We start from the raw sequence: 57,671 nt of genomic DNA, 5'->3' as shown, positions 1-57,671 counted from the left end.
TTGATGAAATCGGCGAGCTTCACCCGATTCAGATGAATAAAATGCTGAAGGTGCTTGAAGACCGAAAAGTATTTTTAGACAGTGCGTATTACAGTGAAGAAAATACGCAAATACCGAATCACATTCATGATATTTTTCAAAATGGGCTTCCGGCGGATTTCCGTTTGATCGGAGCGACAACGAGAATGCCGACTGAAATTCCGCCGGCCATCCGTTCGCGCTGTCTTGAAGTATTTTTCCGCGAGCTGGAAAAGGATGAACTTAAAATCGTTGCGAAGAAAGCAGCCGACAAAATTCAGAAAGAGATTTCTGACGAAGCTCTCAGCGTGCTGACCGCATATACGAGAAACGGACGTGAAGCCGTCAATATGATCCAGATCGCCGCCGGCATGGCGGTGACTGAGGACAGAAAAGAAATCACGACAGAAGATATAGAATGGGTTGTTCATTCCAGTCAGCTCACACCTAAAAATGAGCAGAAAATCGCCGATGAACCGCAAGTCGGCATCGTGAACGGACTTGCCGTCTACGGGCCGAACAGCGGCGCGTTGCTGGAAATCGAAGTGAATGTCACACCTGCGCAGGACAAAGGAAGCCTGAATATCACGGGAATTGCAGAGGAAGAAAGCATCGGCAGCCAATCGAAGTCGATCCGCCGCAAAAGCATGGCGAAGGGATCTGTGGAAAATGTTCTGACGGTTCTCCGCACAATGGGCATCAAACCTTCAGACTATGACATTCACGTCAATTTTCCGGGCGGAGGCCCGATTGACGGACCTTCAGCAGGTATCGCGATGGCCGCGGGGATTTTTTCCGCGATTCACCGCATCCCGATCGACCATACGGTGGCGATGACGGGAGAAATCAGCCTGACGGGGCTTGTCAAACCGATCGGCGGCGTCATTCCGAAAATTAAAGCCGCAAAACAGGCCGGAGCAAAAACGGTCATTATCCCATATGAAAATCAGCAGTCCATTCTGAAACGAATAGACGGAATCACCATTAAAGCGGTAAAAACGTTCCAGGAAGTGCTTGACGTCATATTGGTTGACCCTCCTTCAGAACAAAAACCGTTTGATATCCAAATGAATAAAGAATCTGTATAAACCCCATTTTTATAATGGGGTTTTTTTTATGGAGGACATCTTTTCCTTTTTCAGAACAGAAAGAAAGGGTATACTACGAAGAGACTGTTTTATATACAGGGCAGGCGGATAAGCCGATTAAAGCCCGATCCCGGAATTGTACAACGATGAAAAAGTTGTATTATAATGGTTCATACTAAAGTCACGGAGGTGTCAGTCACATGGCAGAAGATACAAAACGCAGCATCCCGCTCCTCCCTTTAAGAGGCTTATTGGTATACCCGACAATGGTTTTACATTTAGATGTAGGCCGTGACAAGTCGGTTCAGGCTCTTGAACAGGCAATGATGCATGATCATATGATTTTTTTAGCCACTCAGCAGGATATTTCGATAGACGAACCGGGTGAAGAGGATATTTTCGCCGTCGGCACTTATACAAAAATTAAACAGATGCTGAAGCTGCCCAACGGTACGATCAGAGTGCTTGTAGAAGGCATTCAGCGGGCGCAGATCCTTGAATACACCGAACTCGAAGATTATACTTCGGTCGATATACAGCTGATGCATGAGGATGATTCAAAAGACGTGGAAGACGAAGCGCTTATGCGGACGCTGCTGGACCATTTTGACCAGTACATAAAAATTTCTAAAAAAATCTCCGCAGAAACGTATGCGGCTGTGACTGATATTGAAGAGCCCGGCAGAATGGCGGATATCGTCGCTTCTCATCTCCCGCTGAAATTAAAGGACAAGCAGGACATTTTAGAAACGGCGGATATTAAAGAACGTCTGAATAAGGTCATTCGTTCCATTCATAATGAAAAAGAAGTGCTGGAGATTGAGAAAAAAATCGGTCAGCGCGTCAAACGTTCGATGGAACGCACTCAAAAGGAATACTATTTGCGCGAACAGATGAAAGCCATTCAGAAGGAGCTTGGCGACAAAGAAGGAAAAACCGGCGAAGTTCAGTCGCTCACGGAAAAGATAGAAGAAGCAGGCATGCCTGAGCGTGTCAAAGAAACGGCGCTTAAGGAATTAAGCCGTTACGAAAAAGTGCCGTCAAGCTCAGCGGAAAGCTCTGTTATCCGCAACTATATCGACTGGCTCATCGCCCTTCCGTGGTCGGATGAAACAGAAGATAAACTTGATATTAAAAAAGCCGGGGAAATCTTAGATAAAGAGCATCACGGCTTAGAGAAAGTGAAAGAGCGGATTTTGGAGTATTTGGCCGTGAAACAGCTGACGAAAACGCTGAAAGGGCCGATTCTTTGTCTCGCCGGACCTCCGGGAGTCGGTAAAACATCTCTTGCAAAATCAATCAGTACGAGCATGGGACGCCGTTTTGTGAGAATTTCACTGGGCGGAGTGCGCGATGAGTCTGAAATCCGCGGGCACCGGCGCACATACGTCGGGGCGATGCCGGGCCGGATTATCCAGGGAATGAAAAAAGCCGGCAAACAAAATCCGGTCTTTCTCCTCGACGAGATCGACAAAATGTCGTCTGATTTCAGAGGCGATCCGTCTTCGGCGATGCTTGAGGTGCTGGATCCGGAACAAAACAGCACATTCAGCGACCACTATATTGAAGAGACGTTCGATTTATCGAAAGTGCTGTTTATCGCGACTGCGAATAACCTTGCTTCCATCCCGGGCCCTCTCAGAGACAGAATGGAGATTATCAGCCTGTCAGGCTACACTGAAAACGAAAAGCTGGAGATCGTGAAAGACCACCTGCTTCCGAAACAAATCAAAGAGCACGGCCTCACAAAGAGCAACCTGCAGATTCGGGATCAGGCGATTACGGACATCATCCGCTACTATACGAGGGAAGCCGGCGTGAGAACGCTTGAACGCCAGATTGCCGCCATTTGCCGAAAGGCTGCAAAGGCCATTGTGTCTGAGGAGAGAAAACGCATTACCGTTACAGAGAAAAATCTGGCCGACTATCTCGGAAAACGGATATTCAGATACGGACAGGCGGAAACCGAAGATCAAATCGGGGTTGTCACGGGGCTTGCGTATACGACGGTCGGCGGAGATACGCTGTCAATCGAAGTGTCATTGTCACCGGGAAAAGGAAAGCTGGTTCTGACAGGGAAGCTTGGAGATGTCATGCGGGAATCAGCGCAGGCCGCTTTCAGTTATGTCCGCTCGAAAGCGGAACAGTTCGGAATCGATCCGAAATTCCATGAGAAGTATGACATTCATATCCATGTCCCTGAAGGAGCGGTGCCGAAAGACGGCCCTTCTGCCGGAATTACGATGGCCACGGCGCTCGTTTCAGCATTAACGGACCGTGCGGTAAAACGCGAAGTCGGTATGACGGGAGAAATCACGCTGCGGGGCCGCGTGCTTCCGATCGGCGGACTGAAAGAAAAGGCGCTCGGCGCGCACAGAGCGGGCCTGACCACTATTATTGCGCCTAAAGATAACGAAAAGATATAGAGGATATTCCAGAAAGCGTCAGAGAAGGACTGAAGTTTATATTCGTGTCTCACCTGGATGACGTTTTGGAACATGCCTTAGTAGGAGAGAAGAAATGAAAGTCACAAAGTCAGAAATCGTGATCAGCGCGGTCAAACCCGAACAGTACCCTGATGGGGGGCTTCCGGAAATCGCGCTGGCGGGCAGATCAAATGTAGGAAAGTCATCTTTTATCAATTCATTAATCAATCGGAAAAACTTGGCCAGAACGTCATCAAAACCGGGGAAAACACAGACTTTAAACTTTTACATCATCAATGATGAATTGCATTTTGTCGACGTTCCCGGGTACGGATTTGCGAAAGTTTCCAAAAGCGAGCGGGAAGCATGGGGGAGAATGATTGAAACCTATATGACGACCCGCGAAGAGCTGAAAGCCTGCGTGCAGATTGTCGACCTCAGGCACGCGCCGTCTGCTGAAGACGTGAACATGTATGAATTCCTGAAGTATTACGGCATTCCCGTCATCGTTATCGCGACAAAAGCGGATAAGATTCCAAAAGGAAAATGGGACAAGCACTTAAAGGTTGTCAAACAGACGCTTGATATGGATCCTGAAGATGAGCTGATTTTATTTTCCTCTGAAACGAAAAAGGCAAAGATGAAGCATGGGGAGCCATTAAAAAATGATCAGCCGGTAATGAAAAACCCAAAACGCGGTGCGTTTTGGGTTTTATCGTATAGTTTTGTTCCGCTTGATAAACAATAATAAAAGGCTGATTCCGATGAAAACATACGGCCAGTATGTTTTGAAGTGTTCCGTCGGAATATGGACGGACTCCAGCCACGCCGTAATTTGTTTAAAGAAGTATAAAAAGAGGGAAAAACCAATCATGGCAGCCGCTTCGTATACATATTCTTTTCTGGCTGCCGCAAATAAGGAGAATCCGAAGACGAAGAGAATCATTTCAAAATCTCCCGGCCACCATGAGAGCTCAGGTTTGGCGAAAAAAGTGTAAACCTATGCCGAAAAGAAGCATGCCGATCAGGACGTGAGGCCCGGCCGCTTCCCTTTTGCCCTGATACAAGAGCACGGCCCCCAAGAGCATAAGGAGCACCGGCCATTCCCCCTGATTCGCAAACAGGTGAACCTGTCCGCTCTGAAGCCATGCGAATAATGAAGCGGCAAGCAGAAGTCCCGGTAATAAAATTGATGTTTTTTTCATCCTGTCACCTACCCGCAGTAAAGGATTTTTAGTATGATGATTACAGTGGAAACGAGCTTTTTATACTATAGCATAACATTTTTGAAATCTGTTCACATTTTCCCGAAGAAACTATGTTATAATTATTATAAATAATAAATTCTATGTTAGAATGATTATAAATAAATTGCGATGTACGGGGGTGCATGAAAGCGATGCATATTCTTGTTGTGGGAGTAGATTATAAATCCGCCCCTATTGAAATACGCGAAAAAATAAGTTTTCAGCCGGATGAGCTTGCAGAAGCGATGCTCCGTTTAAAAGAAGAAAAAAGCGTTCTTGAAAACATTATCGTGTCAACCTGCAACCGCACCGAAATATATGCGGTGGTCGACCAGCTTCATACCGGCCGTTATTATATAAAGACATTTTTATCCGAATGGTTCTCGCTGCCGAAAGAAGAGCTGTCTCCGTTTCTGAAATTTTATGAGAGCGACGCGGCGATCGAGCATTTATTCCGTGTGGCGTGCGGTTTGGATTCCATGGTCATCGGAGAGACGCAAATACTCGGCCAGGTCCGCTCGAGCTTTAAAACGGCGCAGGCAGAAAAGACGATCGGCACCATTTTCAATGAGCTGTTTAAACAGGCGGTGACCGTCGGCAAACGCACGCATGCCGAAACCGATATCGGCGCCAATGCCGTTTCCGTCAGTTACGCCGCCGTTGAACTCGCGAAAAAAATCTTCGGCTCATTGTCAAATAAGCACATTTTGATTCTCGGTGCGGGAAAAATGGGCGAGCTCGCCGCAGAAAACCTGCACGGTCAGGGTATCGGCAAAGTAACGGTCATCAACAGAACGTTTTTGAAGGCAAAAGCGCTTGCTGACCGTTTCTCCGGAGAAGCGCGCAGCTTAAACCAGCTTGAACATGCACTTGCTGAAGCTGATATTTTAATCAGTTCGACAGGCGCAAGTGATTTCGTCGTGTCTAAAGAAATGATGGAGAGAGCGGGCAGACAGCGGAAAGGCCGTCCGTTATTTATGGTGGATATCGCTGTGCCGAGAGACCTCGATCCGGCGCTTAACGATCTTGAAGGTGTTTTTCTGTACGATATTGATGACCTTGAAGGAATCGTTGAAGCCAACTTACAAGAACGCCGCGAAACCGCTGAAAAAGTCGAGCTGTTTATTGAAGCGGCAATTGTTGAGTTTAAGCAGTGGCTTAATACGCTGGGCGTCGTGCCGGTCATTTCGGCGCTGCGTGAAAAGGCGCTGTCCATCCAGTCCGATACGATGCAGAGCATTGAGCGCAAGCTGCCTCATCTGACGGTAAGAGAGAAAAAACTTCTCAGCAAACATACGAAAAGCATCATTAACCAAATGCTGCGCGACCCGATTCTGAAAGCGAAAGAGCTTGCGGTTGAAGCGGATTCAGATGAAAAGCTGAAGCTGTTTATGCAGATTTTCGATATTGAGGAAGAGGCCGGCCGCCAGCTGGACAAAAGCCTGGATAACCGCCAGACGGTTCATTCGTTTCAAAAGGCAGAAGCAAAAACGGGCTTACGTCCGCTTGTAAGTGAGTGAGGGCTGTATGATTGATACAGCAATGGCAAGACTTAATGAAGCGACAATTGTTATTTATGCAGTAAGCGTCCTTTTTACTTTATAGATTTTCTTCAACACAACCGGAAGGCTGGAAAAATAGCCTTCTGGTTGCTTTCTATTGTCTGGACTCTGCAAACCGTCTATCTTTCTTATTTCATGTGGCAGACAGGCAGATTTCCGGTCTTGAATATTACAGAGGCCCTTTACTTTTATGCGTGGGTGCTTGTCACGCTTTCACTTGTGGTCACGCAGATTCTTCGGGTTGATTTTATCGTGTTTTTCACGAATGTCATCGGTTTCTCGATGATTGCGATTCATACGTTTTCACCGACGGATCAGCATTCGGCCGCCTTTTCCGGCCAGCTGGTCTCAGAGCTTTTGGTCATTCATATTACAATGGCGATTCTGTCTTACGGCGCTTTTTCCCTTTCTTTTGTCTTTTCGCTTCTTTATCAGTTTCAATATTCTTTATTAAAGAAGAAAAAATGGGGAAAATGGCTGTTGAGAATTGAAGATTTGTCAAAACTTGATTATATGGCTTACGTTTTAAATGTCATCGGGGTTCCGATGCTGCTGTTGAGCCTGATATTAGGCGTGATCTGGGCGTATGTGTCGCTGGAAACGCTGTACTGGTTTGATTCAAAAGTGCTCGGCTCGTTTATTGTGCTGCTTTTATACAGCTACTATTTATATATCAGAATGATTAAGGAACTGCAGGGAAAAGTGGCGGCGTTATGGAATTCAGCATGTTTTCTCGTGCTGATGATTAATTACTTCCTGCTCGGAAGCCTGTCACAATTCCATTGGTTCAGTTAACGCACGCGCCCAAACAGATTCGGGAGGAAAGAAAATGAGAACGATTAAGGTAGGTTCCAGACGGAGCAAACTGGCTATGACCCAGACAAAATGGGTGATTAACAAACTGAAGGAATTGAATCCTTCCTATGACTTTGAAATCCGGGAGATTGTCACAAAAGGCGACCGCATCCTCGATGTTACACTGTCAAAAGTGGGCGGCAAAGGTTTGTTTGTCAAAGAGATTGAACAGGCGCTGCTGCATCAGGAGATTGATATGGCGGTTCACAGCATGAAAGACATGCCCGCCGTTTTGCCTGAGGGTCTTGTCATAGGCTGCATACCGAAACGTGAGGATCCGCGTGATGCGCTCATTTCAAAAGGGCATCAAAAGCTGGACGGCATAAAAGAAGGGGGCATCATCGGCACCAGCAGTTTAAGAAGAAGCGCCCAGATTCTTGCTGAACGCCCTGACCTTACAATTAAGTGGATCAGAGGCAATATCGATACGAGACTTCAAAAGCTTGAAACGGAAGATTACGATGCTATTATTTTAGCGGCTGCGGGGCTTTCGAGAATGGGCTGGAAAGATGATGTCGTATCTGAATTCCTCGAACCGGACCGCTGTCTGCCTGCGGTCGGCCAAGGCGCTCTTGCTATTGAATGCAGAGAGTCGGATGAAGAGCTTTTGAAGCTGTTTGCGCAATTTACCGATGAGTATACGCAGCGCACGGTGGCAGCCGAACGGGCTTTCTTACACGCGATGGAAGGCGGCTGCCAAGTGCCGATAGCCGGGTATGCGTCCGTCAATGACCGGGATGAGGTTGAATTGGTCGGTCTTGTCGCGTCTCCGGACGGAAAGACGATTTATAAAGAAACAGCGGCGGGACATGATCCGGAAGAAATCGGGAAACGCTGTGCGGCGATGATGTCTGAAAAAGGAGCCAAAGCACTAATCGACAGCGTGAAACAGGAGCTCGATCAGGATGGCAAATGACCTTCCTTTACAAGGAAAGACCGTGCTCGTCACCCGGAACAAAAGACAGGCAGCACCGTTCCGACAAAAAGTGGAGGCGCTCGGCGGAACGGCTGTTTCCGCCTCTCTGATCGCTTTTCAGGAAGCGCTCCCGGATGAATGTGCGGACAGTCTGCGGGAAGACCTTTCTGAACCGGGCTGGCTTGTGTTTACAAGCGTAAACGGTGTCCGGTTCTTTTTTTCCTACCTTGATCAGCACGGCCTTGCGCTTTCGGGACGGAAAAAAATCGCAGCCGTCGGTGAAAAGACAGCGCGCGCCCTGAAAGAGCGGGGAGCCCGGACGGATGCGATGCCTGACGAGTATGTGGCGGAATGTCTGGCTGATACTTTAAAACGGCACGCATCAGCTGCCGAACCCATTTCAGTGATAAAGGGCAATTTATCACGCGATGTCATAAAAGCGGAGCTTGAGCCGCTTGGCTATCAAATAAGGGAATGGGTGTTATACAATACCATTCAGGATGAAAAAGGCATGGACGAGCTGAGATGGGCTGCATCCCGCTCTCATTTTGATTTTATTACGTTTACCAGCTCATCGGCGGTGCATACGTTTATGCACGCGGTCGGTGACGGAGAAAAAGCGTGGGAAAACAGCGGTGCGAGCTATATCAGCATCGGCCCTTTGACAGAGAAAGCGCTCTTGGAATACGGGATCTCATCCCATGTGCCTGACACCTATACGATTGAAGGCATGCTGGACGTCATGTGCAGCATGTCGGGAAAGGATAGATAATGATGAATCAAACATTTAACAGACACCGCCGTTTGCGCGCGAACGCTGCGATGAGAGATTTAGTAAAAGAAACACGTCTTCACCCTACAGATTTTATTTACCCGTTATTTGTCGTTGAAGGGCTCGAAGGAAAAAAAGAAGTTCCTTCCATGCCGGGGGTTTATCATGTATCACTCGATTTGTTAAAGGATGAAATGGATGAGCTGATATCGCTCGGCATTAAGTCGGTCATCGTTTTCGGCGTGCCGGAAGAAAAAGACGCCTGCGGAACCCAGGCTTTTCACGATCACGGCATTGTGCAGAAAGGGATTGCTGAAATTAAAAAGCATTATCCTGAAATGATCGTCATCGCTGATACATGTCTCTGTGAATACACGGATCACGGCCATTGCGGCGTCGTGAAAGACGGAGTAATCCTGAATGACGAGTCGCTTGAACTGCTGGCGCAGACAGCCGTCAGCCAGGCTAAAGCCGGCGCTGACATCATCGCTCCTTCAAATATGATGGACGGTTTTGTCACAGTGATCAGGGAAGCGCTCGACAAAGAAGGATTCACGAATGTTCCGATCATGTCTTATGCCGTGAAATATTCAAGTGAATTTTACGGTCCGTTCCGCGACGCGGCTGACAGCACGCCGCAGTTCGGTGACCGAAAAACATATCAGATGGATCCGGCCAACCGCCTGGAAGCGCTACGTGAGGCTGAATCAGACGCGGCAGAAGGCGCTGACTTTTTAATCGTCAAACCGTCTATGTCATACTTAGATATTATGCGTGATGTGAAAAACCGCCATCACCTGCCGCTGGTCGCATATAATGTGAGCGGGGAGTATTCCATGGTGAAAGCGGCAGCCCAAAACGGCTGGATTAAAGAAAAAGAAATGGTGCTGGAAATTTTAACGGGCATGAAACGTGCAGGAGCCGATCTGATTATGACGTATCATGCAAAAGACGCAGCAAAATGGCTTGCTGAGTAACGATTTCATTTGACGGGAGCTGAGGCAGATGAGAAGCTATGAAAAATCAAAAGCCGCTTTTAAAGAAGCGCAGAAACTGATGCCGGGCGGAGTGAACAGCCCGGTGCGCGCGTTTAAATCAGTTGATATGGACCCGATCTTTATGCAGCGCGGAAAAGGATCGAAAATTTTTGATATTGACGGCAATGAATATATCGACTACGTCCTGAGCTGGGGGCCGCTCATTTTGGGCCACACGAACGACCGGGTCGTTGAAAGTCTGAAAAAAGTAGCCGAGAACGGGACAAGTTTCGGGGCATCCACTGAAGTGGAAAACGAACTGGCCAAATTGGTCATTGACCGTGTGCCGTCTGTTGAAATCGTGCGGATGGTCAGCTCCGGCACAGAGGCGACAATGAGCGCCCTGCGTCTGGCAAGAGGATATACCGGCCGCAACAAAATTTTGAAATTTGAAGGCTGTTACCACGGCCATGGTGATTCGCTGCTGATCAAAGCGGGATCCGGAGTGGCGACACTCGGCCTGCCGGACAGCCCGGGCGTGCCGGAAGGAATAGCAATGAATACGATTACTGTTCCATACAACGACTTGGAAAGCGTTGCACTCGCATTCCGGGAGTACGGAGAAGATATTGCCGGGGTCATTGTTGAACCGGTAGCAGGCAATATGGGCGTTGTTCCGCCGCAGGAAGGCTTTTTACAAGGACTTCGCGACATTACGGAACAGTATGGCGCGCTGCTCATTTTTGATGAGGTCATGACCGGTTTTCGCGTGGATTATAACTGTGCGCAAGGGTATTTCGGCGTGACGCCTGACTTAACGTGTCTCGGCAAAGTCATCGGCGGAGGTCTTCCTGTCGGTGCGTATGGCGGCAAAGCTGACATTATGGAACGAATCGCGCCGAGCGGTCCGATCTACCAGGCGGGAACATTGTCGGGAAATCCGCTTGCCATGACAGCGGGACTTGAGACGTTACAGCAGCTCACACCTGAATCTTACCAAGAATTTGTGAAAAAAGGCGATATGCTTGAAGAAGGCATTTCAAAAGCAGCTGCAGCACATGGCATTCCGCACACGTTTAACCGGGCGGGGTCAATGATCGGCTTCTTTTTCACCAATGAGCCTGTCATTAACTATGAAGCAGCCAAATCTTCTGATTTAAAGCTGTTCGCCAAGTATTATAAAGGGATGGCCGACGCAGGCGTATTTCTGCCGCCGTCTCAATTTGAAGGATTGTTTCTCTCCACTGCGCATACAATGGAGGATATTGAAAATACCATTCAAGCCGCTGAGAAAGTGTTCCAGGCGATCAGCCGCTGATACCGAAAAGCCGATGCAAGCAAGACTTGTATCGGCTTTTTTCAATGCCTCCATTATCATATTTTCCCGGATTGCGGCATACACCTTTAGTGACATCTAATTGTATGGATTAGATGAAAGGAGGATATGAACTTGCCGCATAATCACCGATTGCAATTTTCTGTTGAAGAATCAATCTGTTTCCAAAAAGGACAGGAAGTTTCTGAATTACTTTCGATTTCATTAGACCCTGACATCAGGGTGCAGGAAGTAAATGATTATGTCTCAATTAAAGGGTCATTAGAACTTACTGGCGAGTACAACATAGATCACAGCAGTCATTTTGAAGAGCTTAATAGTGAGCTGAGGCATGTAGAGGAAGTGAGGGCGAGGGAGGATGGCACGGCCGAGCTCATTCATTGTTTCCCGGTGGACATCACGATTCCGAAAAATAAAGTGAGCCACCTCAATGATGTTTTCGTATTTATTGATGCCTTTGATTATCAGCTGACGGATTCAAGGATCTTAACCATTCAAGCTGATTTGGCAATTGAAGGGCTGCTTGAGGAATCCGAGCCAAAAGAGCCGGAGATCCCTTTGTACGTGGCGCCTGAATTTGCCAGAGAAGAAATGATCAATCTTGCCGGACATCATTCTGAGGACGAAAATGAACCAGAATTAATGATACGCCATGAGCCTGAAATACCTTTGACTGTATCAGAAGAAGCAGCACAAGAAACAGAGAAAAACGAGGAAGAAATCCCGCCTTCACTCAGGCAGGAAGAAGAAGAGCAGGAAGCAGCTCCGATTCTGAGGGAGCAGGAAGAAGAGCAGGAAGCAGCTCCGATTCTGAGGGAGCAGGAAGAAGAGCAGGAAGCAGCCCCGATTCTGAGGGAGCGGAAGAAGAAGCAGGAAGCAGCCCCGATTCTGAGGGAGCAGGAAGAAGAGCAGGAAGCAGCCCCGATTCTGAGGGAGCAAGAAGAGGTGCCGAAACCTGTTTCCTTTACTGAGCCTCCTCCTCCCGTTTCCTTCCAGCACGAAGAAGAGCCGGAAGAAGCTGAGGAGCCTGCAATCATGTCAGCTGTGAGGAATGAACCCGTATTTGAGGATGATTCAGCAGAAGCGCAGGAAGAGCCAAAAGATGATATCGAACCGGTTTTCCCTGCTTTCACTTTGACTCCGCATGCAGAAAAACCAAAAATTGCGGAACAGCCCTTCCTTCAAAAAGAAGAGCAGCCAGAGGCCGAGCCGCTTCTCCGCCAGAGCGATCATAAGGCGGCAGAAGACGAAGGTGAGCCTGCGGTTTTTCAAGAAGAGCAGGCGCCCGTTTATCGTGAGTTCGTTCCGGAACGGCAGGAAGAGGAGTTTTACAGCGCTCCTAAGCTGCTTGAAGAAGAGGCTCATGATGAAGAAGGGTTTGAAATTGAGGTAAGGAAGATGGCGCCGCCGGAGGAGGAAACCGGGAAGCCTCTCGATTTGTCTTTTCAGTTTTCCAAACTGCCGCCTGAGGAGCCGGCGCAAGCTGAACAGCCTGAGCCGCTTAAGCCTGAAAGAAAGAATGAAGAAGCGGCACCGGGAACCGAGCAGAAGGAAAATGACAACTCTCATTACTTGACAAAATTATTTACAAGGGAAGAAGAAAAGTTTTCAAGAATGAAAATTTGTATCGTGCAGCAGCAAGATACAATCGACCGGGTGTGTGAACGATATGACATTACATCCCAGCAGCTCATCCGAACGAATGCTTTATCGTTTGATGACGAGCTTGAGGAAGGTCAGCTTCTGTATATACCTGAATATAATAACAGCCATGTGTAAGCACAAAGAGGCCGTAAAAATGTGGTGAATGGAATGGAAGCAGTCCAATCAGTGCTTCAGGAATACGGGCTGACGGCTGAGTACATTGAGCCTGTCAGCCCGCATGTTTGGAAGGTCTACTCAAACTACGGCATTTTTGCTTTGAAACAGCTCAAGCCGGCCCGCAGCAGTGAATTTACGGATCTTATGATTGAGATTGAGGAGAAAGGCTACCGATCATTTGTGCCGATCTGCCGCACTTATGCCGGCGATTTTTTTGCGGGAAGACAGACGGAGAATTCTTATTATTTAATGCCTTGGCTTCAGTACGATCAGGAAGAAGAACGGGACCAAAAACATGTTTACCTTTTTAAAGAGGTCGCGAAGCTCCATTCTGCGACTGTGCGGGACATCCGAATCCGGACTGAAGATATCAGCGGCTTTTATGAAGCAACGAAAAGAGATTGGGAAAATGATAAACTTGTCTATGAACAATTCGCCGACCGGGCGGAAAAAGAGTGGTACCTTTCACCTTTTGAACTGCAGGCTGTTACGTATCTTACAGAAACGGTATCCGCCGTCAATTTTGCTCTCGAACGTCTGGAAGAATGGTTTGACGCGGCAAAGGATCATGACAAGACGAGAGCGGTGATCAACCACGGCAGTTTATCGAGCCGCCACTTTCTGTATAATGATGCGGGATCGGGCTTTTTCACAAATTTCGAGAAAGCTGCGCTGGGCCCTCCGCAAAATGACCTGCTCGGCTTTTACTCCAGAATGTTCAGAAGCTATCCGAAAGCATGTCCGGAATGCCTGGACTGGTTTTATACGTATCACAAATCATTCCCGCTCCGTGAAGCGGAAATCAGCCTGTTTCTCAGCTATATGGCTTATCCGTCCGCCATGTACAAAGTGCTGAAACGGTATCAGACCGGCCAAAGGGGCTCTGAAAAAGAAGAGTGCACGCAATTATTAAGAGCGTTTTGGCAGATGAAAAATGTTGAACCTTTTCTCATGAAGGTTCATCAGATTGAGCGGGAGAAAAAAATAAAAGCGGAAAACGAGTCCTCTTCATAACGGGACTCGTTTTTTTATATCCAATCCAAATGCAGGGCGCACGCTAAAAACAGCAGGATGGCAAGCAGCAGGACATCAAAAGTCGTCGGAAAGAAAATCGTCCTGATCCCCTGAAAGATCGTAATCGGGATAATGACTTGCACGGATACAAGGCGGACCTGTCTGGCCCACTGGGGGAGCGAATAAGAATTGAATTTTTTTCTCACGGGCAATTCCTCCTCACATTCGCCTTTCTATGTATCGTATGTAAGGGGAAGAGCGGGGTGCATGCCCATTTATGTATGACGGCAGCGGTTTTTGGAAAAGATGATTGACGAATCAAAAACACTTTTACTATAATAAAGAACATAATAAATAAGATCATGAGCTGATATAAATACACCTGCTTTGAACGGGAAGAGTACAAGAAAGACGCATGAAGAGAGAGAAGCTACTGTGCTGAAAGGCTTCTTATGCCGTCTCATTGGAAGGTCGCCCGGGAGCATAATTTCTTGAACATACAGTAGAGAAATTCGGGCCGCACCCGTTATCCGTTTAAGTGCATGAACAAATCTGTTCATGAAAAAAGGTGGTACCGCGAAAGAGCTTTTCGTCCTTTATCAGGATGAAGGCTCTTTTTTAGTTGCTCAGCCATTTCTAAACATGCTGGAGGGTTATCATGGATACAAACGAACAAACAATGCCGACAAAATATGATCCGTCTGCGATTGAAAAAGGCCGCTATGATTTTTGGCTGAAAGGAAAATATTTTGAAGCGGGCGGCGATCAAACGAAACAGCCGTATTCTGTCGTCATTCCGCCGCCGAACGTGACGGGCAGGCTGCACCTCGGACATGCGTGGGATACGACGCTGCAAGATATCGTTACGCGTATGAAACGCATGCAGGGCTATGACGTGCTCTGGCTTCCGGGCATGGACCACGCCGGCATCGCCACTCAGGCAAAAGTCGAAGCGAAACTCCGCGAACAGGGCACAAGCCGTTATGACCTCGGCCGTGAAAAGTTTTTAGAAGAAACGTGGAAGTGGAAAGAAGAGTATGCTGATTTCATCCGCAGCCAATGGGCCAAGATGGGACTCGGACTCGATTATTCACGCGAACGTTTCACTCTTGATGAAGGGCTGAACAAAGCCGTGCGTGAAGTATTCGTCAAGTTGTACGAGAAAGGCTTGATTTACAGAGGCGAATATATCATCAACTGGGACCCTGCCACAAAAACGGCTTTATCCGATATTGAAGTGATTTACAAAGACGTACAGGGCGCGTTTTATCATTTGCGCTACCCGTTAGCAGACGGTTCAGGCTCAATTGAAATCGCGACCACCCGTCCGGAAACGATGCTTGGCGACACGGCTGTCGCAGTTCATCCTGAAGATGAGCGCTACAAGCACTTAATCGGCAAAACGGTGATTCTGCCGATTACAAACCGCGAAATTCCGATCGTCGGCGATGATTATGTTGATATGGAATTCGGATCAGGCGCCGTTAAAATCACGCCTGCCCATGACCCGAATGACTTTGAACTCGGAAACCGCCACAATTTAGAGCGGATTCTCGTCATGAATGAAGACGGAACAATGAATGAAAAAGCGCTGCAATATAACGGCATGGACCGGTTTGAATGCCGCAAAAAACTCGTCAAAGATCTTCAGGAATCCGGCGTTCTCTTTAAAATCGAAGACCATATGCATTCCGTCGGCCACAGTGAGAGAAGCGGCGCTGTTGTTGAGCCGTACCTGTCCACACAATGGTTTGTCAAAATGCAGCCGCTGGCCGATGCTGCGGTTGACCTTCAGGCAAAAGAAGAGAAGGTTCACTTCGTTCCTGACCGGTTCGAGAAAACGTACCTGCACTGGATGGAAAACATCCGTGATTGGTGTATTTCCCGTCAGCTGTGGTGGGGCCACCGCATCCCGGCTTGGTATCATAAAGAAACAAAAGAAGTGTACGTCGGCCTTGAGGCGCCTGAGGACAGCGAAAATTGGGAACAGGATTCAGACGTGCTTGATACATGGTTCAGCTCCGCGCTTTGGCCGTTTTCTACAATGGGCTGGCCTGATGAAACCGCTGAAGACTTTAAGCGGTATTACTCAACCGATGTTCTTGTAACGGGATATGACATCATTTTCTTCTGGGTATCCCGGATGATTTTCCAAGGTCTTGAGTTTACCGGCGAGCGTCCGTTCAAAGACGTGCTGATTCACGGCTTAATCCGTGACGAGCAGGGCAGAAAAATGAGTAAATCCCTTGGGAACGGCGTGGACCCGATGGATGTCATCGACAAGTACGGAGCGGATTCCCTGCGCTATTTCCTGGCAACCGGAAGTTCACCGGGACAGGATCTCCGTTTCAGCTATGAAAAAGTGGAATCCACATGGAATTTCGCAAATAAAATTTGGAACGCCTCCCGTTTTGCATTAATGAACATGGACGGCATGACGTACGACGAGCTTGATCTGTCCGGTGAAAAATCAGTTGCTGATAAGTGGATCCTCACAAGACTGAATGAAACGATAGAAGACGTAACGCAGCTTGCGGATCGTTATGAATTCGGTGAAGTCGGACGCCACCTGTACAACTTTATCTGGGACGATGTGTGCGACTGGTATATCGAAATGGCGAAGCTTCCGCTGTACGGGGAAGATGAAGCGGCGAAGAAAACAACCCGGTCTGTTCTGGCATACGTGCTTGACCAGACGATGCGTCTTCTTCACCCGTTTATGCCATTCTTAACGGAAGAAATCTGGCAGCACCTTCCTCATGAAGGCGAGTCAATCACGATCAGCTCTTGGCCGGTTCCGGTACCGGAACATACGGATAAAGAGGCAGCGGCGGATATGAAACTGCTCGTTGAATTAATCCGTTCTGTCCGCAATATCCGGAGCGAAGTCAACACGCCGATGAGCAAGCAGGTTGAACTTTACATTAAAACATCTACCGAAGACATTGCCGGCCGCCTTGAGAAGAACCGTTCTTACGTTGAACGCTTCACGAATCCGAGCACGCTGAAAATCGGGACGGATATCACTGCGGCAGACAAGGCGATGACAGCGGTCGTCACCGGAGCGGAAGTCATTCTGCCGCTTGAAGGGCTGATTAACATTGATGAGGAGATCGCCCGTCTGCAAAAAGAATTCGACAAGCTGACAAAAGAAGTCGAACGCGTTCAGAAAAAACTCGGCAACGAAGGATTCATTAAAAAAGCTCCTGAGCATGTCATTGAAGAAGAACGCGGAAAAGAGAAAGACTACACGGCAAAACGCGAAGCTGTCCGGCAGCGGATTGCAGAGCTGAAAGGCTGATAAAACAGCGGGGCGGTTTCCTAAGAAACCGCCTTGTCGTATAAAAGAGGGGATTTCATTGTTTAATACGTACAAAGAAGCGATCAGCTGGATTCACGGCAGACTCAAGTTCGGCGTTAAGCCGGGCCTTCTCCGTATGGAAAAGCTGATGGAAAAACTGGAACACCCGGAAAAGAACATTCGCGCCATTCATGTGGCGGGCACAAACGGCAAAGGATCAACCGTCTCTTTTATCCGTTCCGTGCTTCAAGAAGCCGGTTATACGGTCGGCACGTTCACATCGCCTTACATGATTACGTTTAATGAGCGTATCAGCGTCAACGGCACGCCGATTACCGATGAGGAATGGAGAACGCTCGTTAATGACATAAAACCGATAGTCGATGAGCTCGATAAGACTGATGCCGGAACGGTGACAGAATTTGAAATCATTACAGCGTGTGCATTTTTATATTTTGCGAAGCGGGCTGATATCGATTTTGTTATTTTTGAAGCGGGGCTCGGCGGCACATTTGATTCAACCAATATTGTGAAACCGCTCCTGTCGGTCATTACAAGTATCGGACATGACCATATGGCCATTTTAGGCAATACCATCGAGGAGATCGCCGGGCAGAAAGCCGGTATCATTAAAAATTCCATTCCGGTCATTACGGGCGTCAATCAGCCGGAAGCACTCGGCGTTATTGAAGCGGAAGCTGAAAAAAAGCAGGCTCCGTATCAGTCACTTTATAAAACATGCAGACTGTTTAATGAAGCGGCGCTTCCGTCCGGCGAAAGCTTTTCGCTGGAAACAGAAACGAAATGCTATGAAGACATTCAAACGTCGCTGATCGGCATTCACCAAAGGCAGAATGCGGCATTGGCGATATTGGCCGCTGAATGGCTGAATCGCCTGGAAGCCGCAGTCATTTCAGAAGAAGCGATGCGAAACGGCCTGAAAAAAGCTTCCTGGCCGGGCCGGTTTGAACGTCTTCAAAGCCGCCCTTTAGTGTTTGCGGACGGCGCGCATAACGAAGAGGGCGTTGAAACGCTGACAGAAACGATCAGGCAGCGCTTTGCCGATAAAAACGTCCATATCGTATTCAGCGCATTAAAAGACAAACCGTATCAGGAAATGATTAAAAAGCTTGAAACCGAAGCAGATTCCATTCACTTTGTATCATTTGACTTTCCGCGTGCTTCAAGCGCCGAAGCTCTTTACAATGCAAGCAGTCTTGCGTCTAAGAGCTTCGATGAGAACCCGGACAGTGTGAAAGAATGGATAGAACAAAAAGACGGGGCGGATGATGTCATCATCATTACCGGCTCCTTATATTTTATTTCAGAAATGAGAAAGCGGCTTATCTGACAGCCCCTCGGATGCCCGGCAGACCATTTTCCGGTTTTGCCGGGTGTTTTTATGCTGAAAATATATTTTCAGCCATTTCAGTCATGGTGTTTTTCTTTGCTATAATCTGAGCCAGATTGATAGTAAAGGTGTGGTCTGAGTGCTTTTGATTCTGTTTTTTCTCGGCTTGATTTTCGGTTCTTTTTTTTATACAGCAGCGTGCCGTATCCCGCTTCGAATCTCGGTTATTTCGCCGCGTTCAGCCTGCTCGTTCTGCGGCTTGACGCTCTCCTGGGGGGAGCTTGTGCCCGTCGTCTCCTATATTCTGCAAAGAGGCAGATGCAGAAACTGCCGTGCGAAGCTGTCGGTTATGTATCCGGCGGCGGAATGCTGGACGGCGTGTTTATTCACGGCTGCAGGCATTCATTTCGGTTTCTCAAAAGAACTGTTAGTCGCGCTGTTATTTCTGTCTCTGCTCATGATTGTTACTATGACGGATCTGCAATATATGCTGATTCCTGACAAAGTTCTGCTGTTTTTTCTTCCGCTTTTCATCGCCGGCCGTATGTTTTCTCCGCTGGATTCATGGTATGCAGGGTTTGCCGGAGCTGTTTGCGGATTTTTTCTGCTAGTTTTTATCATGTTTGTCAGTAAAGGAGGCATCGGCGCAGGTGATGTGAAACTGTTTGGGGTGATCGGCCTGACGCTCGGCGTGAAGCTCGTGCTCATTGCATTCTTTCTTTCCGTTATGATCGGAGCCGTATACGGTATGTGCGCCGCAGCCCGGGGCAGGCTTGGTAAAAAGCAGCCATTTCCGTTTGCGCCGGCCATCTCAGCCGGGAGCGCTTTGAGTTATTTATACGGAGAAGAGCTGTTTTCGTTTTACATCAAGCTCGCTTCAGGCGGGGCTTGAAAAATTTGGCGAACGTTTTTTGGACAAGACGACAAAAGTCTTGTTCTTTTTTTTCGCCTATGCTAAAGTGTGAACCATGATCAGTTCAAGGTACGGCCAAGACGAATGCAAGGGGGAAGAGACGTTGAAAAAAAGGAAGAGCAAAAAGCACAGCAAAGCTAAAAACAATGCCCTTAAAGTAACCATTAACGGACAAGAAGAAACGATGTATGGACAAGAAGATGTGAATGAAGGCGGGGAGAAGACCGTCACATTTTCCAATTGGGAAGAAACAAAAAAGGCGGAACAGGAGACCGCCGCTTCCCATGAAGATCCGAAAGAAGAAGATTTCAATTGGGATCATGAGAAGAATTCTGAGGTATTTGAAGATGACCCGAAAGTCGTTCCGCCATACCAGAAGAAAAAACAGGCCCTCATTTTCCGAAAAAAAGCAGCCGTCTTCTCCAGTTAAAAAAGCGGTCACGACAATTGCGGTTGCGGCTGTTTTAGGCACCGGGCTCGGCCTTGTCGCCTTAAATATGTCGGGAAGTAAAGAAGCCTCCGCTCCGGCATCAGCTGACAAAGGTTCACAAGGGCAGACGGTGAAAGCGGGTGATGTTTCTAAAGACAAATCTGAAACAGCCGGCACAGGAGATGCGGAATCTTCAGTGGGAAACTATAAAACATATGCGGTGCAGGCCGGAAAATTTTCATCAGAAAAAGGAGCGCAAACGCTTGTTGACCAGCTGACTGAAAAAGGATACTCGGCCGTCTCTCTGGCAAAAGAAGACGGATACACATACGTGATCGCCGGGCTTGCAGCGGAAAAAAGCTTATCACAGCAATTGGGTCAGACACTGATAGACCATGATTTTGAGGCTTGGGGCGGAAAAGAGCTCAGCTTTGCGGTCGATTCAGGGCTGGAAGACTCTTTTAAACAGGCATCTGAGCTCTCCGCCAAAGCGATTACCGGCAAAGATCTTTCAAAAACGGAAGTGGCTGAAGCGGCAAAAGCGGCAGACGGCGCAGACGCCGCTGACAAAAAGCAGAAAGAGGCCGTGCTTCAAGCGCTGAAAGAACTGGAAACGTCGGGGTCAGAATCCGGATGGAAAGCCCAAAAAGAGCTTTTAAGTGTTGTAAAATAGTATCTCATTTCCCGTCATCCGGCGGGATTTTTTATTTTGTCATCAAAAAGTTATTTTTCTGAAATTGTGGTTGCCCGTTTGATTTGGTAGGATAGACAAGTATCTTTTTTTCTTAAGCAAACCCTGAAAGGATGACAACCATGACAAAACGCTTAATACTCGCATCACAATCTCCGCGAAGAAAAGAACTCCTTAATCTTCTTCAGATTCCTTACAGCATTATTGCGAGCCGCACAGAAGAAAAATTAAATCGAAACCTTTCGCCGGAAGAAAACGTCCAATGTTTGGCCGAGCAAAAAGCCGGTGCTGTATTGGCCGAAAATCCCGATGCAGTCGTTATCGGGGCTGACACGATGGTGTGCATAGACGGCGAGTGCCTCGGCAAACCGCGTGACAGGGAAGAAGCGGCACAGATGCTGCGGAGGCTTTCCGGCCGAAGTCATCAAGTCATTACGGCGGTCAGCATTCAGACGCATGACCGGAAAGAAACATTCTGTGACACGACGGAAGTGACGTTTTGGCCGCTCAGTGAAGACGACATACAGCTCTACATTGAAACAAAAGAACCGATGGATAAAGCAGGTGCATACGGCATCCAAGGAAAAGGCGCGCTTTTAGTGAAAAAAATAGACGGTGATTTTTATTCTGTCGTCGGGCTTCCTGTCGCTAAAACAATGAGAGCCTTGAAAGAATTTAATATAAAAGCTTGATGTTCAAACCGGGAAGGGGAACAAGGAGGGGTTGATCATCCGTGATCTGCCGTTAAAATTAAGAGATTTCCCCGAAAAAGAAAACCGAGAGAGCGGCTTCTGCACTTCGGAGCCGAACATCTCTCTAACAATGAATTGCTCGCCATCCTGCTGCGGACGGGAACGAAACATGAGTCCGTCATGAACCTCGCTCACCGGCTGCTGCGGACGTTTGACGGGCTGCGCCTGTTAAAAGGCGCCTCTGCCCAGGAGCTTTCCAGCATTCCGGGAATCGGCACGGTGAAAGCCGTTCAGATTCTTGCCGCAATTGAGCTGGGGAGCCGCATTCATAAGACATCCGCCGGGGAGCATTGCGTCATCCGCTCTCCGGAAGACGGGGCGAAGTATGTGATGGAGGATATGCGCTTTTTATCCCAGGAGCATTTTGTCTGTTTATATTTAAATACCAAAAATCAAGTCATTCATAAACGCACCGTTTTTATCGGAAGTCTGAATTCATCTATTGTCCACCCGCGGGAGGTGTTTAAAGAAGCTTTCAAACGATCCGCCGCGTCCTTCATTTGCGTTCATAATCATCCTTCAGGAGATCCTACACCGAGCAGGGAAGATATAGAGGTAACCAGGCGGCTTTTTGAGTGCGGAAATTTAATCGGCATCGAGCTGCTGGATCATTTGGTCATTGGTGATAAAAAATTTGTGAGTTTAAAGGAAAAAGGATATTTGTAACACTTTTTTTTCGTTGATTTAAGATATAATAGATTTTATGAGTTTTCCCTTTAGGGTATTTTTGCTTTAAGAAAGGAAGATACATACATATGTTCGGAATTGGTACAAGAGACCTTGGTATAGATTTGGGAACCGCGAATACGCTTGTGTTTGTTAAAGGTAAAGGAATCGTAGTGAGAGAGCCGTCTGTCGTTGCTCTGCAAACGGATACGAAGTCAATCGTTGCGGTCGGTAACGATGCGAAAAACATGATCGGAAGAACTCCGGGCAACGTGGTTGCGCTCCGTCCGATGAAAGACGGCGTTATCGCTGACTATGAAACAACTGCGACAATGATGAAATACTACATTAATCAGGCTGTGAAAAATAAAGGATTGTTTGCGAGAAAGCCGTACGTTATGGTGTGTGTGCCGTCAGGTATTACGGCCGTTGAAGAACGGGCGGTCATTGACGCGACAAGACAAGCGGGCGCACGTGACGCTTATCCGATTGAAGAACCGTTTGCGGCCGCAATCGGCGCGAATCTTCCGGTATGGGAGCCGACGGGCAGCATGGTCGTTGATATCGGCGGCGGAACAACTGAAGTGGCGATCATTTCTTTAGGCGGCATTGTCACGTCTCAGTCAATCCGCGTAGCCGGTGACGAAATGGACGACTCAATCATCAGCTATATCAGAAAAACATATAATCTGATGATCGGTGACCGTACGGCGGAAGCCATTAAAATGGAAATCGGTTCAGCAGAAACCGGTGAAGAAAATGCGTCAATGGAAATCCGCGGCCGCGATCTTCTGACAGGTCTGCCGAAAACGATCGAAATCACGGGAACGGAAATTGCAAATGCACTGCGTGATACAGTTCTCTCAATCGTTGATGCGGTGAAGAGCACGCTTGAAAAAACACCGCCTGAGCTGGCCGCTGACATTATGGACAGAGGTATTGTATTAACAGGGGGAGGCGCCCTGCTTCGCAATCTCGACAAAGTCATCAGCGACGAAACGAAAATGCCTGTTCTTATCGCTGAAGATCCGCTGGATTGTGTTGCGATCGGCACTGGAAAAGCACTGGAGCACATCCATCTTTTCAAAGGAAAAACAAGATAATCAGGAGTTAAATAGAAGAGGTGTATCACGATGCCGAACAAACGGTTAATGCTATTACTTCTGTGTATTATCATATTGGTGGCTATGATTGGATTCTCGCTGAAGAACGGCCGTAATACCACCTGGCCTGAAAAGCTGATCGGTGATACGACGGGAGTATTTCAAAACATTTTTCACACGCCTGCCGAATATTTTGCAGGGTTCTTCGGGGACATAAAAGACCTGAAAAACACGTACAAAGAAAACGAACGCTTAAGACAAAAGCTGGACGGACAGACACAATATGAAGCGAAGCTCCAAGAACTCAAAGATGAAAACAAGAAGCTGCGTGATGAACTCGGGCATGTCAAATCAATTTCCGACTATGATCCGATTTTAGCGACCGTTATCGCCAGAAACCCTGATCAATGGTACAAGCAGATCATGATCAATAAGGGAACGAAGCATAAAGTGGCCAAAGACATGGCTGTCACGAACGAAAAGGGTGCGCTGGTCGGGAAGATCAAAAGCAGCGGACTCAACAGTTTCACATCCGCCGTTCAGCTGCTGAGCGATGTTGACCGCAATAACAGAGTGGCCACCAAAATCTCCGGCAAAAAGGGAAGCAAAGGCTACGGTTTAATTGAAGGGTATGATAAAAAGAAACAGACCCTGAAAATGACCATCCTTGAACCGGATGAAAAACGTGAAGTGAAAAAAGGCGACCTCGTGGAGACCTCCGGAACGGGCGGCGTATTTCCTCAAGGGCTGACGGTCGGCGAAGTGACCGATGTAGAATCAGATGCTTACGGCCTGACGAAAATCGCTTATGTGAAACCGGCTGCCGACTTGTACGATCTTGACCATGTCATCGTCGTGAACCGAAGCGTAGCAACAGGGGAGGAAGGATCGTGAAACGTTTCCTTCTCCCTTTGATTATGATTTTGGTCTTTTGTGCGGAAAGCATCTATACCGATCTGGTGCGTTTTCCTTTCGTTTCCGTCGAGCAGCAGGTCGTTCCGCATTTTCTTTTGCTTGCGCTGATTTTTATGTCGGCTTATATCAACCAAAAGCATGCGGTGATCTACGGTTTCATTTTCGGATTTCTTTATGACATCAATTATACGGGTGTTTTAGGCGTTTATATGTTTGGTTTTGCCGGATTATGCTATCTGGCGGCCAAAGCGTTTAAAGTGCTGCAGACAAACGCCCTGATGGTTATTCTGGTCGCGGTGCTGAGCGTATGTGTGCTTGAATTTTACGTCTACGGCATTCAGACGTTAATCCGCAGCGGCACTATGACGTTTAACGATTTTGTCATTCAGCGGTTCTTGCCGACCGCTTTGCTGAATATCGCGGGAGCCGTTATATTAGTCCTGCCCTTTAGGCTGTTTTATATAAGTCTGAAGAAAGAATTAAGAGATGAGTAAAAAGGATTTTATCTTTTTTTGACGAAAAGAGTATGTTGTTGAGGTGAACATTGATGAAGACCAAAAAGCAGCAATATGTAACAATAAAAGGAACAAAAAACGGCTTAACATTGCATCTGGATGATGCGTGTTCTTTTGATGAGCTTCTCGATGGTCTTCAAAACATGCTGTCGATTGAACAATATACTGATGGCAAAGGCCAAAAAATCAGTGTTCATATTAAACTCGGGCATCGGTATCTGTATCAGGAACAGGCAGAGCAGCTGACTGATCTGATCGCGTCAAAGAAAGATTTAGTCGTGCATTCAATTGACAGTGAAGTCATCGCCAAAGAAGAAGCGCAGCGGATGAAAGAGGAGCAGGAAATTGTTTCGGTTTCCAAAATCGTCCGTTCGGGCCAGGTGCTTCACGTGACGGGAGATTTGCTTTTAATCGGAGATGTGAATCCCGGCGGTACGATCAGAGCCGGAGGAAATATATTTGTTCTCGGTTCATTAAAAGGGATTGCCCACGCGGGTTATAACGGAAATAACCGGGCTGTGATCGCCGCATCCGAAATGATGCCGACACAATTGAGGATCAATCACGTGTTAAATCGCTCCCCAGACCACATTCAAAAAGGGAACGACATGGAATGTGCTTATTTAGATACTGACGGAAATATGGTCATTGAACGCCTTCAGCAATTGGCTCATTTAAGACCTGATCTAACAAGGCTTGAGGGAGGAATGTGAAATTGGGTGAGGCTATCGTAATAACTTCGGGAAAAGGCGGAGTAGGTAAAACAACAACATCTGCAAACCTCGGTACCGCCTTAGCCATTTTAGGGAAGCGCGTCTGTTTGGTAGACACAGATATCGGACTGCGCAACCTTGATGTCGTAATGGGTCTTGAAAACAGAATTATTTACGACTTAGTAGATGTAATTGAAGGCAGATGCAAGACGCATCAGGCGCTTGTCAAAGACAAACGTTTTGATGATCTGCTTCATTTAATGCCGGCTGCCCAGACAAGCGACAAGACGGCTGTTGTCCCTGAGCAGATCAAATCGCTTGTGCAGGAGCTTAAGCAGGAATTTGATTATGTCATTATTGATTGTCCGGCCGGAATTGAACAAGGCTATAAAAATGCCGTCTCCGGAGCTGATAAGGCGATTGTTGTGACGACGCCGGAAATATCAGCGGTGCGGGACGCTGACCGCATTATCGGACTTTTGGAGCAGGAAGATATCGAACCGCCGCGCCTTATCGTGAACCGCATCAGAAATCACCTGGTGAAAAACGGTGACACGATGGATGTGGATGAAGTTGTTCATCATCTGTCTATTGATCTCCTCGGAATCGTTGCTGACGATGATGAAGTGATCAGGGCTTCAAATATCGGCGAACCGATTGCCATGAATTCCAAAAACCGCGCCAGCATTGCGTACCGCAATATCGCCCGGCGCATTTTAGGAGAATCCGTTCCTTTGCAGGTGCTTGAAGAGCAGCAAAAAGGGATGATGGCGAAAATCAAGTCATTTTTCGGCGTGCGTTCATAATATATACCAGAATACAAAGATCTGATGAAGCCCAGCTTATCAGGTCTTTTTTGTTTTTAAGAGCGCATATTTGCAATGGACAAGACATAGGATGTACAAACCCAACGATTGCAAAGGATGATGGCGATGAGTCACAGAGCTGATGAAATTAGAAAAAGACTGGCCAAAAGAAGAAAACAGCGGCCGGAATCAAAACGGACTTTCGTTCAAAACGCTCAAACGCAGAATTTTCCCGCGTGGCAGATGGTCAAGGAGCAGGAAAAGCACAAGCTTCTTCCGGACTACGAATATCAAACGGAACACCCGCCCGAATTTAACGGACGGCATCCATTGATCAGCGCTCATTCTATTATTTTAAAATGCCTGCTGGCCGCCTGTCTCGTACTGATCTCCGCTATTGCCTATAAAACTGACAAACAGCCGCTGAGTCAGATCAAACCGGCGATCGCACAAACCTTTCAAAAGAATTTCAGTTTGCTGCCGTAAGCAATTGGTTCGTATCTTCCTTCGGAAACCCGCTCGCTTTTCTTACGCCGGGAACGAAAAGAAGGACGGTCAGGTGGCGGTCAGTCAGGATATGGCCGTTCCTGCCGCGGGGAAAATCCAGCAGGACTTTCAAAATAACGGAGAGGGCGTCGTCGTCGAAACCGCCAGTGAAGCCATTGACAGCGTAAAAGAAGGCTACATTATGGAAGTGAGCAAAGATAAAAAACAGGGCTGACGGTGAAGGTGCAGCACGCCGACAATACAAGCAGCATTTACGGCCGGCTAAAAGATGTTAACGTTTCATTGTACGACTTTGTCGATAAAGGGAAAAAGATCGGTTCGATCAAGCTTAACGATAAAAGTAAAGGCCAGTACTATTTCGCGATCCAGGATGGCGATAAATTCATAGATCCGATCCAGGTGATCACTTTTGATGAATAAATGGCTCATCCTTCTTTTTAAAATTCATGTCCATCCTTTTCTTTGGATTATTATGGGGCTCGGTCTTATGACGGGGCACATCAAAGCGCTGCTGTGTCTTTTGCTGGTCGTATCCGTTCATGAGCTGGGGCATGCTGCTCTGGCTGTGTTTTTTTCGTGGCGCATTAAACGCATCTTTCTGCTGCCTTTCGGCGGGACGGTTGAGGTGGAGGAGCACGGAAACCGGCCGCTAAAAGAGGAATTCGCGGTCATTTTGGCGGGCCCGCTTCAGCATGTGTGGCTTCAGGCGGCAGCCTGGCTCTTTTTCATGTCAGGCTTTGCAAGTGAGCAGACATTTGAGATGTTTACCTTTTATAATCTCTCCATTCTTTTCATCAATCTTTTGCCGATCTGGCCGCTTGACGGCGGCAAGTTCGTGTTTTTATACTTCTCTAAACAAATGGCTTTTCAAAAAGCGCATCTCCTCAGCCTGCAGACATCGGCCGTTTCCGCGCTTTTGCTCTGCTGCTGGATTGTGCTGGCCGTCCCCCTTCAGGTCAGCGCATGGGTGCTGTTCGTCTTTCTCGCCGCTTCTTTATGGGATGAATACCGGAAGCGGCATTATATTCAGCTGAGGTTTCTTTTGGAGAGATACTACGGCAAAAACAGCGATGTCGCCATGCTGCATCCTTTGACGGTCGCGGCCGATGCCAAAGTAAAGCATGTCATGGCCGAATTCAAACGGGGATGCAAGCACCCCATTATCATTGAAAAAGCCGGCGAAAAGCTCAGCCAGCTCGATGAAAATGAAGTGCTTCATGCGTATTTTGCCGATAAACGGACAGATTCCTCTATGGAAGACCTGCTGCTGCCTTACTAGAAATAGATTGACATATCCTTTTGGTTCTGATATATTTTTTAATGTTATGGATGTAGCACCAATGCTACAACCGCTCGGGACAGGTGATAAGAGCTTTAAAGCCCCCTGTTGCTGGCGAGTCTTAGTCTAATAGGAGGTGCAGAGAATGTACGCAATCATTAAAACAGGCGGAAAACAAATCAAAGTTGAAGAAGGTCAAACTGTTTACATCGAAAAACTTGCTGCTGAAGCAGGTGAAACAGTGACGTTTGAAGACGTATTGTTTGTTGGCGGAGACAGCGTGAAAGTCGGCAACCCAACAGTTGCAGGCGCGACAGTTACAGCTAAAGTTGAAAAACAAGGCCGTGCGAAAAAAATCACTGTTTTCCGTTACAAGCCAAAGAAAAATGTTCATAAAAAACAAGGTCATCGTCAGCCTTATACTAAATTGACAATCGAAAAAATCAACGCGTAAGCATGATTGAGGCAACAATTCGAAGATCCCGGAATGACGGAGGCATTTTGTCCTTTGAAATGACGGGACATGCCGATTTTGCTGAACATGGACGAGATCTCGTTTGCGCCGGGGTCACGGCTGTCGTTTTCGGAGCGGTCAATGCGGTTATCGCGCTGGCTCCTCTCGAACCGATTCTTGATATAGGCGAGGACGGGGGTTATTTCTACTTTGAATTCCCTGAAGCCCCTGATCAGGAAGCTTTGCAAAAAGCGCAGCTGCTGATTGAAGGCATGATTGTTTCTCTTGAAACGATCGAGCGGGATTACAGTGAACACTTACGGTTGACTGCAAACCAAATATAGGAGGTGAGTTACATGCTTAGATTAGATCTTCAGTTTTTCGCTTCTAAAAAAGGTGTAGGTTCTACAAAGAACGGACGTGACTCTGAATCTAAACGTTTAGGCGCTAAACGTGCAGACGGTCAATTCGTAACAGGCGGATCTATCCTTTACCGTCAACGCGGAACGAAAATCTACCCAGGTGAAAACGTGGGCCGCGGAGGAGATGACACTCTTTTTGCTAAAATCGACGGAACTGTTAAATTCGAACGTTTCGGCCGTGACCGCAAAAAAGTGAGCGTATATCCTGTAGCTCAATAATGACACAAAAAACTCCGGTCGTTGACTGGAGTTTTTTTGCAGTAAGCGGAGTAACATCAAGAATGAAAAGCAGAGGATGCGTGAGTGAACCCCGCCTTGAATGAGGACATCAGCTTCTCATACCCACTGGATATGTTCCCCAAGCAGTGATACCAAAAATGTTTCTGCCTGGCATCCGCATTGTATGCGATCCGAAAAAGGAACATGATGAACCAGGAAAAACAAGTGTTTTTTTAACAAAGCCTTCTCTGTTATAATTCATAGTACACACTTATCAAGACTCCTAAAAAGAAATTAAACGATTGGGAGTGCGAAAATGAAGGATGTATCGAAGAAACAAGAAGAACCTGTAAGCGATGCGGCTCTGATCAATGAACTGATCCAATTAATGGGCCATTTCCGTCATGATTGGATGAATAAGCTGCAGCTGATAAAAGGAAACTTAAGTTTGCAGAAGTATGACAGGGTCGTTGAAATTATTGACGAAATGGTCATAGATGCAAAGCACGAATCAAAGCTCTCAAACCTGAAAACCCCGCACTTGGCGTTTGACTTTCTGACATTTAATTGGAAGTCTCGTTATATGAGGCTCGAATACGAAGTGCTCGGAGAAATTAAAGATTTATCGGCATATGATCAAAAGCTGTCGAACCTGATGAGAAAACTGTTTCATCTGTTCGGTCTGGCGGTAAGCAATGAAAGTGAAAATCATCTGACCGTATCGCTGCAGACAGATCACCCTGACAGACAGCTTATTGTATATCTCGATTTTCATGGAACGATTGCAAATGCAGATGTGTTTGATGAATTTCGCAAATCGCGGTATGAGGACTTTGATGTCATGCAATTTGAGCTGACCGGCCATGAATGTGTGGCCGAAATTGGAATGAACTAGCGGTTTTTACGGTTTAGAACGGAGGATATTATGTTTGTAGATCAGGTGAAAGTATATGTAAAAGGCGGCGACGGCGGTAACGGAATGGTTGCGTTCCGCCGTGAAAAATATGTGCCGAAAGGCGGGCCTGCCGGCGGAGACGGAGGTAATGGAGGCGACGTCGTTTTTGAGGTTGATGAAGGACTGCGCACGCTTATGGACTTCCGGTACCAACGCCATTTCAAAGCGATACGCGGCGAGCACGGCATGTCTAAAAACCAGCACGGCAGAAATGCGGACGATATGGTAGTTAAAGTTCCGCCCGGCACAGTCGTAACGGATGACGATACAAAACAGGTCATTGCCGATCTGACAGAGCACGGGCAGCGCGCCGTCATCGCGAAAGGCGGACGCGGCGGACGCGGAAATACCCGCTTTGCGACCCCGGCCAACCCGGCACCGCAGCTGTCAGAGCACGGAGAGCCCGGAAAAGAGCGCTATATCGTGCTTGAACTGAAAGTGCTTGCAGACGTAGGTCTCGTCGGCTTCCCGAGCGTCGGAAAATCTACGCTTCTGTCTGTCGTTTCATCGGCAAAGCCGAAAATCGCCGATTATCATTTTACGACGCTTGTTCCGAATCTGGGCATGGTGGAAACGGATGACGGAAGAAGCTTCGTCATGGCGGATCTGCCCGGTTTGATTGAAGGAGCGCACGAAGGAGTCGGCTTAGGCCACCAATTTCTCCGCCATATCGAACGGACGCGCGTCATCGTTCACGTTATTGACATGTCAGCGATGGAAGGCCGTGATCCGTATGAGGATTATGTGACCATTAATCAGGAGCTCAGTGAATATAATCTGCGGCTGACGGAGCGTCCGCAAATTATCGTTGCGAATAAAATGGACATGCCCGAAGCGGCTGAAAATCTTAAAGCGTTTAAAGAAAAGCTTCAGGATGACCATCCTGTCTTCCCGATCAGCGCGGTGACGAGAGAAGGGCTCCGCGATCTTCTGTTTGAAGTCGCCAATCAGCTGGAAACAACGCCTGAATTCCCGCTGTATGATGAAGAAGAACTGGCGGAAAACCGTGTAATGTACACGATGGAAGATGAAGAAATTCCATTTGACATTACCCGTGATCCGGACGGCGCGTTTGTGCTTTCAGGTGACAGTCTGGAACGCCTCTTTAAAATGACTGACTTCTCCCGTGACGAATCAGTCAAGCGTTTTGCAAGACAGATGCGCGGTATGGGCGTTGATGAAGCGCTCAGAGAACGCGGTGCTAAAGACGGCGATATCATCCGGCTGTTGGAATTTGAATTTGAATTTATTGATTAAAAAGACGGAGAGCTTGCAATGCAGGCTCTCTGATGTAAAAGGGAGGGGTGCAGGTGAAAGAAGAGACATTTTATTTAGTGCGTGAAGACGTTCTGCCTGATGCGATGCGGAAAACCCTTGAAGTCAAAAAGCTGCTCGACAGAAAAAAGGCTGAATCGGTTGCAGATGCCGTGCAGAAAGTTGATTTAAGCAGAAGCGCTTTTTACAAATACCGAGATGCGGTTTTCCCTTTTTACACGATGGTTAAAGAACAAATAATCACACTTTTCTTTCATTTGGAGGATCGGTCAGGCGCGTTATCCCAGCTTTTGCAGGCGGTGGCTGACTCAGGAAGCAACGTGCTTTCCATTCACCAGACGATTCCGCTTCAGGGCAGGGCGAATGTCACGCTCTCAATCAGTACGTCCGCAATGGAAGAAAACATTCATACGTTAATGAATAAAATGAGAAAATTTGATTTTATAGAAAAAGTTGAGATCTTAGGGTCAGGCGCGTAAGGAGAGAAGAGACATGAAAGTCGGTTATTTAGGGCCAGAAGCCACATTTACACATCTAGCAGTCAGTTCCTGCTTTCAAAACAGCGTGACACAAGCACCTTATCAAACAATACCGGCATGCATGGATGCGGCGGTTGCGGGAGAAGTTGATCTTGCATTTGTTCCTTTGGAAAACGCGCTGGAGGGCTCGGTTAACTTAACGATTGACTACTTGATTCATGAGCAGCCTCTTGCGATCGTGGGGGAAATGACGCTGCCGATTCACCAGCATCTGCTCGTTCACCCTTCGAGAGAAAATGAGTGGAAAAAGCTTGAGAAAATTTATTCTCATTCCCATGCGATTGCGCAATGCCACAAATTTCTTCACCGGCATTTTTCGTCCGTTCCTTATGAGTATGCGAAGTCAACAGGTGCGGCGGCCAAGTATGTCAGTGAGCATTCGGACCTTCCGATCGGCGTGATTGCAAATGAAATGGCGGCCGCTACATACGGATTGAGCATCGTGAAGCGGGATATTCAGGATTATCAGGACAACCACACGAGATTTGTCATTCTTTCGCCTGAAAAAGACGTCTCATTCGAAGTGAATGCGAAACTGTCTTCACGGCCGAAAACGACGATGATGGTAACGCTTCCCCAAGATGACCAATCAGGCGCGCTGCACAGGGTGCTGTCCGCTTTTTCATGGAGAAACCTGAATTTATCAAAGATCGAATCGCGCCCGACAAAAACGGGTCTCGGCAACTATTTCTTTATTATTGATATTGAACAGGCGATGGATCAGGTTCTCATTCCCGGTGCCGTTCAAGAGATGGAAGCCCTCGGCTGCCGGGTCAAGCTTCTGGGAACATATCAATCCTATTCGATATAAAAAAAGCCCTTCGAGGGGTCTTTTTTTAATCTTTTATTAAAATACCCGCGTCGTCCAGCGCTTGGCAGGCTTGGTCAATCCGCTCTTTTGTCGGGGCGCTTAACGTATGGAGATGCACGCCTCCGGTCAGCTGTGAAAGGTAAGCGGCATTTGTCGAGTTAATGTGATCCATGAATTGTTTGACTTCTTTCCGTGTGCTGACTCTTATGGCGGCGGTTAAATCGCCGTATACGGGGTGTTCAATAATGACGTCCTTTATGGTGACGCCTTCATCGACAATGAGTTCAAGCTCTTCTTCCGTCCGCTCCGGGCCGTGCAGGCAGGCGATAATCCGTTCGGCGTTTTTTTCGCCGCCGGCATTCATGCTGATGTATAAATAGCCTTGGCTCGTCGCGATAATCGGTTCGCTTTTTGCTTTCAAGAGCGATATGTCCTGCACGATCACCTGTCTTGAAACATTTGCTTTTTTGGCCAATTCGCCTCCTGTTAATGGCGAGCCGGCTTCTTTCAGCCAATGAAGCAGCATGTCGCGTCTTTTCGCCCCAGTAAGCTTCGTTCCTTCTGTCAAATTGCTGATTCTCCTTTCTTTTGCTCCCATAGCGCCGTAAATGTATGTATCAGCATATCGAGCTGTTCACATGTTGTTTCGTTTCCGAATGAGATCCGGAAAAACTGCCGCGCTTCCCGTTCAGTTTTTCTCAGCGCCTTCATAGCTGAAGAAGGGCCGTGGCTGCCGGCGGAACATGCGCTCCCGGTTGAGATGCAAATATCGTTACGATTACATTCTAACATAATATATTGTCCTTCAAAGGAGTGAAAAAAACACCCGACAATGTGGGGCAGGCATTCACCGCCGGTTTCTTTCTCTGAAAATGAAATGGGGAGACCTTGACGCCTAATTTGGTCATACAAATAATTCCTCAGCCTGTCAGCATGCTCACGGTGTTCCTCCATATGTTTCACTGCATACTCCGCAGCAGCGGTAAAAGCGCCGATGGCCGGCACATTCACCGTACCGGGCCTGAACCCGTTTTCATGTACGGTATGCGGATAAACCGGATTCCAGCTGACACCGGGCCGAATGTAAACAGCCCCGGTGCCTTTCGGGCCGTATACTTTATGACCGGAGACGGAAAGGGCGTCGATTCCCGCCTGATCCGCATCAATCGGCAGTTTGCCGAAACTTTGAACACAATCGCAATGCAGCAAAATGTTTCTCTGGTGAAGAAAAGCGGCCAGACGATTCACAGGCTGGATGAGGCCGGTTTCTGAATTGGCGTGCTGTATAGAAACGAGCCCCGTGTCAGGTCGGATATGAGCCGCCAGTATGTCCTCGGTTATAAGGCCGTTTTCGTCGGGATATATGATAGTGACATCAATTCCCCGGTCAGCTAAAAACGCCGCGGCATTATGGATCGAGTGGTGTTCCATTGCGGTCGTAATAAAATGTTTTTTGTGGTCGGGCAGACCGTGCAGCAATGATTGGACGGCCAAGATGTTCGCTTCCGTTCCGCCGCTTGTAAAGTAAATGCCGTCTGCCGCTCCGCCGATCAATTTTCCTGCAGAATGTCTGCAATATTCCAGCACGTCCGCCGCTCTTCCTCCGGCGTCATGAAGGCTGCTTGCATTGCCGTATACCTCTGTGCTGAGATGCTGAAAGACTTTCGCGGCTTCTTTGCTTAAAGGCGTTCCCGCCGCGTAATCAAGATAAATCATACAGCCCGTCTCCTATCCGTTTATGTTAAAAAAAGCTTGAGTTTATTTTATCGTTGTGTAAATATAGGTGTCAAGACAGGTGTAAATATAACAGGAGGGTGATGTATGTCTGAAAAAACAATTATCGTCATTGGTTCGGGGACGGCGGCCCTTGCCTGTGCTTCCTCATTTCCTCCGTCATACCAAGTGACCGTCATTACAAAGAGAAACGTAACGAACAGCAATTCGCATTATGCTCAAGGCGGGATTGCTGTTTCATACGCAAAAGATGACTCTATAGAATCCCATGTGAACGATACACTGTATGCGGGATGCGGACACAATGACGTGACAGCCGTGCGGCATTTGCTGAAAAGCGGACAGAGCATGATAAACAGGCTGATAGAAGGCCATTTCCCTTTTGATACGAAGTCGGATGGAACCTTTTGTCTCGGCAGGGAAGGCGCTCATTCCAAAAGGAGGATTCTGCACGCCGGGGGAGATGCGACCGGACGGATGCTGGTTGAGTTTCTGGTTCAGCAGCTGAGGGACGGCATTCGGATCATTGAACACGAGACGGTTGTTGATCTGCTGATTGAACACGGGCGATGCGCAGGCGTTGCCGTAAAGGATGCTTCAGGCGCCGTTTCTTACAGAAGGGCGGATTGTGTAGTGCTTGCTTCAGGCGGCTGCGGCAGTCTGTACCAATATCACACAAATGATTCCGCCATAACGGGAGACGGCATCGCTCTTGCCTTCCGTGCGGGAGCTGAGATCACGGATATGGAGTTCACCCAGTTCCACCCGACCCTCCTTGTGAAAAACGGGACTGTGTACGGTCTGATTTCTGAAGCAGTGAGAGGAGAAGGCGGATATTTAGCGGATCGCTTCGGGCGCAGGATCATGGCTGGCAGACACGCGCTTGAAGATTTGGCGCCCCGGGATGTGGTTTCACGGGCGATTTATGAAGAAATGATGAAAGAAAATCCTGTTTTTATAAATTGCAGCCGAATAGCCGATTTTAACAAACGTTTTCCGACCATAACAGAAATTTGTCAAACAGCCGGCGTTGATCTTGAAAGCGGGATTCCTGTAGCACCCGGAATGCATTTTTTAATGGGCGGAGTAAAAGCCGGTACATGGGGGAAAACGTCCGTGCCTGATTTGTACGCTATAGGCGAGACCGCCTGCACAGGCTTGCACGGGGCGAACCGCCTTGCGAGCAACTCACTGCTGGAAGCGCTGGCAAGCGGGCAACGATGTGCTGAACATATCATTCAAACACCGTTAAACGGAAGATATAAAAAACCCCGAAGAAATCTGATGTCATCTTACAAGTGCCGGACACAACGCTTCATGTCCTTCAAGCCAAAATGACAACCGGAGCGGGCATCGTCAGGGAAAAGAAAACCTGCAGGCGCTGGCATCCTGGCTTAACAACGTCTCTGTGCGTCATATAAATGTGAAGGATATCACAATGGAACAAGCCGAGCTATCCTGCCTATGGAAGACTGCGCAATTTGTTGTGACCTCAGCCCTTATTCGGGAAGAAAGCAGAGGCGCTCATTTTCGCACTGATTTTCCCGGGACGGAGAAAGAGTGGCATGGAAAACAAATCATTCATTCAACATCTGGAACAGTTATCAGAAAAAACGAAAGGATTGGGGAACTATGGACATTCTGCAGCTGAAACAAATGCTGACTCATTTTTTTCAGGAAGATATCGGAACGGGTGATGCGACGTCACAAGCGATTTTTTCTGATCAGCAATGTAAAGCGCGGATCATCGCAAAAACAGACGGCGTGTTTGCCGGAGAAGACGTTATCCGTGGAGGATGGAAGCTTTTACACGATGATATCCGCATCCGCTCCCTGAAAAAAGACGGAGAACGGATGAAAAGAGGAGACGTGCTCGCTGAAATGGAAGGCCGGGCGGCAGCTCTTCTTACGGGGGAGCGGGTCATTCTGAATCTCATACAAAGAATGTCAGGCATTGCGACCATGACGGATGAGGCCAAAAGGCGTCTTGATGATCCGTCCATCAAGCTTTGTGATACGAGAAAAACGACACCCGGGCTCAGAATGCTGGAAAAATACGCCGTTCGGGTCGGAGGCGGCTTTAATCATCGCTTCGGCTTATATGACGGCATCATGATTAAAGATAATCATATTGCCGCCTGCGGATCGATAAAGGCAGCCGTGGAGCGGGCAAGAAAAACGGCGGGGCAGATGCTTGCGGTGGAAGTCGAAATCGAATCCGAACAGCAGCTGCTCGAGGCAATAGAAGCGGGCGCAGACATTATTATGTTTGACAACTGTCCGCCTGAGTCCGTCCGGCGTTTTGCAGGCATGACACCGGGTCATATCAAAACGGAAGCATCCGGAGGCATAACACTCGACACATTGCCCGCTTATAAAGGGACGGGCGTCCAATATATTTCACTCGGATTTCTAACTCATTCAGTAAAAAGCGCCGACATCAGCATGGATGTTGAGGCTGCGGAACAGGGGGATTTTTAAGATGTCTATTTTTGACGTGCTAACTGCATCAGCCGAAATGATGCCGAGCCATTATAAAGACATGAGCACCGGAGAAATGGAAAAGCGTGTCGCCGCCATTAAACGGGATTTCGGAAAGCGCCTGTTCATTCCAGGGCATCACTATCAAAAAGACGAAGTGATACAATTCGCCGATACGGCAGGTGACTCCCTGCAGCTTGCTCAAGTGGCAGAAAAAATAAAGAGGCGGAATATATTGTGTTTTGCGGCGTGCATTTTATGGCGGAAACCGCTGATATGCTGACTGATGATAACCAAACCGTCATTTTGCCTGACATGCGCGCCGGATGCTCGATGGCTGATATGGCAGATATTCAGCAGACGGACAAAGCATGGAAAGAGCTTCAAGAACTGTACGGTAACACCATCATTCCGTTAACATATGTTAACTCGACGGCGGAAATTAAAGCATTCGTCGGACGGCACGGAGGAGCGACCGTCACCTCTTCGAATGCCCGGAGTGTGCTGAAATGGGCTTTTAAACAAAAAGAAAGAATTTTATTTTTGCCGGATCAGCATTTAGGCAGAAATACGGCCTATGACCTCGGCATTCCGCTGACAGAAATGGCTGTATGGGACCCGGGGCAGAACCGATTGCTTACTGACCATCCGGAAAACATTAAAGTCATCCTTTGGAAAGGGCATTGCTCCGTACACGAAAAGTTTACAGCGGAAAATATTTCTCAGCTGCGGCAGCGGGATTCCGGCATCCGCATTATCGTTCATCCGGAATGTTCGCGGGAAGTGGTCTCGCTCAGTGACGACAGCGGGTCTACCAAATATATTATTGATACGATTGAACAGGCAGAACCGGGAAGCAAGTGGGCGATCGGCACGGAAATGAATCTTGTTCAGCGCCTCATTCACTCGCACCCGGATAAACAGATTGAATCATTGAATCCCGATATGTGTCCGTGTCTGACAATGAACAGAATCGACCTGCCGCATTTATTGTGGTCGCTTGAGCAGCTTGAAAAAGGCGAGCCGAAGGGTGTCATTAAAGTTCCGGAAGCGGTTCGGACAGAAGCGCTTCGTGCTTTGAACAGAATGCTGAGTCATACGTAATCATAAAAATTTCCCCTCCTTCCCAAATTTTTTATCATCATGCCCAGTCCCCCGGCATATAGTGTGAAGAAACGTATTGTAATGACAAATGTACCGTTCACGTTTTGTGCATAGGAGGGGAAAACGTTGAAAATTCATATCGTTCAAAAAGGCGATTCGCTCTGGAAAATAGCTGAAAAATACGGAGTTGATCTTGAAGAGTTAAAAAAACTGAATCATCAGCTTAGCAATCCAGACTTAATTATGCCTGGAATGAAGATAAAGGTGCCTTCAGAAGCCGTTCCGGTCAGAAAAGAACCCAAGGCCGGCTTCGGAACGTCTGCGCATAAGCATGAGCATCCATATGCCAAAGAAAAACCGAAATCAGTTGTGGACATTGAAGACACCATACCGGAAGAACCGAAGCCGTCAATTCCGTATGTGCCGCCAATCCCTGAAAAGCATGAAAATGTGCTGCCGGAAGCTGATATGAACCAATATTATCCGTCCAATCAGCTGTTTCAGCCGTGGTCGCCTCCTAAGCCGGAGGAACCGGTGACACATTTTGTCGAGCCGAAAGAAAAAGAGCATGACAATAACATTCCACAACAGGAGGAAATGATCAACATGGAAAACGCGAATTACCCGAATATGCCGAAGGCGCCTGAAGCCGGTAAGATGGAAGAAGAAAACGCCGCTTATCATCTGCCGAACATGCCAAACATTCCGAATGTCCCGTTTCCGAATATGCCGGCCGTTGAACCGCCTTTTATGCATTACCCGATGCCGTGCATGCCTTGTCCTTGTCCGGTTCCGGTGACACCGATGCTGCCGGGTTCGGGACTATGCCATCCGTGCTTCCCGGTAGGCGGAGGTTTCGGCGGTTTTGGAGGAGGTTTTGGAGGCTTTCCGGTAATGCCGATGCCGTTACCGTACGGATTCCATCATCACGGATTCCATCATCCGGGATTTGGGCCGCAAGCGGGTTACGGTGAATATGAGAACCAGGCCCATGAAAATGCAGAGCATTATGATGGTTCTGCATCAGGTTTCGGCGGTGCTCCGTACGGTCAAATGCCGTATTACGGCGGATATTCGTCACATTACGCAAACGCGCCTCATCATGATGGAAAATATAAGGATGATGATTGCGGCTGCCATGATTCACATCACCACCACCATCATCACCACGGTTCACATCACCATCACGCAAATATGCCTGTGCAGCCGTATCCGAATGTGGGTGCAAACGCCGGATATTTTATGCCTTACGGCGGAGCAAATCCTAATGCCGCGCCGAATCAGCCGAGTCCAAATCAAGTATTCGGACGGCCGGAGGAAGAAGAAGATTAATGTTTCGGGACGATGTATGTCGTTCCTTTTTTATGTCCAACTGAGGAATGGACATAACTGACAAGCTTAAACCCGCCGTCGGCCGCACATCCTAAACATGAGCGGAAAACGCTCAAACAGCGATGAATCCACGGGGGGTTTTTCCATTGGGTAAAAAACTGATGACGATCGCAGGCGTTTTAGCCGTGACGGCAAGCTTAACGGCATGCGGAGCAAATAATGCCATGAATGACGGACGCTACAATCAGTCAACACGTCCGGTCGGATATTATTCGAATGATAATGATAACGGCAGACGCCAGTACGGAATGGACCATCAAGGACCGGTTTCTGAAATGATGGAAAACCGAAACGGCCGTCATAATACGACAAACGTGTCCGACCAGTATGCGCCTAATGACGGGGTTCCGTTAACAACGGACGGCACATATAACGGCCGAAATGTCAATACGCCGCCGGCAGCAATGTCTTATAATGGGTATGACAACGCCGAAAACATCAGGCTGGCGGCAAAAGTTGCAAACCGCGTGAAAAAAGTAAAAGGTGTACAGGATAGTCAGGTCATCGTGACTGACACGAGAGTCGTCATTGCCGTCAGAACAAATCATCCTTTTACGAAAAATGATGATAAACATGTCAAACATGCGGCCAAAAAATTTGCGGATGGCCGTACAATTCAAGTGTTTACCGACAACGCTACTTTTACAAAGCTGCAAGACATGAACAGAAACAGCCGTTAAACAGGACTGCCGGATGATTTCATCCGGCAGTATTTTTATGGATAAAGCTTCATCATTTCTTTACATATTCTTAAAACGCTCTTTATGTTGCGGTGTTAACATAAAAGTAATAAAACGTAACGGAGGGGCCGGAATGAAAAAAACGGAGCATGACAAAAGCCGCGGAGAAAAAACTGTGTATCTGACCGTAAGGGGATACCGGCTCAAACTGACGCCCGGACAAATGAAACTGATTTCAGCCGGCCGGGCATAATCATCGGGGCAGCCCTCATATAGAGGCTGCTTTTTTTCGGCTGAAACAGACAAATGAAAGAAAACGGTTAAGCACCGGCATCTTTGGTCAAACTAGCATCAAGAGTTTGATTGAATAAAGAGGTGTTATTGGTGAAACGAATTTGCGGTGCTCGTCTATTGTTTATGCTTATCTTATCGGCTGCAGTCCTGATTTGCGGAGGAAACGGCGCATACGGGGCGGAGGTTGAGCATTACGGGCCGCTTCGGGTGCACGTCCAGCTGGAAAAGGTCTATCTGGACGGTGATGTCGGCATCGAACATACGGATGAAACCGTTTTGGCGATGGAGGATTTTTGGGCCGCATATGCGGGCTGGACGCTCGTTGAGCAGAAAAAAGGCTTCGTCCTTTTCCGTAAGCATGTTGATGACATTTCTCCGCTCAGTAAGGTTAACGGTTATATCGGCGTCACGGACGGAGGCGTCATCTCCACTTTTCACGGCCGTCCCGGATCGCTGGCCGAGCCGATTCAATCTTTCTTCCAGATTGATATAGAAAGGCTGGAAAGCCGATTGCAAAAGCACTTGGAACACGGCATACCGTACAGGACAAAAGCGGAGTTTGAGAGCGTGATCGATCATATTAAGACTTACAGCGGCTGACTTTGACGCAAGACATGTGACACATGTCTTTTTTTTCTGAACGGAAGGTGTCAAAGCGAACATACGTTAACTTTTCTATAAGACTTTGGCTGTTTTTGTGTTACAATGATAAGCAGTCAAAGAGGTGAATAGGTGTGATTGAATTCGTGAAGGGGACGATTGATTATGTATCTCCCCAATACATCGTGATTGAAAACGGCGGAATCGGCTATCAGGTCTTCACTCCGAATCCGTTTATTTATAAGGTAAGCAATCAAGAGACCATTTTTACGTATCATCATATAAAAGAAGACGCCTTTTCTTTGTACGGTTTTTCAACCCGGGAAGAAAAAGCGCTTTTCACAAAGCTGCTGAACGTCACCGGCATCGGGCCGAAAGGGGCCCTCGCCATCCTCGGTTCCGGTGACCCCGGAGCCGTCATCGAAGCGATCGAACAGGAAGATGAAGCCTTTTTGGTGAAATTTCCGGGTGTGGGCAAAAAAACGGCGCGGCAGATTATTCTTGATTTGAAAGGCAAACTGGCAGACGTCGTGCCTGAAATGATTGACAACCTGTTCAATCATGAAGCGCGCATTGAAAAACAAGAGGCTGAAACGGCGCTTGACGAGGCGCTTGAAGCGCTTAGGGTTCTCGGCTACGCCGAAAAAGAAATTAAAAAAAGTGCTTCCTCACTTAAAAGAGGAAACGGCGCTTTCAACAGATCAATATGTGAAAAAAGCATTGCAAAAATTATTAAAGTAAGGTGATGTTCATGGATGAACGGCTCGTTTCAAGTGAAGCAGACAGCCATGAATCAATAATCGAGCAAAGCCTCAGGCCGCAGAATCTCGCCCAGTATATCGGCCAAAAGAAGGTGAAAGAAAATCTGCGCGTGTTTATCGATGCGGCGAAAATGAGGCAGGAAACGCTGGACCACGTTCTTTTATACGGGCCTCCGGGTCTCGGGAAAACAACGCTTGCGTCTATCGTGGCCAATGAGATGGGTGTGGAGATGCGGACGACGTCAGGTCCCGCCATCGAAAGACCGGGAGATTTGGCAGCCATTTTGACGGCGCTCGAACCAGGGGATGTGCTGTTTATAGACGAAATTCACAGGCTGAACCGCTCGATTGAGGAAGTGCTGTACCCGGCGATGGAGGATTTCTGCCTTGATATCGTCATTGGAAAAGGCCCGTCCGCCCGCTCCGTCCGTCTCGACCTTCCCCCTTTCACGCTTGTAGGAGCGACGACAAGGGTCGGATTATTGACCGCACCGCTCAGAGACCGGTTCGGGGTGCTGTCGCGCCTTGAATACTATACGCAGGAAGAGCTGACAGATATCGTGTCAAGAACGGCTGACGTTTTTGAAGTGGATATCGAAGAAGCTCCGGCTCTGGAGATCGCCAGACGGTCAAGGGGAACGCCGCGGGTTGCAAACCGGCTTCTCAGAAGGGTGAGAGATTTTGCCCAGGTGCTCGGCGACAGCCGCATCACGGAAGAAATCGCTCACGACGCGCTCGAACGTCTTCAAGTCGATGCGCTCGGCCTTGACCATATCGACCATAAGCTGCTGATGGGCATGATCGAAAAATTCAGCGGCGGTCCCGTCGGCCTTGATACGATTTCCGCGACAATCGGCGAAGAACCGCATACAATAGAGGATGTGTACGAACCGTATCTGCTGCAGATCGGATTTCTCCAGAGGACGCCGAGGGGACGGGTCGTGACTCCGGCTGTGTATGAACATTTTCGATTGGAGGCGCCCGCCCGTGACTGACTTTCCGAAGGTTCTCATGGTTCTCGGTGCCGTTTTGCTTATTGCCGGCGCAGTCTGGCACTTTGTCGGAAGGCTGCCCGGAGATATTTTCGTTAAGAAGGGAAATGTTACATTTTTCTTTCCCGTTGTCACTTGTATTGTGATCAGTGTGATACTATCCATTCTGCTTAATTTTTTCGGCAGAATGAAATAACAATAGACAGAATAAAGGTGAAATGATGAAAGTCGATTTATTTGATTTTGAACTGCCTGAACGCCTCATTGCCCAAGTGCCGCTGAAAGAGCGTGACGCATCGCGGCTGATGGTGCTCGACAAACAGACGGGCGGGCTGACGGACAGTTCATTTAAAGAGATTGTAAGCTTTTTTAATGAAGGGGATTGTCTCGTCTTGAACAATACCCGTGTGCTGCCTGCAAGATTATTCGGCACAAAAGAAGATACGGGAGCGAAAGTGGAGCTTCTGTTATTAAAACAGGAAGAAAATGACACATGGGAAACGCTCGTAAAGCCGGCGAAACGCGTAAAAAAAGGAACGGTCCTGACATTTGGCGACGGCCGGCTGACAGCGGTCTGCACGGAGGAGCTTGATCACGGAGGCAGAAAAATAGAATTTCGGTATGACGGGATTTTTTACGAAGTGCTTGAATCACTCGGTGAAATGCCGCTGCCTCCTTATATTAAAGAGCAGCTTGATGATAAAGAACGGTATCAGACCGTCTTTTCAAAAGAAATCGGATCTGCCGCAGCTCCGACGGCCGGACTTCATTTTACGGAAGAGATTCTGGACGAGCTGAAGCAAAAGGGTGTGCGGATTGAATTTATCACACTTCATGTGGGACTCGGCACATTCCGCCCAGTCAGTGCGGATGATGTGGAAGAGCATAACATGCACGCGGAATTTTATGAAATGACGGAAGAAACCGCCGCCTCTTTAAACGAGGTCAGAAAGGCGGGAGGGCGCATCGTGTCGGTCGGGACGACATCAACGCGCACCCTGGAAACCATTGCCGGCGAACATGACGGCGTATTTACCGCTTCAAGCGGCTGGACGTCCATCTTCATTTATCCGGGATATGAATTTAAAGCGATTGACGGCATGATCACCAATTTTCATCTGCCGAAATCTTCCCTTATCATGCTCGTTTCTGCGCTTGCCGGCAGAGAGCATGTTCTTTCCGCCTACCGTCATGCGGTAGAAGAGGAATACCGTTTCTTCAGCTTTGGCGACGCCATGCTGATTATCTAATTTGAATGACAGGAGGCCTCATACAAAGTGGCTGAACAACCGATACGTTATGAATTTATAAAGGAATGCAAACAAACGGGAGCGCGGCTGGGCAGAGTTCATACGCCCCACGGCTCCTTTGAGACGCCTGTATTTATGCCGGTCGGCACGCTTGCTACGGTAAAGACGATGTCTCCGGATGAGCTGAAATCTATGGATGCGGGCATTATTTTAAGCAATACGTACCATTTATGGCTCCGCCCGGGACACGACATTGTAAAAGAAGCGGGCGGGCTTCATAAGTTTATGAACTGGGACCGCGCGATTTTAACAGATTCCGGCGGTTTTCAGGTCTTTTCATTGAGCAAGTTTCGTAATATAGAAGAAGAAGGCGTTCATTTCCGCAATCACTTAAACGGAGACAAGCTGTTTTTATCTCCGGAAAAAGCGATGGAAATTCAAAACGCCCTCGGCTCTGATATCATGATGGCGTTTGATGAGTGTCCGCCGTATCCGGCAGAGTATGATTACATGAAACGCTCTGTAGAACGGACCAGCCGCTGGGCGGAACGCTGCCTGGAGGCGCACGGGCGCTCAGATGAGCAGGGTCTGTTCGGGATCGTACAGGGCGGAGAATACGAAGACCTGCGGACACAAAGTGCAAAAGACTTGGTTTCGCTTGATTTTCCGGGGTATGCCATAGGCGGATTATCTGTCGGCGAGCCGAAGCACGTCATGAACCGAGTGCTTGAGTTTACAACTCCGCTTTTACCGAAGGACAAGCCGAGATATTTAATGGGTGTGGGTTCACCGGATGCCTTAATTGACGGCGCCATCCGCGGCGTGGATATGTTTGACTGCGTACTGCCGACCCGGATTGCCCGAAACGGCACGGTGTTTACGAATGAAGGGCGTCTGAATATGAAAAACGCCAAATATGAGCGTGATTTCCGTCCGATTGACGAAGAGTGCAGCTGCCATACATGCAAAAATTACTCCCGCGCTTACATCAGACATTTGATCCGCTGTAATGAAACGTTTGGAATTCGATTAACAACTTACCATAACCTTCATTTTCTGTTACACTTAATGGAGCAGGTCAGACAAGCCATCCGGGAGGATCGTCTTGGTGATTTCCGAGAAGAGTTCTTTGAGCGTTACGGCTATAATAAGCCAAATGCGAAAAGCTTCTAAATAAAACCATTCTTGAAAGGAGGGAAACAGATGGGTACTTTAGGCACAATCGTTCCTATTATTTTAATGTTTGCAGTGCTTTATTTCCTGCTCATCCGTCCGCAGCAAAAGCAGCAGAAGGCCGTACGCCAGATGCAGGAAGAGCTGAAAAAAGGGGATTCAGTGGTGACAATCGGAGGATTGCACGGCACTGTTGATTCAATTGATGAAAGCAAGGTCGTCATTAAAACAGGTGATAACACCCGTTTAACATTTGACCGCCGCGCAATCAGAGAAGCTTCCGCTGAATAACAGCGAAGCTCATACATACAAAAAAAGAGCGGAGAATCCGCTCTTTTTTTATTACGCTGATCTGCTTCCTTTCAAATTCACTCCGAAAATGCCGCCCAGCATACTGACTCCCAAAAAGCCGAGATGAAATAAAAGCTGACCGGATGTAAACGTTTTTCCGAACCCTAAATATTGAAACAGCAAGATGATTAATGAAAAACAGACGGCGGTTAACGCTCCGATCATCCAGCCTTTTCCTTCGCTTTGCCGCCCGATATAAAACCTCCCGCAAATAAAGAAAGAAAAGAAAGCGCGGTGATCAGCCAGCTGAAAGATGATTCTTCCATTGAGGTAACCGTCAGTAAAAGCGAAATCGCCAAACTCGTAAGAAGCATCACCGCAAAAATAGCCACTAAGCCGTACAAAACGCCTCTTCCCACTTGTTTCGTTTCTTCCATTTTTATCTCCTCTCCGCTCTGCGGCCTGATATATGACAAGCCGGAGCCCGTCTTTTTCTAAATGTATTCTCTGAATGTTCGAATTAGACGTAAATGCATGATGTTCAGCCCGTTTATTACATAATTCAGAGCCGATGGCAAATGCTATGACCGTTGGAGGTGCGATATGGAAGATATTTTCATTATTACGTTTCGTACGATTGTGCTTTATTTTATCATTCTTGTGATTTTCAGACTGATGGGAAAACGGGAAATCGGAGAACTGAGCATTTTAGACCTTGTCGTCTCCATTATGATTGCCGAGATTGCCGTATTGGCAATTGAAAATGTAAAAGATAAGCTTTTGCATACAATTGTGCCGATTGTCGTTTTAATGATTATTCAAGTAAGCCTTGCTTTTATTTCGCTCAAAAGCCAAAAAATACGGCAGCTGCTTGACGGAAAACCCACCATTATTATAAAACAGGGAAAAATTGATGAACGGGCGATGAGATCGCAGCGCTACAATTTTGACGATCTTCTTATGCAGCTGAGGGAGAATAACATCGATAGAATCTCTGACGTGTCATACGCCATTTTGGAGTCTTCGGGCAAACTGTCAGTCGTCAAAAAGAAAACAATAAGGATAAGCAGATGGAAACATCGCTTATCGTTGACGGGGTCATTCAGAACGAGCATCTGGACAGAATCGGGAAAGATAAACACTGGCTTGAAAAAAATTTAGCAAAAAGAGGATATCGCGATCTTTCGGTTATATCATTCTGCACGTTTACGGACGGCGCTTTTTTTATTGATCTTAAAGATGAAAAAGGGGAGCCATAAATCGGTTTCACCGCGTCACGAACTTGCCGATGACCGGAATACGGATCAGCTCTTCCCTTTTAATCAGCCTGAATAACAGAAGAAGCGCAATGTACAAAGCCGCCGTCATTGCAATCCAGCCTGTGAGATTAACAGCCTCTGATCCTGAAAAATGAACGGCGTGCTTGATAATGCGGCTGACATAACCGCAAATGAATATGACGGCAAAACAGAGCGCGTATTCTTTTATTTTAATGCTGATCGGAAGCACCTTGCTTACGGTGGCCGCATGCAGCAGGGTGACAAGGACCATCCCCGTTACAATCGCAAGTGCGGCGCCCATGATGCCCAAGGAAGGCCTGGTCGCCAAAACAAAAATTAGGCCGGTTTTGACAGCGGCGCCGATAAAACTGTTCATCATGGCGGCCCCGGCTAAATTGAGAGCCTGCAGCACCGCCTGAAGGGGCCCCTGAAAATAGTAAAGCAGAAAAAACGGCGCCATCACTTTAACAAATACCGCCGCATTAGTTGATCCGTACATGACGGACATCAGTTCATCAGCGAAAGAGAATAAAATAACCACCGAAATGCCTCCGCTTAAAAGACACAGCCTCATCGCCTGTTCCAGACGGTATTCGACAACTTGCAGCTTTTTTTGCTCCATTCCTTCACTGATCGCAGGAACAAGCGCCGTTGACAGAGAATAGGTTATAAAGCTGGGCAGCGTCAAAACCGTCATGGCAAATCCGGTCAGCTCTCCGTACTGGCTGGTGGCGGCAGCGGTGGCCACTCCTGCAATCGCAAGGCTCTGCGCGACGACAATAGGTTCAAAAAACCAAGATAAATTTCCGATGAAGCGGCTTCCGGTTGTCGGGAGCGACACGCTCATCAGCTGGCGGAAGGTTTCTTTTCCATTTGCGATCGACTTGAAAAATTGTTTTCTGATTCTGATTGTTTTATTTGCTTTAAAACAAATGAATAAATAAATAAGAGAGGCAAGCTCCCCGATGACAGACGAAATCATGGCTCCTGCTGCGGCATATTCAATCCCGTACGGCAGAAACACCGTCGTGCAGACTGCGACAAGTGAAATCCGCACGATCTGCTCAAGCACTTGGGAAAACGCCAGCGGGTTCATATTCTGTCTGCCCTGAAAGTAACCGCGCAGCACGCTGGAGATCGCGATAATCGGCACGACGGGCGTAATCGCCAGAAGCGGGTAAACCGTGCGCTGATCCGTCAGCATCGTTTCGGACATAATCGGCGCAAAGCATAAAAACAGCGGCGTGAAGATGAGACTTAATATCCCAGTGACGGTAAGCGACATCACTAAAATGTGTTTCATTTTCTGCCGGTCCCCCCGCGCGCTTGCTTCAGCGACAAGTTTGCTGATGGCAACGGGGAGGCCGAATTGAGTCAAAGTGGTGGCCAAGAAAAATGTCGGGGCAGCCATCATGTATAAACCGACCCCTTCTTCACCGATAAACCGGGCGATAACCACCCGGTTGACAAAGCCGAGCATTCTCGTAATCATCCCGGCTGCGATGAGAATAAGAGTGCCCCTTAAAAAAAGTCTGTTTTGCCATTTTATAAACCCCTGCCTTCTCAAACTACCTGGAATCATATACAATAAAGATATGCGCCGATGTCGTCCGAGCATGACAAGTCTTCGAGAAAAATGGAAAAAGGAGCGAGCGCCCAGTGGAGAAACATCCCGCCGAAATGTACAAAGATCATTTGCGGCCTTTCTTGTACAGTAAACTTGAAGAGTTCAAAATCCTCGGATACGATGATGTTGAGCACGAGAGTTTATGGTCATACTTAATACATAAAAAGTGGAAACAGAAAAAGGAACTGCCGCTGCATGAATTGGCCGGTCATATTTTATCAGTTAAAATTGGCGATTTTATGAACTATGCAACCGTTGAAGCTTTTAAGTCGTCTAATTGGCTGGAAAGCGATGAGGGTCAGGAAGCTTTGGATGAACTGCTGAGATAATGATTTGACGGCATAGGTTTAAGGAGGAAATACATAATGAAAAAAGGACGCTTGATTGCGTTTTTCCTGATCGTATTATTGATCGGCACAGGGCTGGGGTATTTTACAAAACCGGCTGCCAATAATATTACGTTAGGATTGGATTTACGCGGCGGGTTTGAAGTTCTGTACGATGTGCAGCCCGTCAAAAAAGGCGATAAAATCACAAAAGACGTGCTCGTCAGCACGGTGCAGGCGCTGAACCGCCGGGCTAACGTTCTCGGCGTAAGCGAGCCGAACATTCAGATTGAAGGAAATAACCGTATCCGCGTTCAGCTGGCTGGCGTCACGAACCAGAACAGGGCGCGCGAAATTCTGTCAACGGAAGCGCAGCTCTCGTTCAGGGATACGAATGATAAAGAGCTGTTAAACGGCTCTGATCTCGTGGAAAACGGCGCGAAGCAAACCTTTGATCCGACGACGAACGAACCGATTGTCAGCGTTAAGCTGAAGGATGCGGATAAGTTCGGAGAAGTGACGAAAAAAGTCAAGAAAATGGCGCCAAATAATCAGCTTGTGATCTGGCTTGATTACCAAAAAGGCGATTCATTTAAAAAAGAAGTCGGTAAAAAACATCCGAAATATGTATCCGCTCCGAATGTGAGCCAGGAATTAAACACGAAGGATGTCACGATTGAAGGCCAGTTCACCGTTCAAAAAGCGAAGGACTTGGCCAATATTTTAAACGCGGGCGCGCTGCCTGTGAAACTGACCGAAAAATACTCTACTTCAGTAGGGGCGCAATTCGGACAGCAGGCTTTGCATGATACGGTAGAGGCCGGCATCATCGGTATTGCAATTGTTTTCTTATTTATGCTGCTTTATTACAGACTGCCTGGACTCATAGCGGTAATTACGCTTTCTGTATACGTGTATATTACGCTTCAAGTGTTTGACTGGATGCAGGCGGTGCTGACGCTTCCGGGTATTGCGGCGCTCATTTTGGGTGTCGGGATGGCGGTTGACGCCAACATCATCACCTATGAACGGATAAAAGAAGAACTGAAACTCGGCAAATCCGTCCGCTCAGCTTTCCGTTCAGGAAACAGACGGTCATTTGCGACGATCTTTGATGCGAACATCACAACGATCATCGCAGCGGTCGTGCTCTTTATTTTCGGGACAAGCTCTGTAAAAGGGTTTGCGACGATGCTGATTTTGTCAATACTGACAAGCTTTATTACAGCTGTCTTCCTTTCAAGATTCCTGCTCGCCCTTCTTGTGGAAAGCAGATGGCTTGACCGGAAAAAAGGCTGGTTCGGCGTCAAGAAAAAACATATTATGGACATTCAAAAAACGGATGAAAATACTGAACCGCATACGGCATTCCAAAAATGGGATTTCACGAGCAAACGAAAATATTTCTTTATTTTCTCAAGCGCTGTAACCATTGCGGGAATTATCATCTTGCTGGTCTTTAAGCTCAACCTGGGAATCGATTTTGCAAGCGGTGCGCGGATTGACGTGCAGAGCAATCATGCATTGACGGCGCAGCAGGTTGAAAAAGACTTTGACTCTCTCGGCATGGATCCGGAAAACATCGTGCTCTCGGGTAAAGAGAACCATGTTGCCGCGGCCCGGTTTGTCGGAGAGCCATCTAAAGAAAAAATCGCTGAAATCAAAACGTACTTTAAGGACAAATACGGATCTGAACCGAACGTCAGCACGGTATCGCCGACAGTCGGAAAAGAACTGGCCCGTAATGCTTTATATGCCGTGGCAATTGCATCAATCGGCATCATTATTTACGTGTCAATCCGTTTCGAGTACAGAATGGCAATCGCCGCGATTGTATCCCTGCTGTATGACGCTTTCTTTATCGTCGCGTTTTTCAGCATTACAAGGCTGGAGGTTGACGTAACCTTTATCGCCGCTATTCTCACCATAATCGGTTACTCGATAAATGATACGATTGTTACATTTGACCGGATACGCGAGCAGATGAAAAAACGCAAGCCGAAGTCATTTGCCGATCTGGAACATATCGTGAATCTGAGTTTGCAGCAAACCTTTACACGTTCGATCAATACGGTCTTGACCGTTGTGATTGTTGTCGTCGTGCTGCTCATTTTGGGCTCATCGTCAATTACAAACTTCTCCGTCGCCTTATTGGTCGGTTTATTGACGGGCGTTTATTCCTCTCTTTACATCGCCGCGCAGCTGTGGCTTGTATGGAAAGGAAAAGAATTTAGAGGGAAAAAATCAATCGAAGAGTAAAAGGAAACAGGCTGTCTTCCGGAAGGCAGCCTGTTTTTTTAGGCCGCATTGAACTTAAAACCTGCATTTGCTATAATGACATACGCTTACATAATCAATCATCATTGTAAAAACATGTAGGAGGGTTCTTATGAACGTTCGTGAGTCGGAGCTTCCGGGCATCGGCCAGAAAGTAGAAGTCATTACGAAAAATCACGATAAAATCAGTATTATTCTTCATGATGACGGCAGAAAAGAGCTCTATTACTTCGATGAGAATGATCATGACGAATGCTTGGCATCCGTTGAATTTAACGACGAAGAGGCAAGGCAGATTTCCGCTATTTTAGGCGGGATGACGTATAAGCCGAAAGCGCTGGAATCTGTGGAAGTCGCGCTTGATGACCTCGTCATTGAGTGGTTTAAAGCCGAATCTCATGCACCGGCTGTCAGCCGTACAATCGGAGATTTGGAGATCAAGAAACATTACAACGTCCAGATTATTGCGATCGTGAAGAAAAACCGGCAAAAACAGCTGAGTCCCGGTATTGATACCGTAATTGAAGAAGGGGACACCCTCGTCATATCGGGAGAAAGAAGCGGACTGAAAAAGCTGGTCCGCGAGCAGTTGACGGCCCGGATTTCCTGAGGCCGGGGTTTACTCCCGGGAAAACGGGGGAAAAGATAAGAATCAATAATTGGGGGCAGACGCATGAATAAACAATGGACTATTATATTTGCTTTACTATTTACTCTGATTGTCGCCATCTTTGCTGTCATTAACGTGCGGGCGGTTGAGGTTGATTATCTGTTCGGAACCGCTGAATGGCCGCTGATTTTAGTCATTTTAGGCTCTGTGTTAATGGGAGCGCTGATCGTGTTTTCAGCCGGTATATTTCAAGTGATGAAACTGAAGCGCGAAATTAAAATGCTGCGGAAAGAAAACAGATCCGCAGGTGAATTGACGGCTGATTCGGACGGCAAAAAAACAGCCGCTCCGCCGGAAGAAATGCTTGAAGAGAAAAAAGGATCAGAATAACATTTGAAACCCCTCAGTCCGCTCTAGTATAATAGGGTGGTTGAGGGGTGAATTTATGTTAGCGTCAAAAATGCGCTGGGAAATCCAGCAGCCGGATCAGGAAAAAGTCAAATCACTCACAGAACAATTGGACATAACACCTCTTGTGGCATCACTGCTTGTAAAAAGAGGTTTTGATACTGCCGAAAGCGCAAGGCTGTTTTTACATACAAAGGATGCAGACTTTTATGACCCGTATGAATTAAAGGGAATGCGGGAAGCAGTTGATCGGATAAAACTGGCGGTTTCTCAAGGGGAACCGATTATGATTTACGGAGATTACGATGCAGACGGCGTTACAAGCACGTCAGTGATGCTGACGGCACTCAGACAGCTGTCGGCGGACGTTGACTTTTATATTCCCGACCGTTTTACAGAAGGCTACGGCCCGAATGAACAAGCTTTCCGCTCCATAAAAGAGCGGGGATTTTCGCTGATCATTACAGTGGATACGGGAATCGCCGCCGTCCATGAAGCTGAAGTCGCAAAAGAGCTGGGCTTAGACGTCATTATTACCGACCACCATGAGCCGGGACCCGAGCTTCCTGACGTATTTGCGATCATCCATCCGAAGCAGCCGGGATGCGGCTATCCGTTTAAAGAATTGGCCGGCGTCGGTGTGGCGTTTAAGCTTGCCCACGCGCTTACGGGTTCTTTGCCGGAAGCTATGCTGGACTTGGCGGCAATCGGTACGGTTGCAGATCTGGTGCCTCTTCATGATGAAAACAGATTAATTGCGTCACTCGGAATTGAAAGGCTTCGGACGACAAATCGGCCGGGCCTCAAAGCTCTGATTAAGCTTTCCGGCGGAGATATCGGACAAGCTGATGAGGAAACGATCGGATTTCAGGTCGCACCGAGGCTCAATGCTGTCGGAAGAATAGAACAGGCCGATCCCGCCGTTCACCTGCTGATGACCGAAGATCAGTTTGAAGCGGAGGAACTGGCTTCGGATATTGACCGGCTGAATAAAGAGCGGCAGAAAATGGTGAAAACCATGACCGAAGAGGCTGTTGAAATGGTTCAGCAGCAAGGCGGAAACCCGTCTGCCATTGTAGTGGCAAAAGCCGGCTGGAATCCGGGAGTCGTCGGTATTGTCGCATCGAAGCTGGCTGAACGTTTTTACCGGCCCGCTGTTGTGCTTGGAATAGATGAGGAGCAGGGAATCGCTAAAGGGTCGGCGCGAAGCATCAGAGGCTTCAACCTTTTTACGAGCCTTTCACAGTGCAGAGACATTCTTCCTCATTTCGGCGGGCATCCGATGGCGGCCGGAATGACGTTGAAGGCTGAAGATGTGGCGGAATTAAGGGACAGGCTGAATCAAATGGCTGAAGAAACCCTTACGGAAGAGGATTTTATTCCCGTTCAGGAGGTTGATCTTGTCTGCGGCGTTGAAGACATAACCGTTGAAAGCATTACAGAATTGAATATGCTGTCGCCGTTCGGCATGCTTAACCCTAAACCGCATGTGATGGTGAAAAATGCCGTGCTTGATGATGTGCGCCTGACCGGAGCGAATAAAAACCACGTGAAAATGACGGTGAAAAGTGATTCCGCCGTCCTTGACTGCGTCGGCTTTAACAAAGGAGAGCTGGAAGCCGGAGTTGTTCCCGGATCAACGATTTCCATTGTCGGCGAGATGTCCATTAATGAATGGAACAACAGAAAGAAGCCCCAGCTGATGATTAAAGATGCTGCGGTGCCGGAATGGCAGCTTTTTGATATCCGGGGCAAGCGGACGTGGGAAGATACGGTCACCGCGCTGCCGAAGGAAAAACGGGTGCTCATCTGCTTTAACGAAAAAAACGCTCAGAAGCTCCGTGAAAAAGAGCTGTCGGGCGAGCTTGCCGAGATCACTTCGGAATCCGAGGCGAAAGCTCTCCAGCTTGACGGAAAATATGCCGTTTTTCTGGATGTGCCGCCGTCAGCGGATCGCCTGCAGCAATTGCTTGACGGAAAGAAGCCGGAACGGATTTATTTTGTTTTTATCAATCATGAAGAACATTTCCTGTCCTCATTTCCATCGCGGAATGATTTCAAGTGGTTTTACGCATTTCTCTTGAAAAGGGGCGCTTTTGACTTCGGCAAGCATGGTTCAGAGCTTGCGAGACACAGAGGATGGTCAATTGACACAATCAATTTCATGACAAAGGTGTTTTTTGATCTCGGTTTTGTTAAAATAGAAGATGGTGTGCTGTCTGTCGTGAGCGGCGCGAAAAAACGCGACCTGGCAGATTCGCAAACCTATCAGGTAAAACAGCAGCTGATGGAATTAGACCAGAAGCTCAATTATTCCGCAGCCCATGAGCTGAAGGAATGGCTGAATAAGCTGATGAATCAAGGTTCAGAGGCTTATGAAAGTACGAGGAGGACATAGAACAGATGGATCTTAAAAAATACGTAACAATTGTGCCCGATTACCCGAAAGAAGGCGTACAATTTAAAGATATTACGACATTGATGGACAAAGGCGACGTATACCGTTACGCCACTGACCAAATTGTTGAATATGCAAAAGAAAAGAAATTGATTTAGTTGTCGGGCCTGAAGCGCGCGGCTTTATTATCGGCTGTCCGGTTGCATACGCGCTCGGAGTCGGTTTTGCCCCGGTTCGGAAAGAAGGAAAACTTCCGCGTGAGGTCATTAAAGTCGATTACGGTTTGGAGTACGGAAAAGACGTACTGACGATTCATAAAGATGCGATCCTGCCGGGACAGCGCGTGCTGATTACTGATGACTTGCTTGCAACAGGCGGCACGATCGAAGCAACGATTAAGCTTGTCGAAGAACTGGGCGGCGTCGTAGCCGGTATTGCATTTTTAATCGAGCTTTCTTACCTGGACGGCAGAGACAAGCTTGACGATTACGATATTTTAACATTAATGAAATATTAACCGCATATGGAAAAAAGCACTCGTGTCAGGGTGCTTTTTTCCTATTATTTCATCATCCTGACAGATTCTTTAGGTGTTTTGAACTTCTGCCCTTTACATCTCTCGTTTTTTTCTTGATAATAAACTAATACAGTTTACATTTAAAAAAGGTGATTCCATGGCGAACGAACAAGTATTGACTGCCGAGCAAGTAATAGATAAAGCGCGCACTTATCTGCCGGAGGAGCAGATTGCGTTTGTTGAGAAAGCTTACCTGTATGCGCAAGACGCGCATCGCGAACAGTACCGCAAATCAGGTGAGCCGTACATCATTCATCCGATTCAGGTGGCGGGGATCCTCGTCGATCTGGAAATGGACCCTTCCACAATTGCGGGCGGATTTCTGCATGATGTGGTGGAGGACACGGATGTCACCCTCGACGACCTGAAGGAAGCATTTTCTGAAGAAGTGGCGATGCTTGTCGACGGTGTGACGAAGCTCGGTAAAATTAAGTATAAATCTCAAGAGGAGCAGCAGGCGGAAAACCATCGAAAAATGTTTGTCGCTATGGCTCAGGATATCAGAGTCATATTGATCAAGCTGGCGGATCGCCTTCACAATATGCGGACGTTAAAGCATCTTCCGCAGGAAAAGCAGCGGAGAATTTCAAATGAGACGCTGGAGATTTTCGCTCCGCTGGCCCATCGGCTCGGGATTTCTAAGATCAAATGGGAGCTGGAAGACACCGCTCTCCGTTATTTGAATCCTCAGCAATATTACAGAATCGTCAACCTCATGAAGAAAAAGCGCGCGGAACGCGAACTTTATGTCGAAGAGGTTGTCAATGAAGTGAAAAAACGCGTTGAAGAAGTGAATATTAAAGCGGACTTTTCAGGACGTCCGAAGCACATCTACAGCATTTACCGCAAGATGGCGCTGCAAAATAAACAGTTCAATGAAATATATGATCTGCTCGCCGTCCGTATTCTTGTCGGAAGCATTAAAGACTGCTACGCCGTACTCGGCATTATTCATACGTGCTGGAAGCCGATGCCGGGCAGATTCAAAGATTATATTGCGATGCCTAAGCCGAATATGTATCAGTCTCTGCATACGACCGTAATCGGGCCTAAAGGCGATCCGCTGGAAGTGCAGATCAGAACGTTTGAGATGCATGAGATCGCTGAATACGGGGTGGCCGCACACTGGGCATATAAAGAAGGCAAGGCTGCAAACGAAGAAGCGACATTTGAGAAAAAACTGTCCTGGTTCCGTGAAATTCTGGAATTCCAAAACGAGTCTACCGATGCGGAAGAATTTATGGAATCGCTGAAAATCGATCTGTTTTCTGACATGGTATACGTATTTACGCCAAAAGGCGATGTCATTGAACTGCCGTCAGGCTCTGTGCCGATTGATTTTTCCTACAGGATCCATTCGGAGATCGGCAACAAAACAATCGGGGCGAAAGTGAACGGAAAAATGGTGACGCTTGACCATAAGCTCCGGACGGGCGACATCGTCGAGATTCTGACGTCCAAGCATTCTTACGGTCCGAGCCAAGACTGGGTCAAACTGGCGCAGACGTCCCAGGCGAAACACAAAATCCGCCAATTCTTTAAGAAACAGCGCCGGGAAGAAAACGTCGAAAAAGGCCGTGAGCTTGTCGAGAAAGAAATTAAAAATCTTGATTTTGAAGTGAAAGATGTTTTAACACTCGAAAATCTTCAAAAAGTTGCCGACAAGTTCAATTTCTCAAATGAAGAGGATATGTACGCGGCGGTCGGGTATAACGGCATTACCGCTCTTCAGGTGGCCAACAGGCTCACCGAAAAAGAACGGAAGCTGCGTGACCAGGAAGAGCAGGAAAAAATCGTTCAGGAAGTCACTTCCGAGCCGAAACATTATCCGCAAGGGAGAAAACGGGAAGCGGGTGTGCGCGTAAAAGGCATTGACAACCTTCTCGTCCGCTTGTCGAAATGCTGCAATCCGGTGCCGGGCGACCATATTGTCGGTTTTATTACAAAAGGGCGCGGTGTATCCGTTCACCGTGATGACTGTCCGAACGTCAAAACGAATGAAGCGCAGGAACGTTTGATCCCCGTTGAATGGGAGCATGAATCACAGGTTCAAAGGCGCAAAGAATATAACGTTGAGATTGAGATTTTGGGGTATGACCGTCTCGGGCTTTTAAATGAGGTGCTCCAAGCCGTAAATGAAACGAAAACCAACATCTCCTCTGTCTCCGGCAAATCCGACCGCAATAAAGTCGCTACGATTCATATGGCGATTTTTATTCAAAACATCAATCATCTGCACAAAGTGGTCGAGCGGATTAAACAGATCAGAGACATCTATTCAGTCCGCCGGGTAATGAACTAAAAGGAGCTTGCTATGAAATTAGTTGTTCAGCGTGTAACAGAAGCGAGTGTGACGGTTGACGGCGCTGTCGCCGGCCGGATCGGACCCGGTATTATGGCGCTTGTCGGTATCACTCATGAAGATACAGAAGAAGATGCCGCTTACTTGGCGGATAAAATCGTGAATCTTCGGATTTTTGATGATGAAAGCGGCAAGATGAATTTATCGCTTTTGGATACGGGCGGGGAGATTTTATCCGTTTCCCAGTTTACGCTTTACGGCGAAACGAAGAAAGGGAGACGCCCGAATTTTATGAATGCGGCTAAACCGGATCAGGCTGTGCTTCTTTATGAAAAGTGGAACGAACTCCTTCGGGGAAAAGGAGTCAAAGTGGAAACCGGAATATTCGGAGCCATGATGGATGTTCAGCTGACGAATTCCGGGCCGATTACATTGATTATGGATTCTAAACAATAAAAAAAGACT

General features: G+C 47.6%; 44 protein-coding genes, 14 pseudogenes and 2 other annotated features (1 of these 60 running past the window's edge). Of the genes and pseudogenes, 52 read left to right on the top strand and 6 right to left on the bottom strand.

Features of this window, described 5'->3' with window-relative positions; genetic code table 11:
- The 3 genes and pseudogenes from lonB to yihA form a co-directional block, all read left to right on the top strand.
- Window positions 1-1,106, top strand: the 3' portion of a protein-coding gene (gene lonB, locus D368_RS06140; RefSeq protein WP_003152622.1) for an ATP-dependent protease LonB. The gene continues 553 nt to the left of window position 1, outside the view; 1,106 of the gene's 1,659 nt are visible here — the last part of the coding sequence; the start codon falls outside the window, past its left edge; it ends in the stop codon at window positions 1,104-1,106.
- Window positions 1,107-1,306: 200 nt separating this feature from the next.
- Window positions 1,307-3,630: pseudogene (gene lon, locus D368_RS06135) on the top strand (endopeptidase La).
- Window positions 3,627-4,201 (top strand): annotated as a pseudogene (yihA, locus tag D368_RS06130) (ribosome biogenesis GTP-binding protein YihA/YsxC). Before lon ends, yihA begins: the two co-directional pseudogenes overlap by 4 nt.
- A 43-nt stretch (window positions 4,202-4,244) precedes the next feature.
- Here yihA and D368_RS06125 read toward each other — a convergent pair.
- A pseudogene (locus D368_RS06125) lies at window positions 4,245-4,737 on the bottom strand (hypothetical protein).
- Between the two features lie 194 nt (window positions 4,738-4,931).
- Between D368_RS06125 and hemA the strand changes: the two are divergent.
- The 8 genes and pseudogenes from hemA to ysxE all read left to right on the top strand — a co-directional run bounded on the left by hemA (window position 4,932) and on the right by ysxE (window position 14,032).
- Entirely contained in the window at window positions 4,932-6,299 is a 1,368-nt protein-coding gene (gene hemA / locus D368_RS06120; protein WP_128574641.1) for a glutamyl-tRNA reductase, read from the top strand.
- A gap of 7 nt (window positions 6,300-6,306) precedes the next feature.
- Window positions 6,307-7,136: pseudogene (locus D368_RS06115) on the top strand (cytochrome c biogenesis protein).
- 34 nt (window positions 7,137-7,170) lie between these two features.
- Window positions 7,171-8,112, top strand: coding sequence for a hydroxymethylbilane synthase (gene hemC, locus D368_RS06110; RefSeq protein WP_061862443.1), 942 nt, complete (start codon window positions 7,171-7,173; stop codon window positions 8,110-8,112).
- Window positions 8,102-8,884, top strand: coding sequence for a uroporphyrinogen-III synthase (locus D368_RS06105; RefSeq protein WP_128574637.1), 783 nt, complete (start codon window positions 8,102-8,104; stop codon window positions 8,882-8,884). The genes hemC and D368_RS06105 overlap by 11 nt, the downstream gene beginning before the upstream one ends.
- A 2-nt stretch (window positions 8,885-8,886) precedes the next feature.
- Window positions 8,887-9,861 carry a porphobilinogen synthase gene (hemB, locus tag D368_RS06100; protein WP_128574636.1) on the top strand — a complete coding sequence of 325 codons (975 nt, stop codon included), beginning with the start codon at window positions 8,887-8,889 and terminating at the stop codon, window positions 9,859-9,861.
- A 28-nt stretch (window positions 9,862-9,889) separates the two neighbouring features.
- Window positions 9,890-11,179 carry a glutamate-1-semialdehyde 2,1-aminomutase gene (gene hemL, locus D368_RS06095; protein ID WP_003152633.1) on the top strand — a complete coding sequence of 430 codons (1,290 nt, stop codon included), beginning with the start codon at window positions 9,890-9,892 and terminating at the stop codon, window positions 11,177-11,179.
- 132 nt (window positions 11,180-11,311) lie between these two features.
- Window positions 11,312-12,976 carry a LysM peptidoglycan-binding domain-containing protein gene (locus D368_RS06090; RefSeq protein WP_128574635.1) on the top strand — a complete coding sequence of 555 codons (1,665 nt, stop codon included), beginning with the start codon at window positions 11,312-11,314 and terminating at the stop codon, window positions 12,974-12,976.
- A gap of 33 nt (window positions 12,977-13,009) precedes the next feature.
- A complete protein-coding gene (ysxE, locus tag D368_RS06085) occupies window positions 13,010-14,032 on the top strand; it encodes a spore coat protein YsxE (protein ID WP_071392565.1) in 1,023 nt (340 codons plus the stop codon).
- Window positions 14,033-14,046: 14 nt separating this feature from the next.
- Here the strand turns inward: ysxE and D368_RS06080 are convergent, their stop codons facing one another.
- Window positions 14,047-14,238 (bottom strand): hypothetical protein, encoded by a 192-nt coding sequence (locus D368_RS06080; RefSeq protein ID WP_060674742.1) that lies wholly within the window; start codon window positions 14,236-14,238, stop codon window positions 14,047-14,049.
- A gap of 172 nt (window positions 14,239-14,410) precedes the next feature.
- Window positions 14,411-14,632: a binding site (T-box leader), on the top strand.
- Between the two features lie 58 nt (window positions 14,633-14,690).
- On the opposite strand from D368_RS06080, the gene D368_RS06075 reads away from it, so the two are divergent.
- The 20 genes and pseudogenes from D368_RS06075 to pheA all read left to right on the top strand — a co-directional run bounded on the left by D368_RS06075 (window position 14,691) and on the right by pheA (window position 32,649).
- Window positions 14,691-17,333 carry a valine--tRNA ligase gene (locus tag D368_RS06075; protein WP_101562320.1) on the top strand — a complete coding sequence of 881 codons (2,643 nt, stop codon included), beginning with the start codon at window positions 14,691-14,693 and terminating at the stop codon, window positions 17,331-17,333.
- 58 nt (window positions 17,334-17,391) lie between these two features.
- The gene (locus D368_RS06070) at window positions 17,392-18,684 is read left to right on the top strand and encodes a bifunctional folylpolyglutamate synthase/dihydrofolate synthase (protein ID WP_101562319.1); all 1,293 of its coding nucleotides are present in this window, start codon (window positions 17,392-17,394) and stop codon (window positions 18,682-18,684) included.
- A 139-nt stretch (window positions 18,685-18,823) separates the two neighbouring features.
- Complete coding sequence (locus tag D368_RS06065; RefSeq protein ID WP_128574634.1) at window positions 18,824-19,576, top strand: prepilin peptidase; 753 nt, start codon at window positions 18,824-18,826, stop codon at window positions 19,574-19,576.
- Window positions 19,577-19,700: 124 nt separating this feature from the next.
- Window positions 19,701-20,700 (top strand): annotated as a pseudogene (locus tag D368_RS06060) (SPOR domain-containing protein).
- A 140-nt stretch (window positions 20,701-20,840) separates the two neighbouring features.
- Complete coding sequence (locus D368_RS06055) at window positions 20,841-21,410, top strand: Maf family protein (protein WP_070082167.1); 570 nt, start codon at window positions 20,841-20,843, stop codon at window positions 21,408-21,410.
- Between the two features lie 31 nt (window positions 21,411-21,441).
- A pseudogene (gene radC / locus D368_RS06050) lies at window positions 21,442-22,136 on the top strand (RadC family protein).
- A gap of 89 nt (window positions 22,137-22,225) precedes the next feature.
- Window positions 22,226-23,239, top strand: a complete 1,014-nt coding sequence (gene mreB, locus D368_RS06045; RefSeq protein ID WP_003152647.1) for a cell shape-determining protein MreB — start codon at window positions 22,226-22,228, stop codon at window positions 23,237-23,239.
- A 30-nt stretch (window positions 23,240-23,269) separates the two neighbouring features.
- Window positions 23,270-24,133 (top strand): rod shape-determining protein MreC, encoded by an 864-nt coding sequence (gene mreC / locus D368_RS06040; RefSeq protein WP_003152649.1) that lies wholly within the window; start codon window positions 23,270-23,272, stop codon window positions 24,131-24,133.
- On the top strand, window positions 24,130-24,648 hold the full coding sequence (gene mreD, locus D368_RS06035) for a rod shape-determining protein MreD (RefSeq protein WP_003152650.1): 519 nt from the start codon (window positions 24,130-24,132) through the stop codon (window positions 24,646-24,648). The genes mreC and mreD overlap by 4 nt, the downstream gene beginning before the upstream one ends.
- Before the next feature lie 53 nt (window positions 24,649-24,701).
- Window positions 24,702-25,382, top strand: coding sequence for a septum site-determining protein MinC (minC, locus tag D368_RS06030; protein ID WP_003152653.1), 681 nt, complete (start codon window positions 24,702-24,704; stop codon window positions 25,380-25,382).
- Between the two features lie 2 nt (window positions 25,383-25,384).
- Window positions 25,385-26,188 carry a septum site-determining protein MinD gene (gene minD, locus D368_RS06025; protein WP_003152655.1) on the top strand — a complete coding sequence of 268 codons (804 nt, stop codon included), beginning with the start codon at window positions 25,385-25,387 and terminating at the stop codon, window positions 26,186-26,188.
- A 126-nt stretch (window positions 26,189-26,314) separates the two neighbouring features.
- A pseudogene (locus D368_RS06020) lies at window positions 26,315-27,115 on the top strand (peptidoglycan DD-metalloendopeptidase family protein).
- Window positions 27,108-27,974, top strand: a complete 867-nt coding sequence (locus D368_RS06015) for a M50 family metallopeptidase (RefSeq protein ID WP_061890749.1) — start codon at window positions 27,108-27,110, stop codon at window positions 27,972-27,974. Before D368_RS06020 ends, D368_RS06015 begins: the two are co-directional and overlap by 8 nt.
- Window positions 27,975-28,032: 58 nt before the next feature.
- Window positions 28,033-28,106 (top strand) — a sequence feature (ribosomal protein L21 leader region).
- A gap of 13 nt (window positions 28,107-28,119) precedes the next feature.
- The gene (gene rplU, locus D368_RS06010) at window positions 28,120-28,428 is read left to right on the top strand and encodes a 50S ribosomal protein L21 (RefSeq protein WP_003152660.1); all 309 of its coding nucleotides are present in this window, start codon (window positions 28,120-28,122) and stop codon (window positions 28,426-28,428) included.
- A gap of 2 nt (window positions 28,429-28,430) precedes the next feature.
- Window positions 28,431-28,772, top strand: a complete 342-nt coding sequence (locus tag D368_RS06005; protein WP_128574632.1) for a ribosomal-processing cysteine protease Prp — start codon at window positions 28,431-28,433, stop codon at window positions 28,770-28,772.
- 12 nt (window positions 28,773-28,784) lie between these two features.
- The gene (rpmA, locus tag D368_RS06000) at window positions 28,785-29,069 is read left to right on the top strand and encodes a 50S ribosomal protein L27 (protein WP_003152662.1); all 285 of its coding nucleotides are present in this window, start codon (window positions 28,785-28,787) and stop codon (window positions 29,067-29,069) included.
- A 316-nt stretch (window positions 29,070-29,385) separates the two neighbouring features.
- Window positions 29,386-29,964 (top strand): sporulation initiation phosphotransferase B, encoded by a 579-nt coding sequence (locus D368_RS05995; protein WP_003152664.1) that lies wholly within the window; start codon window positions 29,386-29,388, stop codon window positions 29,962-29,964.
- A gap of 30 nt (window positions 29,965-29,994) precedes the next feature.
- Window positions 29,995-31,281, top strand: a complete 1,287-nt coding sequence (gene obgE / locus D368_RS05990) for a GTPase ObgE (protein ID WP_003152665.1) — start codon at window positions 29,995-29,997, stop codon at window positions 31,279-31,281.
- 53 nt (window positions 31,282-31,334) lie between these two features.
- Complete coding sequence (thrR, locus tag D368_RS05985; RefSeq protein WP_003152667.1) at window positions 31,335-31,778, top strand: transcriptional regulator ThrR; 444 nt, start codon at window positions 31,335-31,337, stop codon at window positions 31,776-31,778.
- 13 nt (window positions 31,779-31,791) lie between these two features.
- On the top strand, window positions 31,792-32,649 hold the full coding sequence (pheA, locus tag D368_RS05980; protein ID WP_003152668.1) for a prephenate dehydratase: 858 nt from the start codon (window positions 31,792-31,794) through the stop codon (window positions 32,647-32,649).
- Window positions 32,650-32,674: 25 nt separating this feature from the next.
- Here pheA and D368_RS05975 read toward each other — a convergent pair whose 3' ends face one another.
- Both D368_RS05975 and D368_RS05970 read right to left on the bottom strand, forming a co-directional pair.
- Window positions 32,675-33,217, bottom strand: coding sequence for a transcription repressor NadR (locus D368_RS05975; protein ID WP_071391547.1), 543 nt, complete (start codon window positions 33,215-33,217; stop codon window positions 32,675-32,677).
- Window positions 33,214-34,365, bottom strand: coding sequence for an IscS subfamily cysteine desulfurase (locus tag D368_RS05970; protein ID WP_071391548.1), 1,152 nt, complete (start codon window positions 34,363-34,365; stop codon window positions 33,214-33,216). Before D368_RS05970 ends, D368_RS05975 begins: the two co-directional genes overlap by 4 nt.
- A 105-nt stretch (window positions 34,366-34,470) precedes the next feature.
- On the opposite strand from D368_RS05970, the pseudogene nadB reads away from it, so the two are divergent.
- The 12 genes and pseudogenes from nadB (at window position 34,471) to yajC (ending at window position 45,401) form a co-directional block, all read left to right on the top strand.
- Window positions 34,471-36,034 (top strand): annotated as a pseudogene (nadB, locus tag D368_RS05965) (L-aspartate oxidase).
- Window positions 36,016-36,864, top strand: a complete 849-nt coding sequence (gene nadC / locus D368_RS05960) for a carboxylating nicotinate-nucleotide diphosphorylase (RefSeq protein ID WP_071391550.1) — start codon at window positions 36,016-36,018, stop codon at window positions 36,862-36,864. The pseudogene nadB and the gene nadC overlap by 19 nt, the downstream one beginning before the upstream one ends.
- 1 nt (window position 36,865) lies before the next feature.
- Window positions 36,866-37,968 (top strand): annotated as a pseudogene (gene nadA, locus D368_RS05955) (quinolinate synthase NadA).
- A gap of 126 nt (window positions 37,969-38,094) precedes the next feature.
- A complete protein-coding gene (gene safA / locus D368_RS05950) occupies window positions 38,095-39,300 on the top strand; it encodes a SafA/ExsA family spore coat assembly protein (RefSeq protein WP_071391551.1) in 1,206 nt (401 codons plus the stop codon).
- A gap of 146 nt (window positions 39,301-39,446) precedes the next feature.
- A complete protein-coding gene (locus tag D368_RS05945) occupies window positions 39,447-40,040 on the top strand; it encodes a YhcN/YlaJ family sporulation lipoprotein (RefSeq protein WP_069013531.1) in 594 nt (197 codons plus the stop codon).
- Window positions 40,041-40,424: 384 nt separating this feature from the next.
- On the top strand, window positions 40,425-40,934 hold the full coding sequence (locus D368_RS05935; protein WP_128574631.1) for an intercompartmental signaling factor BofC: 510 nt from the start codon (window positions 40,425-40,427) through the stop codon (window positions 40,932-40,934).
- A 134-nt stretch (window positions 40,935-41,068) separates the two neighbouring features.
- A pseudogene (ruvA, locus tag D368_RS05930) lies at window positions 41,069-41,675 on the top strand (Holliday junction branch migration protein RuvA).
- A gap of 10 nt (window positions 41,676-41,685) precedes the next feature.
- A complete protein-coding gene (gene ruvB / locus D368_RS05925; protein WP_003152685.1) occupies window positions 41,686-42,690 on the top strand; it encodes a Holliday junction branch migration DNA helicase RuvB in 1,005 nt (334 codons plus the stop codon).
- The gene (locus tag D368_RS05920; RefSeq protein WP_003152687.1) at window positions 42,683-42,883 is read left to right on the top strand and encodes a DUF2905 domain-containing protein; all 201 of its coding nucleotides are present in this window, start codon (window positions 42,683-42,685) and stop codon (window positions 42,881-42,883) included. Before ruvB ends, D368_RS05920 begins: the two co-directional genes overlap by 8 nt.
- Window positions 42,884-42,908: 25 nt before the next feature.
- Entirely contained in the window at window positions 42,909-43,937 is a 1,029-nt protein-coding gene (queA, locus tag D368_RS05915) for a tRNA preQ1(34) S-adenosylmethionine ribosyltransferase-isomerase QueA (protein WP_003152692.1), read from the top strand.
- A gap of 27 nt (window positions 43,938-43,964) precedes the next feature.
- A complete protein-coding gene (gene tgt / locus D368_RS05910; RefSeq protein WP_007408186.1) occupies window positions 43,965-45,110 on the top strand; it encodes a tRNA guanosine(34) transglycosylase Tgt in 1,146 nt (381 codons plus the stop codon).
- A gap of 30 nt (window positions 45,111-45,140) precedes the next feature.
- Window positions 45,141-45,401 carry a preprotein translocase subunit YajC gene (gene yajC, locus D368_RS05905; RefSeq protein WP_003152695.1) on the top strand — a complete coding sequence of 87 codons (261 nt, stop codon included), beginning with the start codon at window positions 45,141-45,143 and terminating at the stop codon, window positions 45,399-45,401.
- Between the two features lie 51 nt (window positions 45,402-45,452).
- Here the strand turns inward: yajC and D368_RS05900 are convergent.
- A pseudogene (locus D368_RS05900) lies at window positions 45,453-45,775 on the bottom strand (TIGR04086 family membrane protein).
- Between the two features lie 229 nt (window positions 45,776-46,004).
- Here D368_RS05900 and D368_RS05895 point away from each other — a divergent pair.
- A pseudogene (locus tag D368_RS05895) lies at window positions 46,005-46,660 on the top strand (DUF421 domain-containing protein).
- Window positions 46,661-46,667: 7 nt separating this feature from the next.
- Here D368_RS05895 and spoVB read toward each other — a convergent pair.
- Window positions 46,668-48,225, bottom strand: a pseudogene (spoVB, locus tag D368_RS05890) (stage V sporulation protein B).
- A 115-nt stretch (window positions 48,226-48,340) separates the two neighbouring features.
- Between spoVB and D368_RS05885 the strand changes: the two are divergent.
- From D368_RS05885 to dtd, 8 genes and pseudogenes are all read left to right on the top strand, one after another.
- Window positions 48,341-48,637 carry a post-transcriptional regulator gene (locus D368_RS05885; RefSeq protein WP_007408189.1) on the top strand — a complete coding sequence of 99 codons (297 nt, stop codon included), beginning with the start codon at window positions 48,341-48,343 and terminating at the stop codon, window positions 48,635-48,637.
- A 36-nt stretch (window positions 48,638-48,673) separates the two neighbouring features.
- On the top strand, window positions 48,674-50,893 hold the full coding sequence (gene secDF, locus D368_RS05880) for a protein translocase subunit SecDF (RefSeq protein WP_128574630.1): 2,220 nt from the start codon (window positions 48,674-48,676) through the stop codon (window positions 50,891-50,893).
- Window positions 50,894-51,023: 130 nt separating this feature from the next.
- The gene (locus D368_RS05875; protein ID WP_012118088.1) at window positions 51,024-51,521 is read left to right on the top strand and encodes a cation:proton antiporter regulatory subunit; all 498 of its coding nucleotides are present in this window, start codon (window positions 51,024-51,026) and stop codon (window positions 51,519-51,521) included.
- A 63-nt stretch (window positions 51,522-51,584) separates the two neighbouring features.
- On the top strand, window positions 51,585-51,911 hold the full coding sequence (locus D368_RS05870; RefSeq protein WP_003152709.1) for a LapA family protein: 327 nt from the start codon (window positions 51,585-51,587) through the stop codon (window positions 51,909-51,911).
- 55 nt (window positions 51,912-51,966) lie between these two features.
- The gene (gene recJ / locus D368_RS05865) at window positions 51,967-54,327 is read left to right on the top strand and encodes a single-stranded-DNA-specific exonuclease RecJ (RefSeq protein ID WP_128574629.1); all 2,361 of its coding nucleotides are present in this window, start codon (window positions 51,967-51,969) and stop codon (window positions 54,325-54,327) included.
- A 5-nt stretch (window positions 54,328-54,332) separates the two neighbouring features.
- Window positions 54,333-54,844, top strand: a pseudogene (locus tag D368_RS05860) (adenine phosphoribosyltransferase).
- A gap of 157 nt (window positions 54,845-55,001) precedes the next feature.
- Window positions 55,002-57,206: a GTP diphosphokinase gene (gene relA / locus D368_RS05855; RefSeq protein WP_060674703.1), complete on the top strand. Its 2,205-nt coding sequence runs from the start codon at window positions 55,002-55,004 to the stop codon at window positions 57,204-57,206.
- A gap of 12 nt (window positions 57,207-57,218) precedes the next feature.
- On the top strand, window positions 57,219-57,662 hold the full coding sequence (gene dtd, locus D368_RS05850; RefSeq protein WP_128574628.1) for a D-aminoacyl-tRNA deacylase: 444 nt from the start codon (window positions 57,219-57,221) through the stop codon (window positions 57,660-57,662).
- Window positions 57,663-57,671 lie beyond the last annotated feature (9 nt).

This window comes from Paenibacillus lentimorbus NRRL B-30488, from assembly GCF_000411595.1.
GTDB lineage: Bacteria > Bacillota > Bacilli > Bacillales > Bacillaceae > Bacillus > Bacillus velezensis.
This window is presented reverse-complemented; position numbering and strand designations above follow the sequence as displayed.

Bases quoted from the DNA above. Each gene is read 5' to 3' on its own strand.
- mreC (WP_003152649.1), top strand. From the start codon at position 23,270: ATGCCGAACAAACGGTTAATGCTATTACTTCTGTGTATTATCATATTG.
- minC (WP_003152653.1), top strand. From the start codon at position 24,702: ATGAAGACCAAAAAGCAGCAATATGTAACAATAAAAGGAACAAAAAAC.
- rpmA (WP_003152662.1), top strand. From the start codon at position 28,785: ATGCTTAGATTAGATCTTCAGTTTTTCGCTTCTAAAAAAGGTGTAGGT.
- D368_RS06015 (WP_061890749.1), top strand. From the start codon at position 27,108: ATGAATAAATGGCTCATCCTTCTTTTTAAAATTCATGTCCATCCTTTT.
- rplU (WP_003152660.1), top strand. From the start codon at position 28,120: ATGTACGCAATCATTAAAACAGGCGGAAAACAAATCAAAGTTGAAGAA.
- pheA (WP_003152668.1), top strand. From the start codon at position 31,792: ATGAAAGTCGGTTATTTAGGGCCAGAAGCCACATTTACACATCTAGCA.
- relA (WP_060674703.1), top strand. From the start codon at position 55,002: ATGGCGAACGAACAAGTATTGACTGCCGAGCAAGTAATAGATAAAGCG.
- yajC (WP_003152695.1), top strand. From the start codon at position 45,141: ATGGGTACTTTAGGCACAATCGTTCCTATTATTTTAATGTTTGCAGTG.
- hemL (WP_003152633.1), top strand. From the start codon at position 9,890: ATGAGAAGCTATGAAAAATCAAAAGCCGCTTTTAAAGAAGCGCAGAAA.
- D368_RS06055 (WP_070082167.1), top strand. From the start codon at position 20,841: ATGACAAAACGCTTAATACTCGCATCACAATCTCCGCGAAGAAAAGAA.
- hemB (WP_128574636.1), top strand. From the start codon at position 8,887: ATGAATCAAACATTTAACAGACACCGCCGTTTGCGCGCGAACGCTGCG.
- D368_RS06105 (WP_128574637.1), top strand. From the start codon at position 8,102: ATGGCAAATGACCTTCCTTTACAAGGAAAGACCGTGCTCGTCACCCGG.
- D368_RS05995 (WP_003152664.1), top strand. From the start codon at position 29,386: ATGAAGGATGTATCGAAGAAACAAGAAGAACCTGTAAGCGATGCGGCT.
- hemA (WP_128574641.1), top strand. From the start codon at position 4,932: ATGCATATTCTTGTTGTGGGAGTAGATTATAAATCCGCCCCTATTGAA.
- D368_RS05875 (WP_012118088.1), top strand. From the start codon at position 51,024: ATGAACGTTCGTGAGTCGGAGCTTCCGGGCATCGGCCAGAAAGTAGAA.
- D368_RS05970 (WP_071391548.1), bottom strand. From the start codon at position 34,365: ATGATTTATCTTGATTACGCGGCGGGAACGCCTTTAAGCAAAGAAGCC.
- D368_RS06075 (WP_101562320.1), top strand. From the start codon at position 14,691: ATGGATACAAACGAACAAACAATGCCGACAAAATATGATCCGTCTGCG.
- obgE (WP_003152665.1), top strand. From the start codon at position 29,995: ATGTTTGTAGATCAGGTGAAAGTATATGTAAAAGGCGGCGACGGCGGT.
- nadC (WP_071391550.1), top strand. From the start codon at position 36,016: ATGGACATTCTGCAGCTGAAACAAATGCTGACTCATTTTTTTCAGGAA.
- queA (WP_003152692.1), top strand. From the start codon at position 42,909: ATGAAAGTCGATTTATTTGATTTTGAACTGCCTGAACGCCTCATTGCC.
- dtd (WP_128574628.1), top strand. From the start codon at position 57,219: ATGAAATTAGTTGTTCAGCGTGTAACAGAAGCGAGTGTGACGGTTGAC.
- mreB (WP_003152647.1), top strand. From the start codon at position 22,226: ATGTTCGGAATTGGTACAAGAGACCTTGGTATAGATTTGGGAACCGCG.
- hemC (WP_061862443.1), top strand. From the start codon at position 7,171: ATGAGAACGATTAAGGTAGGTTCCAGACGGAGCAAACTGGCTATGACC.
- ruvB (WP_003152685.1), top strand. From the start codon at position 41,686: ATGGATGAACGGCTCGTTTCAAGTGAAGCAGACAGCCATGAATCAATA.
- secDF (WP_128574630.1), top strand. From the start codon at position 48,674: ATGAAAAAAGGACGCTTGATTGCGTTTTTCCTGATCGTATTATTGATC.
- recJ (WP_128574629.1), top strand. From the start codon at position 51,967: ATGTTAGCGTCAAAAATGCGCTGGGAAATCCAGCAGCCGGATCAGGAA.
- ysxE (WP_071392565.1), top strand. From the start codon at position 13,010: ATGGAAGCAGTCCAATCAGTGCTTCAGGAATACGGGCTGACGGCTGAG.
- D368_RS06005 (WP_128574632.1), top strand. From the start codon at position 28,431: ATGATTGAGGCAACAATTCGAAGATCCCGGAATGACGGAGGCATTTTG.
- D368_RS05870 (WP_003152709.1), top strand. From the start codon at position 51,585: ATGAATAAACAATGGACTATTATATTTGCTTTACTATTTACTCTGATT.